This is a genomic window from Thiocapsa roseopersicina, from assembly GCF_900106925.1.
Classification (GTDB): domain Bacteria; phylum Pseudomonadota; class Gammaproteobacteria; order Chromatiales; family Chromatiaceae; genus Thiocapsa; species Thiocapsa roseopersicina.
The window spans coordinates 1-57,671 of the sequence record NZ_FNNZ01000002.1 but is presented as its reverse complement, the minus strand read 5'-3'; the positions used below and the strand labels follow the sequence as shown (position 1 = coordinate 57,671).

Below are 57,671 nucleotides of genomic sequence, written 5' to 3'. Positions count from 1 at the left end.
GCGAGGGTCGGCACGCCGAGACTGCGCGCGAGGCGATCGAGGCGGCTTATGCGGCCGGCGAGGACGACGAGTTCATCCGCCCGACGATCGTCGCCGGCGGCGATCCGATCCGCGACGGCGATCAGGTGATCCACATTAATTTCCGCAAGGACCGTCCGCGCCAACTGTTGTCGGCCTTGCACCAGAGCGATTTCGACAAGTTCGACCGGCGTGGCGTCACCCGGGTCCAGGTCACCGGCATGATGGAGTATGACCCCTGGTTCGGGTTGCCCTTCGCCTTCGATACGGACACGCCGAAAACGACACTCGGGCAGATCCTGAGCGACGACGGCATCGCCCAGTTTCATTGTGCCGAGACCGAGAAATACGCGCATGTGACCTTCTTCTTCAACGGAGGGCGGGGCGACCCCTTCCCCGGCGAAGAGCGCGCGCTGATCCCCTCGCCGAAGGTCGCCACCTATGATCTGAAACCCGAGATGAGCGCGCCGGGTGTTGCCGATGCCGTCATCGAAGCCCTGCGCGGCGGACAGTTTCCCTTCATCGTGGTGAATTTCGCCAACGGCGATATGGTGGGTCACACGGCCGTGCGCGAGGCGGTGATCGCCGCCGTGGAGACGCTGGATCGCGAGGTCGGCCGCGTACTGGACGCTGCCGTGGAGTGCGGCTACTCGGTCATCCTGAGCGCCGATCACGGCAACTGCGACGAGATGGTCGATCCGGTCACGGGTGATCCCCATACCCAGCACACCACCTATCCGGTGCCCTGTCTGGTGATCGACGAGGTGCCTTGGCGCCTGTCGGTCGGCGGCGGGATCAAGGACATTGCCCCCACGGTGCTGCATCTGATGGGCATCCCCATCCCGGAGCAGATGGACGGGCACTCCCTCCTGCTCGGGCCGGCGACGGTCTGACGGATGCGCGTCTATCTCGATCTGCTGCGCGATGTGATCGACAACGGCATCGACAAGGCCGACCGCACCGGCACGGGAACGCGCTCGGTGTTCGGTCGTCAGGTGCGCTTCGATCTGAGCCAGGGATTCCCGCTGCTGACCACCAAGCGGGTGCATACCAAAAGCCTCGTCTACGAGCTGCTTTGGTTCCTGACCGGCTCGACGGACAACCGCTGGCTGCGCGATCGCGGCGTGACCATCTGGGACGAGTGGGCGGCCGGGGACGGACGTCTCGGTCCCATTTACGGCGCTCAATGGCGCAGTTGGGCCTGTCCGGACGGCCGTGTCATCGACCAGCTCGCCGAGCTGGTCGAGACCATTAGGACCCGTCCCGATTCGCGTCGGCTGGTTGTCTCGGCCTGGAACCCGGCGGATCTGCCCGACGAGACCTCAAGTCCGCGCGACAACGTGCACGCCGGGCGCATGTCGCTCGCCCCCTGTCATTGTCTCTTTCAGTTCTATGTCGCCGAAGGGCGGCTCTCCTGCCAGCTCTATCAGCGCAGCGCCGACCTTTTTCTCGGCGTGCCTTTCAATATCGCCAGCTATGCCTTGCTGACCCATCTGATCGCACACCAGTGCGATCTGGAGGTCGGAGAATTCATCCACACCTTCGGCGACCTGCACCTCTACCGCAATCATCTGACCGACGAGATCGTCTTCGAGCAGCTCAAGCGCGAGCCTCGGGCGCTGCCGCAGTTGCGTCTGCTGCGCCGTCCGCCGAGCCTGTTCGACTACCGTTTCGAGGATATCGAGATCGTCGGGTATGAGCCGCAGGCGGCGATTCGCGCGCCAATAGCGGTTTGAGCCTGAATCGCGTTCGGAGTGGCTTGGTCGCCTTGAGTCGGGTGTGGTGTTGGTGCGGCACTAAAATGATGGAGTGACGCGATTCAGGATTTTTCGATCCGGATTCGGCGGTTTTAGCAGGGATTAGGAGTCGGAAATCGGGGTTTAAGTGTTTCGGTGTTTTTCTTCTTTTTGTGTTGCGCGGGCTTGCGCAACAGTCACGAAATTTCCGGGCGAGGAGTTGCCGCTGATGGAGTCACTCATTCAAGTCCTGCTCGCGTACGGACTGTTTCTGGCCAAAACGATCACGATCCTACTCGGAATCGGCGTGCTGCTGATTCTGGCATTGCGGCTGAGACAGGGTGGGCACGCCGATTCCGAGCAGTTGGAGATCACCGATCTCAACCAGCGCTACCGCGAGCTGAGCTCGGAGCTGAAGGCGTTCTCGATGTCGAAGAAGGCGTTCAAGGCGTATCGCAAGGCCGAGCACAAGGAGGAGAAGGCCCGCGAGAAGGCGGGACATGCCGATCGTAAGCGGCTCTTCGTGATCGAGTTCAACGGCGACATACGCGCCAGCGAGGTCGGCGCCTTGCGGGTTCTGGTCACGACGCTCCTGATGGAGGCCCGCGACGGCGATCAGGTCCTGGTGTGTCTGGACAACTCGGGCGGTCTGGTCAGCGATCACGGGTTGGCCGCGTCGCAATTGGCGCGTATCCGCGATAAAGGAATCCCGCTGACCGTTGCGGTCGACAAGGTCGCCGCCAGCGGCGGCTATCTCATGGCCTGTGTGGCCGAGCGCATCATCGCCGCGCCCTTTGCCGTGATCGGCTCGATCGGCGTGCTGGCCGAGCTGCCCAATTTTCATCGCCTGCTGGAACGCTACGGGGTCGATTTCGAGCTGCATACCGCCGGCGAATACAAGCGCACCCTGACCATCTTCGGCGAGAACACCGACGAGGGTCGCCAAAAGCTGCGCGAGCAGTTGGAAGAGACACACGCACTCTTCAAGTCGTTCGTCGCGGCCTATCGCCCCGCGCTCGATCTCGACCGTGTCGCCACCGGCGAGTATTGGCATGGCCAACGCGCCGTCGAGCTGGGTCTGGTGGATGCCATCCAGACCAGCGACGACTTTCTGCTGGCATCAACCGAGGACATGGACCTCCTCAAGCTCAAGTACAGCGTCCGCAAGAAACCGATCGAGCGGCTTCTGTCGAGCATCCGAGCGAGCTTGGACGGCGCCGTTGCCAACTGGCGCCGCGCGAGCTGAGCCTTCGTCTCGAGGCGCGCCATGGCACATCCTCGCCCAAGGTGCGAAAAGCAGGGGAAAATGGGTCACGTTCGCTTTCTGCTAAGCTTTCCCTATGCCCAGACGCCCCGAGTCCATCTTGATGGCGGGGGAAAAGCGGTCCGGTTCGTCGTCTGCGCCTACACGTCACGTTAGCTGCGTGCGCTAGCCCAACGGGAGTCATCGAAATTTGACCGCTACGGTCTATATCGAGTCATCGGTTATCAGCTACTTGGCGTCCAGGCCAAGTCGCGATCTGGTTGTCGCCGCGCGGCAAGCAATTACGGCCGAGTGGTGGGACGCACGTCGCCGTCAGTACGACGTGTTCATCTCAACGCTTGTCGAAGACGAGATTTCCAAGGGAGACCCGAAAGCAGCCCAGACGCGGCTAGCTCTTGTTGATGAAGTCCCCGCGTTGGATATCACAGATCAAGCGAACCTCTTGGCCAAGGACTTGATCGCGCTTGGCGCTGTGCCGAGGAACAGCGAGGAGGACGCCCTTCATATCGCCATCGCTGCGGCATCAGGCATGGACTACTTGCTTACCTGGAACTTCAAGCACATCAACAACGCCGAAACCAAACAAGCAATCGCCACGGTTATTGAGCGCCGAGGTTTCGTCTGTCCGGTTCTTTGTTCACCCGAAGAGTTAGGTGCATGAATCATGCGTGAAGATCCAATCGTCGCAGAAATTCGGAAATTCCGTGCCGAGCACGCTGAAAAGTACGGTCACGACCTTGACCGGATTTGCGAGGCGCTGAGGGATCGCCAAGCGAAGTCTCAGCGCAAAGTGGTCACCCGGAGCCCTCGTTTGCTGCTCAAGAAAACCGGCAGCTAAGCCGAGCCGCGGGTTGGGCGAATTGGTTGGTTTTTCCGCTCTTCATAATTGAGCCCCTTTTCTCTTTTCTTGCAGCTGCTTTTCGGCCTTGTTCATTATCCCGTCCACCGCCATCAGGCCGCGACCGGCATCAGATAGGGTCGTTTCGGCGGGCGTGGCCGTCGGCGTCGCGGTCGCGGCGGCAAGGGCACGCGCAGGAGGAGTTGCTCGAACAGCGCGGGATGTGTCCGCCCGAAGAAGCGCTCGGCGGCGGTCGTGTCGTCGGCGCGGCGGATGTGGAAATTGTGCACGGCCGTGAGCGCGGCGAGTTTGCGGTCGCTCAAACGATGACGGCCGTGGTGATGCAGCGACAATTGGCCATTGCGCCCTTCCACGCAGGAGCTGCTGCGTTGAAACAGATCGGCGCAGGCGCCGGCGACCTGTTCGACCCGAGCCCTGTCTTCGGGCGCGAGACGCTGCAGCGGATGATCGGCGCGCCGCAGCGCGTCGAACAACGCGCTACTCACCGCCTGTACGCGGTGTCGGGTCTCGGCCGAGGTGCTGCGGGCGACGACGCGCTCAAGATAGAGGGCGGGGATGAGCTGCTCGAGGACTGCCGCTTCCAGCTGCGGGGACAGTGCGAGGGCCTCGACCCTGGCGGTCACGGTGGCGAAGAAGAACGCGAGCGTGGCGAGCCATTGCACGGTCAGGCGCTCGGCCTTCATGATGCGTTCGCGAGCGCGCTCGGGCAGCTCGGCGGCCTCGGCCAATCCTTTCAGGCGCGTCCAGACGTCGGTGAAGCGCGCCGCCACGCGCTCCACCGGCCGGGTCTGTCCATCCACCGGATCATACGGGTGATACAGCACGCCGAGCTCGCGGATCAATGCGCGCGCCTCGCTCTGCCGCTCCCGTGCGCGGTCGCGTTCGGCTTCGACGGCGACCAGCGCGCTCAGGGCGGCCCCAATGCGGGTCTCGAAGGCGGGTGGACGCCCGCGCGGGCGCGGCATGCGCGCCTCGAACGCCTGCTGTGCCGCGCGCTCGGCCTCCCAGTGCGCCTGCGCGGCGGCGACGCCGGCTTCAGCGCGGCGCAGATCGCGCGCCAGCGCCAAGGACGTGGCTTTGGAGACCTCGTGTTGGCCGTGAAAGAGGTCCGGGGAATGATGCGCACGGAGGTCCGTCTCGGCATGCCGGCGCAACGCCTTGGCCTCGTCGGCGGTGCTCTGGATCACCTCCACGGCGAGCCCCGTGCAGGCGCCCTGAAGCGCCGCGGTCCAGGTCGCCGCAGTGCGATCCGCGGCGTCGTGCTCCAGCAGGATGAAGTTCGACACCGGCTCGATGGCCACCAAGCAGATCCCCGGATGAAAGGTTTCGTCCTCGCATACCGTCACCGCACGCGCCGGCATGCCCTCGGCGAGCGCCGTGCGCTGCTCCGCGGCCACCGCGACCACGGCCGTTTCCAGGGCGGCATTCAGCGCATGCTGCGCGCCGTCGCTGACCCCGACGAAGGCCGACAGTCCGCTCAGCTCCAGGAATTCACTCACCAACCGGGTGCCGCCCGCCGCCCGCAACGTGATGCTGAAATGCGCCGCCAACACCATCCGATGCAACCAAGCGACCCCCTCCGGAGTGCGTGCGAAAGCCGTCAAGCCCGCCGGGGAATCCCCGTGAGGGACGTCCCGGCACCATCCCCGCAGGGTGCTGCGCGCGACACCCATATCCGCGGCCACGCCGCGTTGCGTCTCCCCTGTCGCCAGCCGTGTCTCGGCCGCCGCGATGGACTCGGCTTGCTCCAAGCGTGTGCGTCGCGTCACGACCGATCCCACGGCCGAGTCTCGAATGGCCGGGTAGCGCAGCGCTCGCGCTTGGTCTAAAGTCAATCTCGGCAGGATCTTCGAACATCTTTCCGACCCCTCGGTTAGTTTGCACTTCCAAGGGTATGAAATTTCGAGGATCCTGCCAAATCCCTGCACGTCTATTACCAAGCTATGAACTCGGACTTGGCCGCGCTTATGAACAAAGCCTTGAAGGAGTTTCCAGCAAGCGCCTCGCGGAGCACACGGGCGAAGATGTGACCGGGTACCTGGAGTCGGGGCACCGGGGGCAAGTCTTGTAGGCACGCATTGCGTGATTAAACGCAGGATCGTCAGGGATTCGTATACGATCGGCGCAGCCTATCCTCCGAAAAAATAGAAAGAACGCATCCTGATCAAAATCCCGGCTCCCAGATGCGGACGAGCGGGAGCACCAGGCCGGGCAGCAGGGCGTCGTCGCCGATCTGTGCCGGGTTGTCGAGACAGACCGGCTCGCCGGTGCCGGCGTAGCGCCAGACTTGGCGCTGCTCGGGCAGGATCAGCCAGCCGAGGCGCACGCCATTGTCGCCATTAGTGCAACGTGGCGTGTAGGCCGTCGCTGTCGTCGGTCGGCGAGGCCAGCTCGATTACGACGTCCGGGACCAGCGGGAGAAATCGGCGCTTCTGCTTCGGGCGGATCGTGACCAGTCGCTCGCGCAGGACCCGGGCCAGATCGGGCGAGCGGATGGCACCGTTCGGCAGCAGGAAGCCGGCGGACAAGTCGAGGCGCAGGCATATCAAGGGTGCCGGCTCACACCGAAGGGATCATTAAGTAGGGCCCCCGGGCGCTGGTTCGCCAGCCAGTAGAAGTGGTAGGGCGGGACCACGACCCGATTGTTGAAGACGGCGGGTGTGTCGCCCGAGGCTAGATCGATGATCTGTCCATAACGAAAGAGTCCGCGTCGATTCAAGGTGTCGAGATCCAGATACTGAGGTTTGGCGTCGAAGTTGGCTGCGACCAGGACCGAGTTCACGGCCAGGCTCGGGTGGGTGCGCAGGAAGACGAAGAGGTGCGGGTTCTCCACGTCGATCAGCTCGCGGTTGTTGAAGTCGGCGAAGGCCGGCGTGTCTTTCCGAACGGCGATGAGCCGTTTCAGACCGTCGAAAAGACGGCGCTCGACGGTACCGCTGAGGTGACGTCGTTCGGCGCGCGCCCAGTCGATGCGCGGGCGATGCACCCAGCGTGCGTCGCTTGCCTTGTGGGTGTCGTTGAGGAAGGAGTTGTCGTTGAGCGTACCGATCTCGTCTCCGTACCAGAGCAGCGGGATGCCGCCGAAGGAGAGGATCATCGCGTGCAGCATCAGGATGAGATCCACGACCTGATCGATCGCATGTTGATCCTCGGCCTCGAGCGCCGACTCGAGACCCGCGAGCGAGGCGAGCGCGCCTGCAATGCGGGCATCGCCGGTCTTCAGATTGACGCCGAAGGGGCGTCCGCGCGCCGGCGAGCCCTCGAAGGCGCCGGTGTACCAGTCCACTAGAAAACGACGGTGCGAGTAGGGGTCGTATTCGCAGGCGCGGATGTCGGCGTCGTCGAAACCCAGGCCGATATCGTCGTGACACCGTAGATAGTTCAACCAGGTTGCACGGTCGAGCTTGTTCGGCAGGCTCTTGATGCCCTGGTTCAGCAGCTTGGCGTTCTTGGTCGCGACGGCGTCCCAAAGCAGGGCCATGAAGGTGGCGTTGTAGGCGATCTCGCACTCTTTGGCGATGACCGCATCCTCTCCGAAGTATTTGATGATCTCCGATGGGGCCACGATCGCCTCGGCGATGAAGAGCACGCCCGGCGCCGTCACCTGGCAGCAGTCCTTCATGAGCTGCAGGATCAGGTGTGCCTCGCGCTCGTTTTGCGAGGTCGTGCCGATCTTCTTCCAGAGGAAGGCGACGGCGTCCAACCGCACGATGTCCGCCCCCTGGTTGGCCCAGAAGAGGATGATGTCGAGCATCTCGATGAAGACGGTGGGGTTGGAATAGTTCAGGTCCCATTGATAGTTGTTGAAGACCGTCATCACCCACTTGCCCATCTCCTCGTCCCAGGTGAAGTTGCCGGGGGCGGTCTCCGGGAAGATCTCGGGCATGGTCGCCTCGAACATGTCCGGGACGTCGCGGTTGGAGAAGCAGTAGTAGAAGTTTTGGTACTCCGGATCGCCTTCGCGGGCGCGCTGTGCCCATTCGTGCTCGTTGGAGGTGTGGTTCACCACCACGTCGAGCGTGAGCAACATGCCGCGCCGACGCATGGAGTCCGCGAGCGTGCGCACATCTTCGACCGTTCCGGCACGCGGGTCGATGTCGCGGAAGTCGCTCACCGCGTAGCCGCCGTCGCTCGCGCCCTGCGGACATCGGAGGATCGGCATGATATGGACCATATTGATCCCCAGCTCCTGAAGGTAGGGCAGGCGGTCATTGAGTCCCTGCAGATTGCCGGCGAAACCGTCCGAATACAGCGCCATGCCCACCCATTCCTGGCTCAGGAACCAGTTGTGGTCTTCCTCGCGCGCCATGTCGAGCTGCTTGAGCGCCGCGGGGCGGCCGATGTAGGCACGGGCAAGGCGCTCGGTGAGGCTGACCATTTGGGTCTTGAAGTCCTCGCGATGCCCGTAGAGATGGAAAAAGAGCGAGTAGATGGCGTAAAAATTGGCGCCGAGGCGCGTGTAGAAATGCCGCAGATCCTCGCGACGGATCTCGCGATCGAGCTCGTCGAGGATGTCGTTGAGAAGGGCATGAGAAACCTGTTCGTACATTTGAACTGCGTCCGGAGTGTGTGAGTGCTGTCGATCGTGTTCTATGGGCCCGGAGGCGACCCGTCGTCTCGGCGGAGACGCAGTTCAAGATCATTTAAGTATTTGAATCTTTGAACCGCGCGTCGCCGATCCTCGCAAGGAAATGATCGGTGTCGGTGGGTGGCGACCCGCGTATGAACTGCCGAGCGCGGTTCAAATACCCCATTGATTAAGGTAAGGCCCATAGAGTGCAGGATCGGCAGCCGTGGCGCCGTGCTGCTCGACGATGCGCGAGGCGAAGGACTGGGCCCGCTCCAGGGTCGTCGCGAGCGGCCAGCCTCGAATGATTCCGAGGATGAGCACGGATGCGAAGGCGTCGCCTGCGCCGACCGTGTCCTTGACCGCGAGCGCGGGCGCCGGTGCGACGCGCACCGGGGCGGTCTCGCGGCCGAGTGCGAAGGCGCCGTCGCCGCCGAGCGTGACGACGAGCCCGGTGAGCCCGTGCTGCGCGAGGAAAGCCGACGCCAGCGCGGTGAGCTGCCCATCGTCGGCATCGGCGTCGGCGTCGTTTGAGCCCGAGCCGTCCGACAGAAGAACCAGCTCACTGCGGTTGAGCTTTACCCAGTCGGCATCCTGCAACAGGCCGCGCGTCACGTCCAGCGACCACCAGGGATCGCGAAGATTCACGTCGAGGAAGCGTATACCGTGTCCGCGGCCCTTGAGCGCGTTCAGCGTTGCTGCGGAGACGGGGCGGCGCAGGGCCAGGGTGCCGTGATAGAGCAGCTCCCCGGCAGGCGGCAGGTCGTCCGCGCGGATATGGTCGAAGGCGCGATCGGGGATGATCTCGTAGGTCGGCTCGCCGTCTTCGAGCATGACCCGGACCTCCCCCGTCGCATGATCCGGATCGGTTTGAAGACTGCTCGTGTCCATCCCCCAGTCCTGCATCGCGCGGCGCACCTGCTCGCCCTGCGGATCGTCCCCGACCGCGCTGATCAGTCGCGGCGCGGCCCCGAAGGCACGTAGATGCCAGGCGACGTTGAAAGGCGCTCCGCCGAGGACGCGTCGACCTCCGGGAAAGCAGTCGAAGAGGACCTCTCCGAAGATGTCGACGATCGGTTGCTCGTTTGAGGCATCGGACATGGGGTGGCTCCTGTCTCGTCGGTTCGTCTGTTATCCGGCGTCGATGCCCGGTGCGGTCGCGAGATCCGGCCGGAAATGGGCGATCCCTTCGAGGATACCCGCGCTGTAATTCCCGTTCATCCCCGACCAGCCGCCGTGTGCGCAGTAGAGTCGGTCGGCCTGCCCGCTGGCTGCGGCGAGACGCAGTGCTTGCTCGCGGACCTCGGGGTGACCGTTGGCGACCAGCACCGAAGGAATCGGACTGACCAAGACCTCGAGATCGTTGCCGCTGTCGCCGGCGAAGAGGGTCGTGGTCTCGTCGTGACCGAGTCGGCGCATGAGAAAATCCACGGCGTGATACTTGGTCGCCCCCGCGGGCAGCACGTCCAGCAACCCGATCTCCGCCGCCTCGTCGATGCTCCAGATCAGGCTGGCGTTCACCCCCGAGAGGGCCAGGCGAGCCTCGACCTCGGATTTAAGCGCGCCGCTGTCGACATCGACGGGGGCATAGTAGCTGAGCTTGAAAGGCGCCTGCTTCTCCGGCTCCTGAAGCCGCAGAAGATCGATATCGACCAAGCGCTCGGCGAGTCCGTCGCGACCGATGCCGGCCCAGTCGCGACCGATCTCCTCCTGCCAGTCCGCGAGCGGCTCCCAGTCGCTTGTCGTGACCCTGAAGATACTGGTCCCGACGTCGCCGATGACCACGTCGGGAACAGGCAGGTCGTATTCGGCGATCGCCTCGCGCACCAGTCCTTGATGGCGGCCCGACACGTAGGCGAGCGTGACCCCCGGCCGCGACACGAAGCGCCGAAAGCGCGGGCGTGCGTCGGGCGACTCGGGTTCAGCCCCGTTCGGGACGAGGGTGCGGTCGAGGTCCGTACAGAGCAACAGCGGCTTCATGATGCCGTACCGGGGACGTCCTGAACCGTGCCCTGGCCGGCGCCGGGATTGGCGCCGGGGACGCTGCAGGTCCCGAAGAAGTCGTAGTGCTCGATGGCCTCCAGGATGCCGAGTGCGTGGGCCTCTTGAGCGAAGTAGATGTTGTCCATCTCCACGAGCTGGGAGAGCTCCTCGTGGTGCCGGTTCGCGACCACGACCGCGAGCGTGTTGCCGCGCATCATGTCCTCGTCCGCGCCCGAGCCGCCGGCGACCAGGATGTGCTCGAGCGGGATCCCGAATCGATGGGCCACATAGCGCAGTGCTTGGCCCTTGCTCGCACGGATCGGCACAACGTCGAGGAACTGCCCGAAGGCGTGAATCACGTTCACCGTCAGCTCGCGAGTGCGCAGCAGGGTGGTGATCTCGTCGACCGGCGGGGCAACGGTGGGGTCGTAGTGGTAGGCGATCTTGAAGCGACTCTGCTCCGTTCGGCGTTGTGGCACGAGACCCGGCACATCCTCCAAGGCGCGGCGCACCGCCCGTGGATTCCAGAGATGATCCACATGCTCGCTCCAGAAGTCATCCACGACCAGGGCGGCGCTGTAATGGATCTCGGTCCCCAGACTGGTGATCATGACGTCGGGGACCGGGATGCCGTGCCGTTTCAGCTCGACGAGGAGTGTATCGAGTCGGCGGCCGGTCGCGATCCCGAAATTCGCGCAGCGCTTGTTGGTCCGCATCATCTCGATGAACCGCCTTACCCCCTCGCTGTTGCCGAGCAGGCTCTGATCCAGATCGGTGAAGAGCGCGCGGTCGCGGTAGATGAGCCTTCGGCGCAAGGGCGGCGTGCCCGGGATCGGCTCGGCCCGTTTGGTGAGCGGGGCGACGCGTTCGCGATAGGTCTCGGCGTGGGCCTGCCAGGAGTAGCGGTCGCGCACGGCGGTCAGACCGTTTCGGATGAGCTTGCGGCGGAAATTCTCGTCGCTCAGGACTCGGATCAGGGCGTCGGCCATGGCCCGGCGATCCAAGGGGTCGATCAAGAGACCGTTTTTGCAGTTGCCGATGATGTCGACCGGACCGCCGTTCTCGGTGGCGACCAGCGGCAGTCCGCTTGCCGCGGCTTCCAAGAGGGTCAGTCCGAAGGGCTCGGTCAGGGCAGGATTGATGAAGACACCGCCGGAACGGGCGACGAGCCGATAGATCTCGGGCACCTCCTCGGAGCGATGATGCTTGGGGGCCGCGATCTTGCCGTAGAGGTCGTAGGCGTCGATGGTCAGCAAGACGTCGGTGAGAACAGTCCGCGCGCCTTCGTCGAGGTCGCGGATATCGTCCCGGTTGCCGGCGATGATCAGCAGATTGGCGAGTGCCTGAAGCTCGGGGGATTCGCCGTAGGCTTCGAGCAGCGCGACGATGTTCTTGCGGTGATCGGCGCGCGAAAGCGCCAAGATCAAAGGCTTGTCCGGCTCGTCCAGGAAGCGGTGCACGTCCGCCGTCAAACCGATCGGCGGATCATTCTCGGTCGGCGGATGAAACTGAACCAGGTCGGTCCCCGGCGGGATGACGACCATGCGCTCGGGTTGGTAGTAATCGTAGAGCGCGTACTGCTCTTCGATCTCGTTGTGGGTACTGGTGATGACCAGATCCGCCGTGCCCAGAACGCTCTCCTCGGCATCGATGCGGCGGACCATATTGTAGCGTGCATCGATCTGCTCGCCGTCGAGTCCGGCGGCGAGCAAGCGCTGGCGTTTATCGCGCCCCAATGAATGACCCGTGTGGACCAAGGGGATGCCGGCCAGGTTGGAGAGCCGTACGCCGACGTAACCGGCGTCCGCGTAATGGCTATGGATGATCCCCGGCCAACGGCCTTCGTCGTGCAGGAAGGCGGTCAGATTGTCCACGAAGCCGTCGAGATGGTCCCAGAGTTGCTCTTTCGGGATGTAACCTTCGGGTCCGGCGTCGATCCTGACGATGCGCGCCTTCTCGCTCAGGGCCTCGATGGGCTCGGCATAATCCGGGCTGACGGCAGGATCGATGACTCGCCGGGTGACAAGATCGACACGTGAGATGTCCGGGCGCTCGGCGAGCGCACGGGCGAGATCGACCACGTATTTTGTTTGACCGCCGGTGTCCGCGTCGCGACCGAGCTCGAGGTCGTGTCCGCGAATCAAGCCATGAATACTGAGCAACAATACATACATGCGTACCATCCGTCGGGAGCGGTCGGGCCGAAAGCGGCTACCGCTCGATTTGGAGGATTCCGAGCCTGGTCTCGGGGGGAAAGCTTCGGATCCAGGTGTCGAGTATCGCCAGCTCCGTCGGCAGCCTGTCGATGGCGGCGGATGCGTCGGAGTAGCCCGAATAAAGACTGTGAATCAGGACGAACCAAGGCCGGCCCTGGTAGCTCTCTTCGCGGAAATAAACGCGGGCCGGCAGCTCTTCGCGGCGCGCGAAATCAAGCAGCTCGTCGAGTGAGTAAAAGCCGATCAGCTGCAGTGCGAACGGCGTAGTCCCGACACTCACGGACTCGTCGAGGACACGAGCCGAAACCGGCTGCGTCTGTTCGGTATTTGCTTCGAGGGTCCGCGCAACCGGCTCGATACTCTGTGGCCGGGCATCCTCGTTGCCCGGGGACGGGTCGCCGGTCGGTGACGCGCTCGGCGTGAGGTCGGACGCAGGGTCGGGTTCGGGGGCGGCCTCGGGGACTGTCTCAGATGAGGGCTCGGGCGAGGGCACGGCAGCTGGCTCGGCCTCCTGAGCGGCGACGTCCTCCGGTGTTTGGGTTGGCTCCGGGGCGGTCTCGTCCCGAGTCGCGGCCGCAGACGGCGATGCCTCGGCATCGGTTACCGCTTGCGCGATCGGCGCCGATTCGGCTTCGGCCGGCACGCTCGGGATCTCCTCGGCGGTGATCGCGATCGTGTCGTCGGTCGGTTCAGTGTCATCGGTTGGCTCGGGGGCGAGCCCTACCTGCATTTGATCGGTGGATGCCGACTCTTCGCTTGGCGCCTGCGGTTCCGTGGCCTCGCCGCGCGGGGGCAAGGACTCCGACATCGCCGCAACCGAGGCGCGCAGATCCGCCAATCCCTCCTGCAAGGCCGCATCTTGGGCCGCGACGGCAGCGAGCTGCTCGTAGTCGACACGCAGCCGGGCAACGTCTTGGATCAGCGTGCGTTGCGCGGCATCCAGCTGGCCGTAGACGAAGAACAAAGCGCCACCGAGCAAGGCGGCGACCAACAGGAGTGCTCCGATAAAGACCGATGCCTGATGCTTGAGTCTGGCGTTGGTCTCTTCGTGATGGGTCTGCCAGGCGCGCTGCAGACGATTGGTGGTCAGCCGTCGGTCGTCGTCGACATCCGCGATTCGCGTCACGAGCGCACTCTCGGCCGCTTGAAACTCAAGCCGATGGCGCGCCAACGCCTCCGACAACGAGACGATCTGATCGGCCAACGTGGCCGTGTCTGGCGTGTTCTCCATCGAAGCCGCGTCCTTCAGTTAATCCGGTGCTCGAGTCGACCTGCGGCCCCGCGGTCCCGTCGCCGGGACCCGGGCGCTGCTGCGCCTTGCGCAGGATCGGCACTGCACCGAAATATTCGTAAGAGGCCGGTATATCATACCAGCCATGATCGACTTCGTCGGGGCAAGACCATCATGAGTGAATCCAAACAGGCTGAATCGCAGAAGGTCAGGGTGCTTTTCGTGTGCATGGGCAATATCTGTCGCTCCCCCACGGCGCACGGTGTCTTTCGACAGCTGGTCGTCGCGCGGGGCTTGTCGCATCGCGTGGAGATTGATTCCGCCGGCACCCATGCCTATCACGTCGGTGAGCCGCCCGATCGGCGCGCGCGTGCGACCGCGCTCGAGCGCGGGATCGATATCGGCGATCTGCGTGCCCGTCTCGCCGAGCCCGCCGATTTCGAGTCCTTCGACTATGTGCTGGCGATGGATCGGGACAACTACCGCATCCTGGCGAGCCTTTGTCCCGCGGGGATGGAGTCCAAGCTGCGGCTCTTTATGGAGTTTGCACCCGATCTCGGGGTGCGGGACGTGCCCGATCCCTATTACGGAGGAGCGCGCGGTTTCGATCAGGTCTTCGATCTGGTCGAGGCGGCATCTCAAGGGCTGTTGGAGGATCTGCTGCAGCGGCATCTCGTTTAGACCGCGTCCTTGAGCCTGAATCCGGCGTTCGGAACCGCAAAGGCGCAAAGGACACGAAGGAAAACAAGAAATTGCAATACGAACGAGGCGCGGTCGACGCGGTTTAGCCCGCACCGACCTCGGAGTAACCGGCATGAGACCGAAAGTGGCGAAGGTCCCGACGCAGATCCTCGGCGAGGCGCAGGTCGAGGTCGTGGGGATGGATCCCGATGCGGATCCAGCCCCGCCGGGCGGCGCGCCGACGATTGAGCTGGTTCCAGTTCCGGATGGCCAGGGTGCGTAGGGCGGTATCCGCCTCGTAGCCGGTGAGCGGGACCGGATGCATCCGTCCGGTTTGGGCCGAGAGGACACCGCTGAATAATTCATAGCGTGTGAACGGCAGGCTTGCGAGCGTCGTGCGCGGAATGGGGCCCATCGCCCAGGCCGGCGGGCAATAGAGCGCCGGAGCACCGAGGCCCCGGTCGACGAACCAGGCGTGGCAGCGCGCGATCAGGTTTTGGATGCCGATCCGGTCGAGCGCGAGGTGCTCGGCGACATTGCGCGAGATGACATGCGAATGCACGCGATGCGCGAATCCGGTGACGCGCTCCACGCGGTGGACCCAGCCGTGGCCGGCAAGCTCGCAGCCCCTCGCCTGGTATCCGCGCAGCCGCTCGATCCCCTCGCTGCTCCAGCCGGCACCGGGAACCACCAGCAGAGTGACAGGCGCGATCCCTTCGGCGTCGAGCAGAGCCAGGATGCGCTCGACCTGCGGCAGGGTCTCGGGCATGACGTCGTGCACCGAGACCAGCGCGCGGATCTGTCCGGCGCTTGAGCCGGTTGTGGGCTCAGCGTTTGACATCGACTGTTTCGGCATAGTCGCCCGATAGGACGGCGAGCCAATGTTGCAGGTTGCGCTGGTTGATCTCCCGAGCGCCTTCGCGTCCCAGACGCGCCTTGCGCTCGCGGATGGCCGGGTCCAGGTCACGCAGCCGCGCCAAGGCATCGGCAAGGTGCTCGCCCTCTTGGATTCGGAAGATGCCTCGGCTCAGTAGATCCCAGCTCAGGATGCCGCAGGCCGAGGACACCAGCACCGGGCGTGCCCGCGCCATCGCCTCGAGCGCAATGGTGCCGAACGACTCGACCGTCGAGGGCAGGATCAAGGCGTCCATCTCGTCGATCAGGGCCATGACCCGACTGCGGCTGACCCAGCCGGAATGTCCGAGGTTGGGCAAGCCTCGGCACTGCTCCTCGACCCACGAGCGCAGGGGGCCGTCGCCGACGATCAGGAACTCGATGTCCGGGAGTCGACGCGCTGCCGCGACGATGGCGTCCAGATTCTTCTCCGGTGCCAGACGCCCGGCGAAAAGCACGCGAGCGACGTGCCTGCGCGCGGGGACAGGCGGCACGTCGAGAAACCGCCGCGGGATCGGGGTTGCCATGAGGCTGACGCGGCGCGCGCCGATCGATCGCGCCACCCCCATCATCTCTTCCGAGTTTGCCAAAACCAGATCGCTCTTGCCGAAGAGCAGCCGATGACAGGCAGCGAGGTATCCGTTGGCGATGCGTGCGCCGAAACCCCAGTCCTGGAACAGCGTCGTCAGCGCCTCGAAATGGGTATGGAATCCGACCACCAGCGACGCCCCGCAGCGCTCGGCCAAGTGCATTCCGAGCATGCCGAACGGGCCGGGAGTCGGGACGATGACGACGTTCGGGCGCAGGCGATCGAGGCGTCGGCTCACGAGCCAAGGGGCTGGCAAGACGATCTTCTGCGTCGGGTCGCCGGGCAGCGGGAGTGTCAGACCTCCGGACCAGGATCCCGCGCGACAGCGCGGGGCCACCAAATCGACGCGAACCCCGGCGCCTCTGAGATGGTCGGCGAGGTCGCGATAATAGGCACCCACACCGTTGCGCTCGGGTGCGGCGTCGGACACGATGGCAACGCGCAGCTCGGCGGTGCAGGGTTGCACGGGTGTCCTAACACTGGTCCCCGCAGTGGATAGGTTCAGCATGGCGCACGGGTGTCCTGGTTGAGGATAAGCCCATGGGATCGTCGCCGGGTCTCGCCCCCGGGTGCATCGACGATGCATCGGCCGCGGTCCATGCCGACCGAGCGGCAAGCCGCGCGAAGACGGGTCCCGGATCGCGATCGACGTCCCCTCGAGAGAGTCCGAACTGCTCCAGACTGTAGCCGTGAGCGCTTCGGTAGGTTCCGGCCTCGGCCGCGTGGCGAGCGATTGCTGCGCGGAATTCCGAGCTCGCCGGGAGCCCGAGCTGCGCATAGATGTCAGGCATCCGACACGCCGGGTCCGACTGCAACGCGCGCATCGTAACCCATACGCAACGCTCCTCGGGAAGTTCTCCCAAGGCCCTTTCCAGATTCTTGTAGTAGAAGCCCAGTTGCTCGGTCAAGCGCTCGCGAAAATCGGGGGTCGCTGACAGGACATCGAAGAAGTCGATTCCGGCCGCGAGCGAGCTCAGCTGAGACGGGAGCGTGGCGTGCGGTTCGCGCAGACAGACGATGAAGCGAGCGTCCGGGAAGCGCGCCGCGAGACTGCCGGCCAGCGGGGCGAAGGCGGCATTCTTCGACAAGAGCCGCTTCTCGGGACCCTGGACGTAAAGATGTCGCTGCAGGCACCGATGATAGAAGTCCATCAACCGTGCGCGCCGTGCTTCCGGCATGTCCCGGTCGAACAGGCCCATGCGCCACAACAGATCCGAGTGCGGGAAGGGCAGAACGAGGATGAAGCAGGCCAGCACGGGCATGAGCGCGAAGTAGTCCTCCTCCGGGTCGCTCAAGCGCATGGCGTGGACCGCATCGAGGCCCTTGAAGGCGTGTCGCTCGATCCAGTCGAGCATCCGCCCGAGGGGGCGACCGACGCGCGCATCGATCCGCCCGAGGCCGAGCCAGAAACGCCGTTGCGTCACCGAAGGTGCGAAGAGACATTCCCAGGTCGAGAAGGTCGTCAGCGCGGTGTCCTGCGCGATGACGCGATGAAGATAGGTGGTCCCGCTGCGGGGTACCCCGAGCACGAACAGCGGCTCGCGGACCGCGACACGGCGATAGCCGCGGTAGAAGATCTCGTCGAGCAGGAAGCCGATCCAGTGAATCCCTTGGACAAGTGCGAAGAGCGGAATGAATCCGCTCATCACCAGCATGCGTTTGGCGCTGGGCCGGGGACGGCCCGGAGCCGGTACGAATGTCCGATAGGTCAGACGGATTAAATCGGTCAGGCTCTCGAAAAACAGTCCGAGCATGATGACCCCGATGAGCCGGATCCTGCGTTGACGGTTTCAGGCGCTTTCGGTCGGTTGATCCGCGCCGCGCGAGGACGCGGATCCACGACTGCTGCGCGGTCAAACCGCGCCCGGCGCGGTATGCGATGTTTTCGGATGGGATCGGCCCCGGCAGATCTAACGACCGTTGGAGTCGGCGCAGTTTAAGCTATTAAAAAATATATCCTTTTAAACCGCGTCCCCGCTAAAGGTCGTGGATGCACCAAACGTCGATCTCACTCGCGAATAAGCATCTCGCTCCGGACGCGGTTTAGGTGCCGCTTTTCGGTTCGATCGGCTCGGACGTCGTGGCCGCTCCCCCGGCGGGTGTCGGCGCGACAGGCTCGGGCTGCGGCGGCGACCGATCGTCGGTGCCCGCCGATGCACTGCGTTCGCTCTGGACGCCTTCGGTCCCATCGCGATGCGCGCCGGCTCCGACCGGGGGATCGGCCGGCGTCCGAGGTTGGGCCGTCTCGGCGACAGGCGCCTCGCGAGGCGTCGTGGCCGTCGGCTCGCTCGCCGGGGCCTCGTGCTTGACCGGTGCGGTCGGCTCGCTTATCGGGGCCTCATGCTTGATCGGCGCGGTCGGCTCGCCGGCGGGAGCCTCATGCACGATCGGTGCGGTTCGCTCGCTCGGCATCGTTGCCTCGGCGCTCGATCCGTCCGGTCGAGGCTCCTTGCGCGTGCTTTCGCCCTGCGAGACGACCGCGCCTTCGCGGACATGTCGGTCAGGTCGATGCTCGCGCGGTGTCGAGGCCGCCTCGATCGATCCCGCGTGCGCCGCAGGCCGATCGTGCGGCTGCGGGGGCATTGGGTCCGCGGTCGGATCCGAAGCGCCTTCGGTGCTTCCGCCCTCGTCCGCTGCGCCCTCCTTTGCCTCTGAGCCGGCCGAAGAGCGTCGGCGATTGCGCCCGCCGCGACGACGACGCGAGGACCGCGGCCGTTCGCCGGCCGGTGCGGCATTGCCGTCTTGCCCCGGCTCGGTGCCGGTGTCGGAGGTGTCGTCCGAGGCGTTGTCCGTACCCTCGGGGTGTTCGCCGAGGTGCGCCTCCTCGGCACGTCCTGCCGGACGTCCGCGATCGATCGAATCCGTCGAGGCTGTGCCCGCTCCGCCGTTCTGCACGGCGGTCTCGCCGACGGGTGCGATCATCAGCGGATGATCTTCAGGCCGACTTCCGCGCGACGGCGCGGCTGATCGATCGCTGCCGGTCGTCGGCGTCTCTTCGCCTTGGCGTTCGGCCCGCTGCCGAGCCTCGCTGCGCTCGCCGGAGCCCTCGTCGCTGCGGGTTTCCTGATCGCGCGATGCCTCGCCCGTGGGACGGCCGCCCTCGCTCGATCCGGAGCTACGCCGTCCGCGTCCGCGCGAGCCTCCCCGGCGCGAGCGTGTCTCGCCGTCGCGGCGGGCCTGGGTCTGCTCCTCGGTCTCGGGTCGCGTCGGATCTGCTGCCGAGACGGCCTCACTGACCTGTCCGCCGTCGGTCCGGCTGCGGTTCGGCTCGGAACGCGTCTGTTGCTCGGGTGCCGCTCGGCTGTGCCGACCCTGTTCCTGCCGCCCGCGGTCCCTCGGCGATTCGTCGCGACGGGTCTGTGGTGGTCTGCTTTGGCTGCGGCGCTCGCCCGAATCGGCGGCGTGTCGAGGCTGCTGCGAACGCGGTGCGGTCTCGGGCGCAGAACGCTCCTCTGCGGTTGGCTTGCGGGTTGCGGGGGCCTCTGCCTCGGGCTGGCGCGGCGCGAAGAGTCCGGTCCAGATGCGTTTGAGCAGGCTCTCGGGCTCGCCGCGCTCCGCCTCGCGACGCACGGGTGTTTCGGGCTGGGGTGTCGGCGTCCAGCGTTGGGGAACCGGGGTCGCCGGCGAGACCTGCTTGACCGCCGGCTCCTCGGCCTGCACGGGTTGACCGAGCTTGGCGTAGAAGGGGGCGATCTTGGTCTCCGAGGCTGCGGTTAGCTCGTAGCTCGACTGATCCGGGACGAGCTTGCCTGCATCCTGGGTCCGGACGCGCTCGATCTGGTATTCCGGAGTTTCGAGCGCCTCGTTCGGAAGCAACAGGACCTCCACACCCTGGCGCTGCTCGATTTCCAGGATGCCGCGACGCTTCTCGTTGAGCAGAAAGGTCGCGACGCTCACCGGCAGCTGGGCGACGATACGGTGGGTGCTCTCCTTCATCGCCTCTTCTTCGACGATGCGCAGGATCGACAGCGCGAGCGACTCGACCCCGCGGATTGTCCCCTGACCCTTGCAGCGCGGGCAGACCTGCTGGCTGGATTCCCCGAGCGACGGGCGCAGGCGCTGGCGCGACATCTCCAGTAGACCGAAGCGCGAGATGCGTGCGACCTGCACCCGGGCACGGTCGTGCTTGAGCGCGTCGCGCAGCCGATTCTCGACCTCGCGCTGATTCTTCGGCGGCGTCATGTCGATGAAGTCGATGACGAAGAGTCCGCCGAGGTCACGCAGACGCAGTTGGCGTGCGATCTCGTCGGCCGCCTCGAGGTTGGTGTTGAGCGCGGTCTCCTCGATGTCCGCGCCCTTGGTGGCGCGCGCCGAGTTGATGTCCACGGAGGTGAGCGCCTCGGTGTGGTCGATCACGATGGAGCCACCCGAGGGCAGGCGCACCTCGCGCTGGAAGGCCGACTCGATCTGGCTCTCGATCTGATAGCGGGTGAAGAGCGGGACCTCGTCCTGGTAGAGTTTGAGCTTCTTCAGATTGCTCGGCATCACCTGGCGGATGAAGCTCTCGGCCCGCTCGAAGACCGCCTTGTTGTCGATCAGGATCTCGCCGATGTCCACGCGCAGATAGTCGCGGATCGAGCGGATGATGACGTCGCTCTCTTGATAGATGAGGAAGGGCGCCTTGCGGTCTTGCGCCGAGGTCTCGATCGCCTTCCAGAGCTGGAGCAGGTAGTCGAGATCCCACTGGAGCTCCTCGACGTTCTTGCCCACGCCCGCGGTGCGCACGATCAGGCCCATGTCTTCGGGGATCTCGAGCTGGCTCATGGCGTCGCGCAGCTCGCTGCGGTCCTGCCCCTCGATGCGCCGCGAGACCCCGCCGGCGCGCGGGTTGTTGGGCATCAGCACCAAATAACGCCCGGCCAGCGAGATGAAGGTCGTGAGTGCTGCGCCCTTGTTGCCGCGCTCCTCCTTGTCGATCTGGACGACGACCTCGCGGCCCTCGCGCACCGATTCCTTGATGCTGACGCGCGAGCCGGGTTTGACGCTGTCGGGCTCGAAGTAGGCCCGCGCGATCTCCTTGAGCGGGAGGAAACCGTGCCGATCGGCGCCGTAGTCGACGAAGGCAGCCTCGAGGCTGGGCTCGACGCGGGTGATGATGCCTTTGTAAATATTGGCCTTTTTCTGCTCTCGACCGGGTGACTCGATATCCAGATTGTAGAGCTGTTGACCGTCGACGGTCGCAACACGCAACTCTTCGGGCTGAGTTGCGTTGATCAGCATGCGTTTCATAGGGTTGTCTTCCGCACCACGACGCGTTTCCCGTCTCGGGGACTGCTCGCCGTGCGCCCCGGCAAAACCGCGGGCGGCTCGGCGTGACGCCCTCGGGCCGACGAATCGGCCCGAGGGCGTCGGCAGCGTCCGGTCGGGCGGGCTCTTGGGCCACCCTGACGGGCACGCGCGTGATCAGTAGTGATTGGTCGTCGACGAGCGCCCAATCGGGCACTCGCACCTGATCCGCCCGCCCGTGTGGAGGGGCCGATCCTGGGAGCGGCGAGGTCGGCGCCGGCTGCGCTGGTTCTGTCGTCGTGCGAGGCGCGCGGCGCTCACAGGGTGTAGAATGCGCGGTCACTCGACGTAACGAGTCCGCGACACCACTCGAGATCCCGCACATCGGCCTGCTTCGACATCGGATGCCGGCATGGGGGTCGGGGCCTTCCGAGGAGATGTTGCCTCGCTCGCTCCGGCATCGTGACCGACCCTTCGCTGCGCTCGCCGCTCCGGGAAAAATCGCGTTTCCGCGGGCCAGCGCAAGCATCCAAGTGTATCAGTAAACCTTATTTAGCATCAATTAAGCCACCCAGGCAGGCGCCATCATTCGTGAATCGATCCCATCCCCGTGCCGATCGCCGTCCGAGCAAGCATGCACCCGCCCGCGCGGCAGGAGGCCGTGATGTCTCCCGGGGTCGCCCGGCTTTCGAGCGCAGCGGCTCCAAGAGCGCTGCAGCCGGGAGCCCCGGGGCCAAGAGTCGTGCCTCCGCCGGTGCCGGCCCGAAAAGCCCTGTCTCCCGGAGGGCCGACCCCGGAACCACCGGTTCCAAGCCGGCTGGCTCCAAGCGTGCCGGACCCGGACGCACACAGCTCGAGCGCTCCGGCCCGAGGCCCGCGGTTGCCGAGCGTCCGCGTCCCGAGCCTGCGCTACCGCGGGATGATTCGGCCGTACGCGTGCTCTGCGTCGATGCCGAGTCCGATGGGCAACGCATCGACAACTTTCTCCTGCGCCACCTCAAGGGTGTACCGCGCAGCCATCTCTATCGGGTGATGCGACGCGGCGAGGTCCGCGTCAACAAGGGTCGGGTCAAGGCCAGTCATCGCCTGCGCACGGGTGATCTGGTGCGCATCCCGCCTGTGCGCACGGCCCTCCCGGGGACGCAGGCCCGGGTGCCGGCGTCGCGTCTCGCCCCGCTTGCGGAGGCCGTGCTCTACGAAGACGAGCGTCTGCTGGTGATCGACAAGCCCGCCGGGCTCGCCGTCCATGGCGGGAGCGGCCTCAGCTACGGTCTCATCGAATCCCTGCGCGAGCTGCGGCCCGGCCGCGAGCTGGAGCTGGTCCACCGCCTGGATCGCGAAACCTCCGGCTGCATCCTCATCAGCAAGCGACGCAGTGCGCTGCGCGAGCTCCATGAGCTGATCCGCGAAGGCGGGATGGACAAGCGCTATCTGGCACTGATCGTCGGGGAGCTGGAGCGCCCGACAGTGGGCGTGGACGCGCCGCTGAAGAAGAACGTGCTGCAGGGCGGCGAGCGGATGGTCCAGGTCGATCCGGACGACGGAAAGCCGGCGCGCACGGTGTTTCGACGTTTGGGGTGCTTCCGCTCGGACTCGGGCGTACTCACCCTGGTCGAGGCCGAGCTGATCACCGGACGTACGCATCAGATCCGCGTCCACGCTGCTCATATGGGAAGCCCGTTGGCGGGCGACCCTAAGTACGGCGACGAGACCGCGAATCGCACACTCAAGGCTCAGGGATTGGCCCGCTTGTTTTTGCACGCCTCTGCCTTGAGCTTTCAACTCGAAGGGGCCGAGCGAGCCCACCGTGTCGAGTCGCCCCTGCCCGATGACCTCGAACGCTTTCTGTCTGCATTGGAGCCCGCCGCGTGACCTTCGACCTGATCGTGTTCGACTGGGATGGAACCCTGATGGATTCCGAGGCACGGATCGTCAATTGTCTCCAGGCTGCCTTCGGCGATCTAGGCCTGCCGCCGCCGGCCCGCGAGGCTGCGCGCGACGTGATCGGACTGGGATTGGACGAGGCACTTCTGCGGCTGCATCCAGGGGCGGAACCGCAGACCCTCCGGGATCTGGTCACCGGCTACCGCCGCTATTTTCTCGAGATCGATCCGACGCCCTCCGTGCTCTTCGCCGGCGCTAGAGAGACCTTGAATCAGCTGGCGGACGCGGGCTACCGCTTGGCCGTCGCCACCGGCAAGGGTCGTGTCGGACTCGACAAGGCGCTCTCCGACACCGGTCTCGGTGCACTCTTTCACGCGACCCGTTGCGCCGACGAGACCTTTTCCAAGCCGAACCCGCAGATGCTGCTCGAGCTGATGGACGAGCTCGGTGCCGATGCCTCCGCCACGTTGATGATCGGCGACACCGAGTACGACATGCAGATGGCCGTGAATGCCCGCACCAAGGCACTCGCCGTCTCCTACGGTGTCCACCCGGTCGAGCGTCTTCTGCCGCACGCCCCGCTCGACTGCATCCACGACATCGCAGCGCTGCCCGCCTGGCTGACCGGTTACGGCATGCGCTGAGCCGAGACCGCGACGCCGCGTTGCCGCCCGCATGTCGTCGAGACCCAAGGCCTAAGCCGTGTCCAGAGCGAGATGCTCGTTTTCGAGTGAGCTCGAGGTGTGTCAGCATCCACGCCTCTTAGCGGGGAAGCGGTTTATAACAACTTATTTTTTAATCTCTTAAACCGCGCCGACTCCAACGCTCGTCAAGTCTGCCGGCGTCGATCTCATCCGAAACATCGCATACCGCGCCGGGCGCGGTTTAATCCCTGGAGTCACCCATGAATTGGAAGTTTTGGACCAAGCCGCGCGACGAGATGCCGTCGCCCGATGCTCCCGATTGGGAGCGCGCGCTCATCAATAAGCTTGCGCTCGAGCACCTGCGCGAGCAGCGTCGCGGTCGTCGCTGGGGCGTCTTTTTCAAGGCGCTGATCTTGGTCTATCTGATCGGACTGCTGATCGCGGCCTATTCCCAAGACCTGCTCGAGCGCATCTCGCCGAGCGAGGAGCACACGGCCGTGATCGACATTAAGGGCGTCATCGCGCCCGAGGCCGACGCGAGCGCCGATCGGGTGATCACGGCCCTGCGCGAAGCCTTCGAGGCCGACAAGGTCAAGGGCATCATCCTGCGCATCAACAGCCCCGGCGGCAGCCCGGTCCAGGCCGGCTATATCAACGACGAAATCAAGCGGCTGAAGGCCAAGTACCAGGAAGACAACGACAAGGAGATGCCCGTGTATGCCGTGGCGACCGACATCTGCGCCTCGGGCGGCTATTACATCGCCGTTGCCGCCGATTCGATCTACGCCGACAAGGCCAGCCTGGTCGGCTCCATCGGCGTGCGCATCGGCAGCTTCGGTCTGGACGAAGCGATCAAGGAGCTCGGGATCGAGCGGCGACTGCTCACCGCCGGGGAGAACAAGGGGATCCTCGACCCCTTCTCGCCGCTGCCGCCGGATCAGAAGGCATTTATCCAGACGGTTCTCGACAACCTGCACGACCAGTTCATCGCCGAGGTCCAAGCCGGCCGCGGTGATCGCCTGAAGGGCGGAGAGGAGGTCTTCAGCGGACTCTTCTGGAGCGGCGAGGAGGCGGTCGCGCTGGGCTTGGTCGATGATCTGGGCAGCTCCAGCTCGGTTGCACGCGACGTGATCGGCGCGGAAACCCTGGTCGATTACACCAAGAAACGCGATCTCTTCGAGAGCTTCTCGCGACGCATCGGCGCAAGCTTTGCGGCTGGGCTGGTCGAGGCGCTCGGCGTGGGAGCCCCGCGCATCGGCTATTGATGTCGGGCACCCAAGCTCGCGAGTACATTCGCGAGTTGTTCACGTAATGTGCTCGGTTTATCCTCGGCACCGATGACCTCGGGCCGAGCGCGCCGCGTCGGCGTGTGCGTTCGAGGTCTCGGCCCACCCTGGACGAGACCGACGACCATGAATCAGACGATCGCCGATGCCGGATCCGCGCCCGCCATTCAGCTCCTGACCCGCAACGCCGAGTTGACGACGCCGCTTCGGCCGCTCTTGCTCGCGCAGGGGTTCATGCTGGAAACCTTCGAAACGCCCGAGCGGCTGACCGGCGCACACCCGAGCTCGCCGGCGCTCTTGCTCGTCGATCTCGACGCACTCCCCGATGCAGACAGGCTCGGCGTCCTTATCGCGCATACACAGCAGCGCGACGGACAGCCGATCCCGCTGGTTTGCCTGGCGTCCGGGAGCGACATCCGCTTTCGACTTGCCGCGATGCGCGCAGGCGCCACGGCGTATCTGCAGATGCCGATGGAGATCGAAGAGCTGAGCGATCGGCTTCTGAATCTGGCCGGCAAGCAGGCGGCTTCTTCCGATCGTGTGCTCGTGGTCGACGACCAGCCGGTGGCCGCGCTTTTCGCCGCACGTGTGCTCGAATCCGCCGGCATGCTGACCGAGCGCGTGGGCGATGCGCTCGCGGTACTGGACGCACTCGACGCCTTTGTTCCGGATCTCGTGCTCATGGATCTGCACATGCCCGGAGCAAGCGGCATCGAGCTGACCCGCATCATCCGCGAGCAGGACCGCTTCGCCGATCTGCCGATCATCTTTCTCTCCGCCGAATTGGATGCCGAGCAACAGATGGCGGCCCTGCGTGTCGGGGGCGATGACTTCCTCGCCAAGCCCGTCGCACCGGATCATCTCGTCGCCTGCGTGAGACAACGACTGGTGCGCGCACGCGAGCGCGCACGGCGCCAGGCTGGTCCGGATGCCATCGATGCACTCACGGGGCTCGCGAGTCTCGGACGCCTCCTGGGGCGCCTCGGGCAGCTCATCGGTCGAGGCGGGGCGGACGCGGATCGCCGTGCGCTGGTCGTGCTGGATCTTGCCGGCGAGGAGGCCGCGCTGATGCGTCTCGCCGTCGCGGTTGCCGAGTCGTGCGGCGCCTCCGATCTGGCCGCGCGCGTCGGCGAGCGCAGTTTGGCCGTCCTGATAAGACGCGACGACGCGGCAAGCCTTGCACGCGCCGGCGTGCAGCTCGCGGAGGCGCTGTCTCGGGCCGGCTTCGCATCCGATCCCGGTCGCGCCGTCGGAATCGGGTGGTGTACCTTGGCGAACAGCGGCGGGGACGCCGTCACCTTGATGTCGCGGGCGGCCAAGGCGGCGCGTTCGGCCCGAAAAACCGGTGATGGTCTGCCACTGGGCTACGGTTGCGATCCCGTGCCTGCCCGTACCTCGGACCAGGACGCCGTGTCGACGGCCATCCTGACCGAACGGCTGCAACTGCTCTTCGAACCCATGGTGTCCCTGATCCCGGCACCGAGTGCGCGCTACGAGGTCTCGCCGCGCCTGCAGACCTCGGACGGCGAGCTTCTCTTGCCGGCCGCGTTCATGCCGATCGCACGGCGCTGCGGACTGGCCGAGCGACTCGACGCTTGGCTCTTGGCCAATGCTCTGGACGCTCTCGCAGCCTGCCGAGACGCCGGCCGGCCGGCACAGCTTTTCCTGTACCAATCGCTCGTCGGCGCGGGACGCGATGATTGGGTCGACCGGGTTCGCGACGAGATCAACCGGCGCGACCTTTTTTGCTTGCGACCCGTCATCCAGTTTCAGGTGGATGAAGCGGCCGCCGACACGGCTCTCGCAGCCGACCGCGTCGCTCGATTGGCTCGGCTCGGTATCCCGGTTTGTCTGAACGGCGTCGATGCCGACGATGCTTCTGAGAGGGTGCTCGCGAGTGTCCCGGGTGCCTTCGCGCGCCTTTCGCGCACCCTGGTCCAGTCGCTCGACGTCGAGCTGCTCGCCGAGCTGGTTCAGCGTCTGCGTGAACGGCGTCTTGCCGTGATCGCCGGTGGAGTCGATAGCCCGGAGACCATCGCGCGTCTGTGCCGCGCCGGTGTCGATCTACTCCAAGGCCCCTTCGTCCAGCCCCCGAGCGCTGTCATGGACTACGATTTCAGCGGGGTGGATGAGAGTTGAACGAGTCGCCCGTGGAATCGGCCATTCGAGATCGCTTATCGCGACCTCCCGTGCTAACGTTTAGAGAAACTGGCTAGACTGGCTAGAGGTGAGCGCCACTCCTATGCACGGTGAATGGCAACTGCAGCAGGCCAAGAACGGCTTGAGTCAGCTCATCAAGTTGGCCCGAAGCGATGGACCTCAGTTTGTAACCTTGCATGGCAAACCGACAGCTGTCGTCATCTCCGTCGAGGACTACGCGCGCCTCACCAAGAGACAGGAGGGAGCGTTGTCGGCTGCATTACTGGATCCCGAGATCGCCGGCGAGGACATCGACTTCGGCCGCGATCGCGATACGGGGCGAGATCTCTCGTTGTGAGTTGGCTTCTCGATACCTGCGTGCTCGCCGAGTACGTCAAGAAGGTACCCGTCTCCCGCGTGATCCAATGGCTCGACGAGCAGGACGAGGACAGCCTCTTCATCAGTGTCGTCAGCATCGGCGAGATCGAGAAAGGCATCCTCAAGCTCGCTGTTGCAGACATCGCCCGTAGTCGAAGGCTTGCGGCCTGGCTGGGTAAGCTGGAGCAGCGGTTTACCGGTCGCATCTTGACCCTCGATGCAGGCGCGCTGCATGTATGGGCTCAGTTGGCGTCGGGTGCAGAGTTGGCCGGACAGACACTGCCTGTGATGGACGGTCTCATCATGGCGACGGCTCAGTGCCGGGGCTTGACCATCGTGACGCGCAACACCGGTGATTTCCGGCTTTATCCGCAGATCTTCGATCCCTGGACCTCTTGATTCAAGCATCCTTGACCGACCCCCAGTTTCCCACCGACGCGGACCTTGGTACCTGTCTGATTCAGGACCGCCACCGGCTGCGCCAACGTCTGCGCGGCCTGCGTCGGCGCGCGCGTGCGGGCGAGCCGGTCGAGCGTGGTCTGCTCGCCGTTTGGCAGACGCTGGGCGAATCCCGAGCCCTCTTCGAACGCCGCCGCGCAGGCGTGCCGGCGGTCATCGCTTATCCGCCCGAGCTTCCGGTCAGCGATCGCCGCGAGGAGATCGCGAAGGCGATCGCGGCCCATCAGGTGATCGTCCTCTGCGGCGAGACCGGCTCGGGCAAATCGACCCAATTGCCCAAGCTCTGTCTGGAACTCGGACGCGGGCTCGCTGGGCGGATCGGTCACACCCAGCCGCGGCGCATCGCGGCGCGCACCCTGGCGAATCGCATCGCGCAGGAGATCGGCGGGACCGCCGGCGGGCTGGTCGGCGACAAGGTGCGCTTCCACGACCGGGTACGTCCGGAGACCGCGATCAAGCTGATGACCGACGGCATCCTGCTCGCCGAGATTCAGCAGGATCGGCTGCTCAACGAGTACGACACCCTGATCATCGACGAGGCCCACGAGCGCAGCCTCAATATCGATGTTTTGCTCGGCTATCTGAAGGGTCTGCTGCCGCGCCGATCGGATCTGAAGCTCATCGTCACCTCCGCGACCATCGATCCGCAGCGCTTCGCCGCCCATTTTGCCGATGCGCAGGGCCGCCCCGCGCCCATCCTCGAGATCTCGGGACGGACCTATCCGGTTGAGGTCCGCTATCGCCCGCCCGAGGACGAGTCGGTCGGCGAGCGCGACGAGACCATGCAGCAGGCGATCTCGGACGCGGTCGGGGAGCTGGCGCGCGTCGGACGCGGCGACGTGCTGGTCTTCCTCTCCGGCGAGCGCGAGATCCGCGAGACCGCCGAGACCCTGCGCAAGCATCATCCGCCCGCAACCGAGATCCTGCCGCTCTACGCCCGGCAAGGGCCGCAGGAGCAGGCGCGGATCTTCCAGTCGCACGGCACTCGGCGCGTGGTGCTGGCGACCAATGTCGCCGAGACCTCGCTGACCGTCCCCGGTATCCATTACGTCATCGACCCCGGTTTTGCGCGGATCAGCCGCTACAGCCACCGTCGCCAGCTCCAACGTCTGCCGGTGGAGCGCATCTCGCGCGCCTCGGCCGATCAGCGCAAGGGACGCTGCGGGCGGGTCGCCTCCGGCATCTGCATCCGGCTCTACAGCGAGCACAGCCTCGCCGCACGCGCGCCCTTCACCGAGCCCGAGATCCAGCGCACCAATCTGGCTGCCGTGATCCTGCGCATGAAGCTGCTCGGCTTCGGCGACGTGGCCGACTTCCCCTTCCTGGATCCGCCCGACCCGCGTCTGGTCGCCGACGGCGAGCGCACCCTCGAGGAGCTGGCCGCGCTCGATGCCCGCGGCGAGCTGACCGAGCTGGGGCGTCGGCTCGCCCGCCTGCCGGTCGACCCGCGGATCGGGCGCATCCTGCTCGCCGCCGCCGAGCAGCAGTGTCTGGCCGAGGTGCTGGTGATCGCCGCCGCGCTGAGCGTTCAGGATCCGCGCGAGCGTCCGCACGAGCAGCGCGCCGCCGCCGATCAGATCCATGCCACCTTCGCCCATCCTGACTCGGATTTCCTGAGCTTCCTCAACCTCTGGCGCTTCCTGGAGAAGGAGCGCAGGGCGCATTCGCGCAACCAATTCCGTCAGCTCTGCCAGCGTCACTTCCTCTCCTACAACCGGGTTCAGGAATGGCGCGACATCGAGACACAATTGCGCGAGCAGATCCTGGAGATGGGCTTCAAGGAGAACCAGACCGCCGGCACCGAGGAGCAGATCCACCGCGCGCTCTTGGCCGGACTGCTGAACCACATCGGCGCGCTCGATACGAATCACGAGTACATGGGCGCGCGCAACAGCCGCTACCGCATCCATCCGAGCTCGGCACTCTTCAAGGCGTCGCCCAAATGGATCCTGGCGGGCGAGCGGGTCGAGACCACGCGCGCCTACGGGCGCATTGTCGCGCGCGTACAGCCGGCCTGGATCGAAGCCGCGGGGCAGCATCTGCTGCAACGCAGCTATTTCGAGCCGCACTGGCAGGCCAAGTCCGGACAGGTCGCGGCCTACGAGAAGGTGACCCTGTTCGGCGTCACCCTGGTGCCCAAGCGGCGCGTCAACTACGGACCCATCAATCCGGCCGAGTCGCGCGAGATCTTTATCCGCTTCGCCTTGGTCGAAGGCGACTTCAGCACCCGCACGCCATTCTGGCGTCACAACCAGGAGCTGATTGCGTCGATCCATCATCTCGAAGCCAAGTCTCGCCGCCGCGATATCCTGGTCGACGAGGAGGCGCTCTACGCCTTCTATGACCAGCGCATCCCCGCCGGGATCTATTCCACGCCTCAGTTCGAGCAGTGGCTGCGCAAGGCGACCGGGACGGATCCCAAGCTCCTGCATCTACGCCCGACCGATCTGATGCAGCACGAGGCCGAGGGGATCACGCCCGAGCATTTCCCCGACCGGCTCCAGGTCGGCGCAACCGCCTTGCCGCTCGAATACCGCTTCGAGCCCGGCGAGTCGGCCGACGGTCTGACCCTGATCGTGCCCTTGCCGCTTATCAATCAGGTGACCGCCGAGCGGCTGGATTGGCTGGTGCCCGGTCTCTTGGAAGCGCGCATCACGGCCCTGTTGCGCGGTTTGCCGAAAGGGCTGCGCACGGCGCTGGTCCCGGTGCCGGACACCGCCGCACGCCTGGCCGGGGGGCTGAAGGCCGCGCTCGCCGAGGGCCGAGCGCCGGTCGATCGGCCGCTCACACAGGTCCTCGCCGAGCGGATCGCGGCCGAGCTTGGCCTGCGCATCCCCGAGGACGCCTGGGACCGCGAGGCCATCCCGCCGCATCTGCGGATGAAGGTCCGACTCGTCGACGAGGCGGGCAGGGCGCTTGCGCTCGACGAGGATCCGCAACGGCTCAAACAGCGTTTCGGCCAAGCGGGTCAGGCGCGGTTTGCCCGCATCCCGGATGCCGAGCTGGAACGCGAGGGCATCACGCGCTGGGACTTCGGCGACCTGCCCGAGCAGGTCGAGATCACCCGCGGCGGGATCCGGATGCGCGGCTTCCCGGCCCTGGTCGACGAAGGCCAGAACGTGGCGGTGCGGGTGCTGGATTCGCCCGAGGCCGCCGCGCGTGCACACCGTGCGGGTCTGCGCCGGCTTCTGACCCTGACGCTCGGCGCGACCCTGCGCCCGATCCGCCAATCGCTCAAGGACCTGGACCGACTGCGCCTTCTTTACGCCAAGGCACCCGCAACGGAGCCGGGGCGTCCCGCCCCGGAATCCCCCGAGACCAAGCGCCCGGGCGCACCGACATCCGGCGGACAGGTGTCGCGCTCGCCGAGTGGAGCCGATCCCCGCCCACCGGACCTCTCCGACGAGCTGCTGGCCCTGATCCTCGATCGGACCTTCCTCGACGACCGCCCGCCGATCCGACAACAGGCCGATTTCGATGCCCGTCTCGCCGAATCCCGCAGCCGTCTCCAGCCGACGGCCAACGAGGTCACCCGGCTCGCCGCCGAGATCCTCGCCGCCTACCAATCCCTGCGCCAACGTCTCGCCGCCATCACCCAGGCCAACTGGCAGCCGACGGCGCAGGACCTGCGTGACCAGCTCGATGCACTGATCTTCCGAGGCTTCTTCCAACAGATCCCCTTCGCCCGGCTCAAGCAGTATCCGCGCTACCTCAAGGCCGCCGAGCAGCGTCTCGACAAGCTCGCCCACGCCCCCGGACGCGATCGCGAGCAGATGGCCGTCATGGCCGAGCTGCTGACCCGCTGGCGCGAACGCACCGCCGCCGCCCGCAAGGCCGGCCGCGAGGACGCGCGTCTGGACGAGATCCGCTGGCTGCTCGAAGAGCTGCGTGTCTCGCTCTTTGCCCAGACCCTGGGCACCGCCGGCCCGGTGTCGGTCAAGCGCATCGAGGCGCGTTGGCGGGAGCTGGGGTTGTAGGGTAAGCAGGCGCGCGCAGGCGCCGAAGCGCGTTCGATCGAGCTCGGCGCGATGAAGGGTCACTGCCCCGTCGGCGCATCGGCATCGAGCAGCTCTCCGATCTGCAGGGGCGATGCGGTCGGCCTAGCCGGGGCGTAGCCGGGCGGATCGTCGGCGTCGAGCGCAGGGCCGATGTCGACGGGATCGATGTCGCTCCAGAGCCACCCCCATGCCTTGTCCGGATCGGCTTCCAACGGCTCGCCGAGAACCGTCGGCGGGAGGCTGGGCGGGGCTTCAGGCATGAAGGGCCATTCCGGGCTCGGGGTTGTCATCGTCCTCGGCCTCGTCCCCGCCCCGTCCGATTCCGGCGTTTCATGCACAGGCGGGTGGGCGCCGACGGCTGTCGTCATGCGTGCCTCGGTGTGCGCTTGCGAGGACTCGCCGACGCTCGGTACGCTGGCTGTCCCATCTCCGGTCTGAGGCGCACGCAAGGGCCGCGATGCACCGTACGCCAAGGCCAGTGCAGAAAGAGCGGCTAAAGCGAGCCGCCCGCGTCTTATCCGCACGGGCTTAGCGAATGATGTCGAGACGATCGGCGAGACAATAGCCGTTGTGCATCTTGTCGTCCCGGAACCAGACCTGCACCCGTTTGCCGGTCGCGAGTGCAAGCTCGGATGCGTCCAGCATGCGATAGGCGCGGACGCGGTCGGTAAAGTCGCCGGTGCAGCTGAAGGTCACCCACCAGGATCCGCAGCTCGGCAGGACGCTCTGCGGGTTGGCCGACAACATCGCCATACAGCCCCCCCAGCGGGCGTCGACGGCGATGAGCACACGGTTGACGTTGGCGACGACGTTGCCGGACCCAGCCGGCACCGGTCCGGCTGTGGTGATGAGGGCGACTGCCGCTGCCGTGAGGCCAAGGAAACCAGGACGCGTCTGCATTGGATTTACCCCTCCTAATGATTCGACGAGAGACCCCTAGCCTTCACCTCAGGAGGGAGCGCCAACCGCTCCAGCTCGGCAGGCAGTCCCAGCAGAAGCAGTGGGTCTCCTCGAAGGGCAACGAGGCCGGGGTGACACGGACATCGGTGGTGAAGACTTGGTCGCTTTCCAGCGGGGTAGGGATGGCGGTGGAGCCGGGAAACGTCAGCTCGACGGTGAAGGCCGTCCACCCCTGGACCGGCGGTGCGACGCGACCGACATACACGCCGACGTCGGTCTCTTGAAGGTCGGTACTGGTCCAGGCCTGGCCGATCGACTCCAGCCGGAAATCCCTTGCGTTCGGATTGGTCGCTTGGTGGAGGCGCACCCGCTTCGGTCGCGTCTCCGTATGCACGAGAATCGCGCCGTCCGGCTCGAGCGACCAGGAAAACCGAGGGCTTTGCTCGTCGTCGAGGACATCGCTCAGCCAGGACAGGGTGGGCAAAATGATGCTCGGTAGATCCTGACCTTGGGAGTGATCGGTGTTGAGCGTATACCGCAAAAGCTTGGGCCCCGGCAGATCGGCGAAATAAAACCGGGACGAATCCGGGAGGAAGAACTGATCGCCTGCCGAGTTGAGCAGTAGCTTGGGCATGGTCAGACGGTCGCGATACGCGTAGGGATCGATCAACGCCAGCATCGCCCGGCCCTCCGGCGATTCAGACCGGCAGGGCAGATCGAAATCCGCATAGTCTTGAATGGCGGGTGCGTAGAATCCGTAGGCTTCCCAATGATGAGTGAATTGTTCGCCCGCGTTCAGGATATCGATCGAGGCCGGGAGGATCGCCTTCACCCGCGACGCGCTGCCCTTGCCGGCTTCGACTGCCGCCGTCAGCCAGGTTGCCCAGCCACGTTTCGAGCCGCCGACCACAATGAAGTCGTCGATTCGGGGGATCCGCGGAAAGCGCGAGCCGGAATCCGCTGCGAATGCCTGCACCGTATCCATGGCGCGCACGACGGCCTTCGTCATGGGGAAATGGACGAGCCATTCCGGATCCTCGGTCAGGAGGTACTTGTCCATTCCATAGGCCAGCAGTGCATCCTCGGATCGGGAATTGTCTTCATCGACGAACCGCAACGGTTGATTCGGGATCTGACCGACCATCGCAACGACCGAGCCCGTCGTGAGGGAAAGCAAGCCGAGCAGGTCGTCATTCGAGGTGCCCGGTGCTCTGTTATTGCTTCCGCCGTTCACGATCATGAATGCGGTATTTTGATTGCCCGAGTGCGTAATCCATGGCACGGCAATCAGCAGCTCATGCGCCCACAAGGTGCGGTCGACCTCCTCGGCGCCGCGCCATGTCTGGGATGTCATGGCGAGGACAAATATCGTGTAGCCGTTGCCGAGCCGCGTGGCGTCTTGGATATAGCGGTAACCGAGGTCCGGGGCGGCCACATAATCGTCCAGCGCAGTGGTTGCCGCGGCGGCTGCGGGCAGGAATCCCGCCGTCGACAACAAAGCCGACACCAAAGCCGACACCAAAGCGAGTGCACGGAAAGCTGTTTGATTTTGCATCGGTGCAGTGAAACTCATGAGCTGACCTGCTGCATGCCGTTGTTCGTCGCGAGTCGGGATCGCTGCTCCGCGCATGCGCCGACCATCCGCCCGCCTCTGCGCAGAATGCTGAACCGACGCTGTTATTTTAGACAAGGTCTTGCGATTTAGTGCTTGCCAGAGCCGGATCCGGCGCGAATCGCGCTTGGGGCTACCGTGCTGCCGGCCCGCTTTCGCCAACGCCGCGTCGGCATGTCGATCGCGAGTCAGGGCGGCATTGCGTGCGGTTGCCGCCGCCTTCTATCGGAGGTCTCGACCGGGCGATGCCTCGGGTGCGTAGGCCCGCAACAGCACATCCACCCCGCATTCGACCCGACGGCGAAGCTCCGAGGCGTCGGGTCGCGGACAGCCGCCGCTCAAGAGCCCCGTGGTTTGGATGCCCTGCCAGATGCCGAGCAGCTGCTCGGCGGCCAGGCGGCTGTCGTGCGCTCGAAGGTCGCCGCGAGCCGACGCCTCGGCCAGGCGGGTGGCGAGCCGATCGCGCGTCGCCTCCGCGCCGTCGCGATAGACGAGTGTGCCGAGCCAGGTCTCCTGTCCGGCCAGGGTCGCCAGCATGCGTTGCAGGGCGACATAGTCGTCGCTCGTCAGGAAGCCCATCAGCGCGTATCCCAGATCGATCAGCGCCTGTCTCAGCCCGAGCTGTCCGGAAGGCAGGTCGTCGAGCGCAGCCGTCATCTCGCTGCGCTGCAGCAGCACAACCGCGCGGATCAGACCCTGTAAGTCACCGAAATGGCTGTAGACCGTGACCTTTGAAACACCGGCGGCGCGGGCAACGGCCTCGATATTGAGCGCCTGAATCGAGCCCGAGAAGAAGAGCCTGCGCGCGGCGTCGAGGATGGCCGCGTGCTTGGCGGGGTCCGGCGGTCGACCGCGTCCGGCGGCTCGGGGCACCGACGGTGCCCCGGATGCGTCGGCGTCGGATGTCGGCATCGCTGTGTGCTCCGTCATGTATTCGGTCATTTACTAAACGCTATCGTACAGTAATAATGGTGCACTCAACCACCAACCAACGCCGGTGCTCGCGGTGCAGGAGTGACCCTTGTCGACCAGGATAAACAGGATCGGAGCGGTGTTCGTCGCCACGCTCCTCGGCTCGGGATGCAGACCGAGTACCGACGAGCCGGCCGCGCCCGATGCAGTGTTCGATCGCGAATCGGTGCCTTGGGTGTTGTCCGCCCGGGTGGAGTCTGCGCCGAACAGCGTCTGGACGCTCACGGGCACGGTGCGCGCCCGCCATGAGATCCCGCTGTCCTTCCGCATCGGCGGGGAGATTCAGGCGCGTCTGGTCGACGCGGGGGCGCGAGTCGAGGAAGGCGACGTCCTGTTCCGGCTCGATCCGCGCGACGTGACGCAGCAGCGTCTCGCAGCCGAGGCGACGGTGGCGAGCGCGCAGGCGGAGCACGAGAACGCGAATCGCGAGCGCGATCGTCTCGGCGATCTTCTCGTCAAGCGGCTAGCCAGCGAGCAGGACCACGACCGGGCCGTGACCGCAGCCCGCGCCGCCGAGCAACGGCTGGTCGCGGCCGAGGCGACCCTGGAGCAAGCACGCAACGCCATCCTCTATGCCGACCTGGTCGCACCCGCGGCGGGCGTGATCCTGGACGTGGATGGGCAGGTCGGGCAGGTGGTGTCGCCCAGTCAGGTTGTCGCACGCTTGGCCGAGGACGGGCCGCGCGAGATCGAGGTCCAGGTGCCCGAGGCGCGGCGTATCGATCTGCCGACCGAGGCGACGGCACGGCTCGCGAACGGGGCGGGGCCGGTGAACGGCCCGACGAACGGATCGGCGTCTGCGCCTACGTCCGCTCAGGTCACCCTGCGCGAGATCGCCGGCAGCGCCGATCCGCTCAGCCGGACCTGGCGTGCGCGCTATCGTTTACCGGAGCTGCCGAGCGATCCCGGCCTCGGCACGACCGTGACCCTGACCTTCGAGACCGCACGCGGGGCGTCCGGACCGACTGCTCGGGTGCCGCTCGGTGCCGTCCTGGAGCGCGGCGAAGGGCCGCTGATCTGGCGCATCGAGGATGGCCGGGTCGAGCCCGAGCCGGTCGAGCTGATCGGAGTCGTCGGCGAGCAGGCCGAGATCCGCACCGATCTGGCGCCGGGCACGCCGGTCGTCGCACTCGGGGCGCATCTTCTGCTGCCCGGCCAGGCCGTGCGGGTGCTCGAGCGATGAGCACCGCCGACGAAAGGTCAGCGGGGACGCGGTTGAATCTCTCCGCGCTCGCGGTGCGCGAGCGCTCGGTCACGCTCTTTCTCATCCTGGTGACCGCGCTCGCCGGTCTGACGGCATTCCTGCAGCTGGGCCGCGCGGAAGACCCGGCCTTCACCGTGCGGGTGATGGTGGTCTCGGCGCTCTGGCCGGGGGCGAGCGCGCAACAGATGCAGGATCTGGTCGCCGATCCGCTGGAGAAGCGCATCGGCGAGGTCGAGCTCTTCTACCGGCTCGAGACCACGGCGCGTCCCGGACGGGTCGACATGCTGGTCGAGTTTCAGGACTACGCGCCTTCCGAGCAGATCCCGGATCTCTTCTATCAGGTGCGCAAACGCATGTCGGATGCGGCCGGGAGTCTGCCGGCCGGGGTGCTCGGGCCCTTCGTCAACGACGACTTCTCGGATGTCTATTTCGCGCTCTATGCGCTCTCGGCGCCGGATCTGCCGAACCGTCTGCTGGTGCGCGAGGCCGAGCGGATCCGCGACCGGCTCGCCCGGGTCGAGGGCGTGCAGAAGGCGCGCATCCTGGGCGAGCGTCCGCAGCGTTTCTTTGTGGAGCTGGACCAGGCGCGCCTGGCCAATCTCGGGGTGTCGCCCGCTGCGGTGCGCGAGGCCCTGGATGCGCAGAATCGGCTTGCCCCGGCGGGTCTCGTCGAGACCGACGGGCCACGCCTCTATCTGCGTCCGGACGCCGAGCTGCGTGAGCTCGAGGACATCCGCCAGGTGCCGCTGCGTGTCGGCGAGCATCTTCTGACGCTCGGCGAGATCGCCGAGGTCAGCCGCGGTTACGAGGATCCACCCGAGTTTCTGATCCGCGCCGGCGGGGAGGATGCGGTCCTGCTCGGCGTGGTGATGCAGCGCGGCGAGAACGGGCTGGCGCTCGGCGAGCGCCTGGTCGAGGTCCAGAAAGGGCTTGAGGCCAGTCTGCCGCTGGGCGTCGGCTTCACGCAGCTTACCAATCAGGCCGACGCCATCACGCATGCCGTCGACCTCTTTCAGATCAAGTTCCTGGTCGCGGTCGCGGTGGTGATGCTGGTCAGCTTCGTCGCCATCGGCTGGCGCGCCGGGCTGGTCGTCGGCATCGCCATCCCCTTGACCCTCGCGATCACCTTCCTGCTGATGTTGATCAAGGGCATCAACCTGGATCGGGTCAGCCTGGGTGCGCTCATCATCGCCCTGGGGCTCTTGGTCGACGACGCCATCATCGCCATCGAGATGATGCTGGTGAAGATGGAGGCGGGATGGGATCGGCTGCGGGCCGCGGCCCATGCCTGGACGGTGACCGCCGCTCCCATGCTGAGCGGTACCTTGGTGACCGTAATCGGTTTCGTGCCCATCGGATTCGCGCGCTCGGGTGTGGGCGAGTATGCGGGCAACATCTTCTGGGTGCTGGCGTTCGCGCTGCTTGCCTCCTGGGTGGTGGCGGTGACCTTTACGCCCTATCTGGGCACCCTGCTCCTGAAGGCGCCGCCGCCCGGGGGCGCGCACGGCTCGGAGAGCGCCTACGCGACGCCGCTCTACCGCACGCTGCGCGGGCTGATCCGCGGTTGTGTCCGCTACAAGATCTGGGTCGTAGCCGCGACCTTCGGGCTGCTGGTCCTGTCGATCGTCGGGTTGGCCGGCAGCGTGCAGAAACAGTTCTTTCCGTCCTCGGATCGCCCGGAGGTCCTGATCGACATCCGGCTCCCCGAGGGCAGTGCGATCCGCGCGACGGCGGCCGTGGTCGAGCGGGTCGAGGCGATCCTGGCGGATGCGCCAGGCGTGCGCTCGAGCGCGGCCTATCTCGGTGCCGGGGCACCGCGATTCTTCCTCGCGCTGAACCCCGAGTTTCCGAATCCGGCCTTTGCCAAGCTGATCGTGGTGGCGGAAGGCGCGGCCGAGCGCGATGCGCTGATCGCGCAGCTTCAAGCGCATGTGGAGGCCGGCGAGTTCCCCGAGGCGCGGGTGCGCGTGCACACGCTGCTCTACGGGCCGCCGGTCATTTGGCCCGTGACCTTTCGTGTGGTGGGGCCTGATCCGCTGGTGCTGCGACGCATCGCAGAGCAGGTGCGCGAGGTGGTCGCGGCCAATCCGAATACGCAGGATCCGCATCTTGACTGGGGCGAGCGCGTCCCCGTGGTGCGGCTTGCGCTCGACCCGGAGCGTCTGCGTCTGATCGGGCTTACCCCGCGCGAGCTCGCCGGTCAACTGGAGTACCAGCTCTCCGGGCTGCCGGCGACCGAGATCCGCGAGGACATCCGCAATGTGCAGCTGATCCTGCGTGGGCTTGGCGATGAGGGCCAGGCGAGCCTAGATGGCGCCGGGGCAGGGTCCGGAGCAGACGACAGCGCCGCCGTGATCACGCCGACCAGCCTCGCCGGCATCAATCTCAAGACGCTCGACGGCCGGACCATCCCGCTCGAACAGGCAGGCGAGCTGATGATCGCCTTCGAGGATCCGGTGCTCAAGCGCTACAACCGCGAGCCCTTCATCGCCGTGCAATCCGAGGTCCGGGGCGCCCAGCCACCGAACGTGACACAAGCGATCTGGGCCGAGCTGCAGGGGCTGGTCGCCGAGCTGCCGCCCGAGTATCGGATCGACATCGGCGGCGCGGTGGAGCAATCGGGCAAGGCCGACGCCTCGATCCAACGCGTCCAGCCGATCATGCTGGCCCTGATGCTGATCGTCATCATGTTCCAGATGCGCAGCTTCTCGGGCACGCTCATGGTCGTGGCCACGGCGCCGCTCGGCGTGATCGGGGCCACGCTGGCCTTGTTGATCGCCGATCGTCCGTTCGGCTTCGTCGCGCTGCTCGGCCTGATCGGCCTGGCCGGCATCCTGATGCGCAACACCCTGATCCTGGCCAAGCAGATCGAGGACAACCTGCACCAGGGCTTGGAGCGTTCCGCCGCGGTCGTGGAGGCCACGGTGCAGCGCGCCCGCCCGGTGGTGTTGACCGCTGCGGCTGCCGTCTTCGCCTTCATCCCGCTCACCACCGACACCTTCTGGGGGCCGCTCGCCTTCGTGCTGATCGGCGGGGTGTTGGTCGGCACCCTGATTACGCTGCTGTTTCTGCCGGCGCTCTATGCGCTGTGGTTTCGGGTGCGGGTGAGCTAAACCGCGCCCGGCGCGGTCTGTGATGTTTTTGGATGGGATCGGCCCCGGGAGACTCGACGGCGGTTGGAGCTGGCGCGGTTCAACTGCTCTTTCTCGATTCCTCGGTCCAGTGCGCCGTCCAGAATTCTGCAGGCTCGGGTTTGCCGTAGAAATAGCCTTGCAGGAGGTCGCAGCCGTGTGCTCGCAGGAAACGGCTCTGACCCTCCGTCTCGATCCCCTCGGCCACCACCCGCAGGCCGAGCTCATGGGCGAGTGCGAGGGTCGCGGCACTGATCGCGGCGTCGTTCTCGTCGGTCTCGATATCACGCACGAACTCGCGATCGAGCTTCAGCGTCTGGATCGGCAGACGCTTCAGATAAGCCAGCGAGGAATGGCCGGTGCCGAAATCGTCGATCGCCAGCCTAACCCCGAGGTTGCGCAGGGCCTGCAGGGTCTCGACCGCGCGTGCCGGATCGCGCATCGCGACCGACTCGGTGACCTCGAGCTCGAGCTCGTCCTCGTGCAGCTCGTAGCGTTGCAGCACTGCGGCGACGGTATCGAGGAGGGCAGGGTTGCGTAGTTGATGGGCGGAGAGGTTCACCGCGATGCGCCTCGGCCCGATCCCTGCGTGCGTCCATTCGCGGAAACGGCGACAGGCCTCGTTCAAGACCCAGTCGCCGATCGTGTGGATGAGTCCGGATTCCTCCGCAATCGGGATGAAATGACCGGCCGTGATCAAACCGCGATGCGGATGTCGCCAGCGCACGAGGGCTTCCATGGCAAAGGGGTAACCCAGAGGGTCCGCCGCGGCCTCTAACTGGGGCTGATAGTACACTGCGAGCTGACCCTCCTCGATGGCGACCCGCAGCTCGCGCTCGACCGTCAGGCGCTCGCCGGCCGCCAGGTTGAGTGCCTCGGTGAAGAACTGGATGTTGTTTCGGCCCTGCTCCTTGGCGTGATACATCGCCGTGTCGGCATTCTTCGTCAGGGTGTCGGCGTCCAGGCCGTCATCGGGATAGATGCTGATGCCGATGCTTGGGCTGGTGTGCAGCCGGTCGCCCTCGATGTCGTAAGGCTCGCCGAGGGCCAGCAGGATCTTGGCAGCCACCACGGCCGCGTCCTGCGCACACTCGAGCGCGGTGAGCACGACGACGAACTCGTCCCCGCCTTGGCGGGCGACGATGTCGCTCTCGCGCATGTCGCGGCAAAGGCGGTGTGCCACCTCGACCAGCAGCAGATCGCCGATGTGATGGCCGAGCGTGTCGTTGATGACCTTGAAGCGGTCCAGATCGATGAAGAGCACCGCGAGCAGTCGACCCTCGCGGTGAGCGGCATGCAGGGCCTGCGACAGCAGGATCTCGAGATTGCGGCGATTGACGAGGCCGGTCAGGCTGTCGTGGTGGGCGAGGTGCTCGATGCGCTCGTCCGCGGTCTTGCGGGCTGTGATGTCCTTGAAGACCGCCAGGATCTCGCCCCCCTGCAAGCGGATCACGTCGGTCTGCAACCAGAGGCTGTGCCGATCCTTGACGTAGGCGGTCAGGCCGATCGTTTCACTCCCGCCGCGGCGAAGAACACGGCCGAACGCGGCGTAGATGCCAGCGGCATCCAAGCCCGGAAAGGCGATCCGAGAGGGCCGCCCGAGCACCTCCCGGCGTTTCACGCCGGTGATCCGCTCGCCGGCGGCATTGATGTCGAGCAGGGTAAATTCGCTGCCGTCGGCAAGCGGGCGAAACAGCGCGACACCGTCGTTCATGCTGCCCAGCATGGCCCGGTAGCGGGTTTGCTGCGCGGCGATGATCCGCTCGTCTCTGACCAGCCGACGACCGAGCACCAGTGCCGCGCTGGCCGAGGCAAGGAGGAAGACCGCGAACGCCAATACCGTCGCCTTTTGCATCGCGTGCAAGGGTGCGAGGACTTCGGCGGTATCGATTTTGACCACCATGCCCCAACCCAAGGCCGGCAGGTAACGCCAGCCGGCCGCGACATCGATATCGCCGTAGTCGCTCACGATGCCATGGCCCTGGTTGCCGGTCAGGGCCAGCTGCATCGGCTCGGCGATTTGGGTGAGGGGAACCGGGTTGGTGAAGGGCGTTCCCGGCATGCGCTCCAAAGAGACGGTGTAGAGCGCGGCCTGACCGTCCTGAACAGCCAGGACGGTTTCACCGCTGGTCCCGAGCCCGGTGCGGTCGCTGACCACCGGCATCAGGGTGGTGAGGTTGACCTGCAGCGCCAGTGCGCCGATCGGACGTTGGGCGTCGAGGATCGGTGCGACGACGAAGGCCGCTACCTCGCCCCCGGACGGCGCGTAGGGCGCGAAACGGGTCATGTCGATGTGCATGAACGTCATCGCCTGGCGAAATCCCGCCGCCAATTCGGAATCGCGAAAGGGGCCATGCAGGAGGTTGGTGCCCAGATCGGGCTCGCCGCGCAGCGAAAAGACGACATCGCCGTTCGCATCGATCAGAAGCAGGTCGTGGTAATCGGCGCGCTCGCCGAGGGTCGCCAGCTCCGTGCGTGCCCCCGTGCTCAGGGTCCGAGTCGCGACGAGTGCCGACAAGGCTTCGCGAACCATGGTCTGGCTCGCGAAGGAGCGGGCATCGACCAATCGCTCGTTGATATAGCTGTCGATTTGATCGGCCTTCTTGTCGGCGATCGATGTGATGTTCTGCAGAACGGTGGCGGTGAGTGCGCGCTCGAAGGTGTGCAGATAAAACCAGGCCAGACCCGCCAACGGCAGCAGTGCGACGATCAGGAATCCGAGTGTCAAGCGCAGGCCGAGCCGGTGCGAGCTCAGGGTGCCCATCGTGAATCCCTCGGCAGGCTCCGATTCGCTTCGCCTGACAGCAGATCGACCAGCCCACGCCACTCCGCCCGGCTGCGCGAGGCGGGAAAGGGCACCGGGCGGATCGGCGACTCGGAGATCTCGACCGCATCGAACTGCCCATCCGCTCGGGCGTGTCCCACGTAGACTCGCCGCCATAGGTGTCGGGTGGCTGCGTCCAGGGCGACGATTCCGGACGGGCCGTGCAGGCTCGTGCGTCCGACGGAGCGATTGATCTGTGCCGGATCGTCCGTGCCGGCCGCGCGGACCGCCTCGGCCCACAGCCTAACCCCGTTGTAGCTGGACACGATCGGATCGCTGACCACACGCTCGGCGCCGAAGCGCTGCCGAAAGGTGTCGACAAAGCGACGGTTGACGGGATCGGGTAGGCTCTGGAAATAACCCCAAACCGCGTAATGGGCGGTATGGGACTGCCCGGAGGGCATGGACCGAAGCTCCGGCTCTGCCACGCTGAACGAGATCACCGGCATCTCGGTTAGATTCTCGGCCCGGAGGGACGCGAAAAAGTGACGGTTGGCGTTGCCGTTGAGTGTGTTGAGCACCGCGTCCGGGGCCAGTCGTCGAATCTCGGCGGCGATCGCGTCGAGGTCGACGGCATCCATGGGCACGTAGCGCTCGGCGAGGATCTCACCTTCTGCCGCGGTGACCAGATCGCGGATCAGCCGGTTGGCGGTGCGCGGGAAGATATAGTCCGATCCGACGAGATAGATCCGAGTCCCGAATCGGTCCATCGTCCAGCGCGTCCCAGGGATGATCTGCTGGTTGGGCGTGGACCCCATGTAGACGAGATGAGGCGACTCCTCCAGGCCCTCGTACTGCAGGGGATAAAACATCAGGTGACGGTGCTCCTCCACAACCGGTCTGACGGCCTTTCGACACGCCGATGTCCAGCAGGCGAACAAGACGCTGACGCGCTCTTGGAGAATCAGGCGCTCGACCTCGGTGGCTGCAGTGGTCCAATTCGAACGGCTGTCGGCGAGGATGAGATCCAATCGCCGTCCGAAGAGTCCGCCCGCGGCGTTGATCTCCTCCACGGCGAGCCGCACGGCATCCACGAGTCCTCTCTCGCTCTCGGCCATAGGGCCGGACAAGGCATGTACGACCCCGACGCGGATCGGTTCTGCCCCCGCCGGCCGTTGACCGACCAGGATCAACGCCAGGGCGGCAGAGACCGCCAGGATCAGCACAAGGAAAGGCGGAGCACGCATTCCGGAGACGGCGCTCAGAGGTCCGAAAACGGCAATCGGCCGTTGCGTGACCGGTCAAGGCGCAGATTGGAATCGATCATGCTGGCCCCTTGCCACTGTCGGCTAGGTGAATTGCGAAGGATTCGATAAGCGTATGCGATGTTTTTGGATGGGATCGGTCTCGGCAGACTCGACAACCGTTGGAGGTGGCGCGGTTTAATCCCAGTTGAACCGACCGTCGTCCGACTCGGAATCGCCTTCGAGGATCTTACGCTTACCGTCGAGCAGAAAGACGATGGCGCGTTTCAGGTCGGAGAGGGTGACGACCTGCTCTGCACCCTGTCGCATGGAGGCGTAGGAGGCGGCGAGCAGCACGGCGTTTTGGATGTCGCCACCCGCGGCACCCTCCGAATAGAGCGCCAGGGTCTCGAAGTCGACATCCTCGGCCAGCGGCAATTGGCGGGGGATGTGGCAGCGCCAGATCTGCTCGCGCTGCTCGGTGGCGGGGAGTCGAAACTCGACGTGGGCGAGCATGCGTCGCAGGAAGGCGGTGTCGTAATTTCCGACCAGATTCGAGGCGAAGATCACCGCGCCGTTGAAGTTGTCGAGCTCGATCAGGGTCGTGCTGCGCGCGACATTGATGCTGTTGTCGGCCGATTGGGAGACGTTGACGAGACGCTTGCCGAGGATCGAGTCCGCCTCGTCGAAAAAGAGCAGGGCGCCGGTCTCGGACGCCTTGGCGAACGCAGCCTTGATGTTCTTGGGGGTCTCGCCGACATACTTGGATTCCAGCTCCGCATAGCTGATTCGCAGGATCTTCTTGGCGAGCAGGTCGGCGATGGCGTCGGCGGCGAGGGTCTTGCCGGTCCCCGGAGGACCGTAGAAGTTGAGCGCGACCCTGCGCCCGGTGCGCGCGACCGAGCACAGCCCCCAGGTCACGTAGATCAAATCCTGAGAGACCAGGACGTTGGTCGCCTCGCGGATGCGCTCCAAGGTGTCCCGATCGAGGATGAGCTGATCGAGTGTGTGGCGTGGCTCGACCGGCTCGATGCCATCCAGGCGCGTCTCTTCCGGCTCGTCGGGCGGCGCTGCTGCGGCGCCGGGCTGCGCCATCGCAACGGCGTTGGTCGTGACGGCTTGGGTGTAGGGGTGTTCCAAGGTCGTCTTCGTCGGATTGAAATCGACCCGGATCTTCGGCTTGTTCAGGAGGCCCGGAAACTCGGAGGTTTCGAGCACCTGGACCAGCCGCTTCAGAAAGGCGTTGGACGCCGCCGGCTCGACTTCTACCGAGGTGTCCTGCCCCTTTTCCAAGCACTGCGGGCAGTAGAGGAGAGGTGCGCCGACCACCTCGACGAAGTAATGCCCGAGATTGCTCTTCTTGCCGTGGTGCGAGAGCACCAGCTCGCAGCCGTGAACAGGACAGGTCGGCGTCTTGCGCAGCAGCGACATCACCCGCGTCCCTATAAAACCGCGTCGCGCATGACATGCACTGTCGTCATTCGGGTCTTGCCCTCGCATGATTCCAAGCCCGTCGCAGCGGACGCGGTTTTAGAAAGAAACGAATAAAAAATCCTGAACCGCGTCTTACCGGCCTCATTGATCGGACCGAGGCCGGGTTTGACATCGACAATCCATATCGCAGCAGACGCGGTTCAGCCAAAGACCACATTGAGCATGGTCAGCGCCACGACCAGGAAGATGATCGTCATGATGCCGCCGGCGCGCATGAAGTCGACGACGCGATAGTTGCCGGGTCCCATGAGGAGCGCGTTGACCTGATGGGTCGGAATCAAGAAGGAGTTCGACGTTGCGATGGCCACGGTCAAGGCGAACACGGCCGGGTCGGCGCCGATCCCCAGAGCCATGTTGACCGCCAACGGGACGAGCAGGACGGTCGCGCCGACGTTCGACATCACCAAGGTGAAGAAGGTCGCGAGCACCGCGAGCGCGGCCTGGACGACCCAGATCGGCACGTCGCCGAGCGCCGTCAACGTCTGCTGGGCGATCCAGGCGGCGGTGCCGCTGGCCTCGACGGCGAGCCCGAGCGGGATGAGCGAGGCCAACAGGAAGACCGTCTTCCAACTCACGGCCTCGTAGGCCTCGTCGATCGAGAGCACGCCGGCGAGGATCATACCCATGGCACCCGTCAGCAGGGCGATCGAAAGCCGCAGATCGGTGAAGAGGACCAAGGTCAGCGTAATCGCGAAGAACACGAGAGCGGCGCGGACCTTGTGCGGACGCAGCTCTTCGTGCGGATACTCGGTCGTCACGACGACGAAGTTGCGGTCCTTGGTCAGGCGCGTCAGATCTGCCCAGGTCGTGTGGACCACCAAGGCATCGCCGGCGAGGAGCGGCGTATTGCGCACGCCGCCGGTGTTGAAGGTGATCTGGGTGCCGCCACGATTGATGGCGAGCAGCGAGAGCCCGTAGGTCTTGCGCATCCAGACATCGCGGGCGGTCTTGCCGATCAAGCTGGAGCCGGGCGGGATGACGATCTCGGCGACGCCTGCCTTGGTGTTCGACATTGCCTCGGAGAAGAGCTCGAGGTCGGGTTTGACATCGACCGCGTTGTCCTCGGCAAAGCGCTTGAGCTTCTCCTCGGTCCCGAGCAGGCCGAGCGTCGTGCCCGGATCGATGCCGAGGGAGCGATCCACGCCGTCGGCGCCCAGGCGCAGCCCGTCGCCCTTCTCGACCGCGATGACTCGCACGCGCCAGGTCTGCTCCAAGTCGTCGACGCTCATGCCGACCAGCGTGCTCTCGGGGCGAAGTTTCACCTCTCGGATCTCGAAGGAGGACAGCCCGTAGGTTTCGGCGAAATAGGTGCTGGTGTCGCTGCCGGTCAGCATCTCGTTCCCGCGCGAGGGCAGAACGAAGCGTCCGGCAAGCACGAAATAGAGGATGCCGGCGGTTAGCAGGGCGATTCCGATCGGGGTGACATCGAAGAGCTGAAAGGTCTCCATCGGCGTCGTACCGGCGGGGAGTGCCTTGTTCGAGGTCAGGATGAGGTCGTTCAACAGGATCAACGGGCTGGAGCCGACCATGGTGATGGTGCCGCCGAGGATGGCGCAGAAGCCCATCGGCATGAGCAGGCGCGACATCGGCAAGCCGGTGCGCGCGGAGATGCGGCTGACCACGGGCAGGAAAAGTGCGGCGGCCCCGACGTTCTGCATGAAGCTCGAGATGCCGCCGACGGTCCCGGAGATCAGCGGGATGATACGCGACTCGGTTTTGCCGCCGATGCGCATGATGAAGCCCGCGACCTTGGACATGATCCCGGTCTTGTCGAGCCCGGCCCCGATGATCATGACCGCGATGATGGAGATGACCGCGTTGCTCGCGAAGCCGTCGAACAGATGCTCGACCGGCACCAAGCCCTGCTCGAGCCCCATCAAGGGCGCAAAGAGCCCGGACAGCCCGAGCAGGACCATGATGCTGATCGCGGCGACATCGACGGTGACGACCTCGAAGGCGAACAGGAAGATGGTCAGAAGAAGGAAGCCGACGACCCAGGCGATCTCCACGGACGGGACGATGCCGGCGACATAGAACCCGACGACTGCGAAGACGACCGCGGCGAGATCGGTCTTGGTCAGGGCGCGAAAAGCGGCGAGCATGCTGAAATGTCCTCTCTGTGTTCGGGTCCGCTTAACGGCTTCGGCGCCGAGTCGTCGACAGGGTGCCGATCGGACCTGCTGTTTTGGTGCGCGATGTCGCGGGGCGACGGCTCCTTCGATGAATGCGGCAAATGTTCCGGCAGATGGTGCGGCTCGGGCTCGGAGCGTGAACGACTCCTGTCTCTACGCCCTGAAGGGACCACCGAAAGATCGGTAATCATAATGAAACGGATCCGGTCTTTCCCGGTTTTCTTCGAGGCCTTGCGCGTTCGCCCGACTTGGAGGGGACGTTTCGGCGTCTCCGACCTCGGTGTCGGAAGGATCCGGTCTGTAGCTCTGGAACCGGCGCACTGCTAGTCTTGATCTCATCTTTCGCACCGATCGCGTCCGGAGTCCGGAGCCATGAAGCAGCTTGTTCGTCGGGTCCTGGTCAACCTCTGTTGGATCTCCGGCGTTCTGGTCGGAACCCCGGACGCGGCGCCGCTGGTGAACGTCGAGGAGGAGCTGCAACGGCTGATGGCCCAGCACGGGTTCGAGGTGCGCGGCATCGAGCAAACGGTCGACATGGAGGGGCGCGCCGAGGGTGCCGAGCTGGTGCCGCGCCTTCGGCTGTTGCTGGATAGTTTCGACCATGTGATCGTTCAGACCGACAACGGCGGGGTCGATCAGATCATCATCCTCGGCGAGAAGGTTGCCGTGGTCGCGCCGCCGCTGATCATCGAAAGCGAGGGATCGGGTTTTCCGTCGGACGTCTCGCCGGACGACGAGGAGGGTCAACCGGGTGATTCGATCGTCTTGCCGACGCAGCGTCAGGGAACTTCGCATGCCGTGAACCTGACCCTCGAGGGGCCGAACGGACAGCGCGTCCAGCGGGTGTTGCTGATCGACACGGGTTCGGATCATGTGGTCCTGCCCGCCTCCTTGATCGGCCCGCTCGGGATCTCGCCAAACGATCTGCGGATGCAATCGGTTCAGACCGCAAACGGGACCGTAGACGCGCGGCTCGGCATTTTGAGCGGCGTGTGGCTCGGGGAGACGCGGGTCGAAGGGGTCTCCGCGGCCTTTATCGACGACACCCGGCTCGGCGGGAATGCCCTCTTGGGGATGAGTCTGCTCGGGCGCTTCCGCGTCACCATCGACGACGAGCAGAATCAACTGACGTTGGCGGCGAGGTAGGCGGGAGAGAGCTGTCAGCTATCTGCCGTCAGTGCCGAGGTTGTGCCGAGCCGGGCGAGGCACAACCAATCGTCGGCGGATGTTGTGCTTCCTCTCGTCGGCACAACCGAGGCGAGAGCGTTCCGGACATCGCCTAAAGTCCGGCCGACGCACATCGAGCGCCCTTTCGGCGGCTCCGGCAGGAACGTCGGCATTGCTTGGTTTTCCCCGATGACTGACCAGACCATCTGGATGGCAGCGCTTCTGGCGGTGGAGCTCGCCGCTCAAGCCGCCACCGTGGCTCACCTCCTGCTCAGCCGTCGCGATGTGCCTTCCACCGTCGGTTGGGCGGGGCTGGTCATTCTGGCGCCGATGGCCGGGCTAGTGCTGTACTGGCTGTTCGGGATCAACCGCATCACCCGAAAGGCCCATCGGCTGCGTCCGCAGACCTCCGAGGCCAGCGATCGCGTGGAGCTCGCCGGGGAGCGTCGCGCCCACCGCTTGCTTCAGTCCGAGTATCCGGACCTGTTGCGGCTCGGACATCTCGGCGACGCACTGACCGGCCTGCCGCTGGAAGCATGCAATCGGGTCGAGCCCCTGATCGACGGCGATCAGGCCTACCCGCGAATGCTTGAGGCGATCGATCGGGCCAAAGAGACGATCGGACTCTCCACCTACATCTTCGACACGGATGCGGCCGGCGTCCTCTTTGCCGATTCCTTGGAACGGGCGCATCGCCGGGGCGTCTCCGTGCGTATCCTCGTCGACGGGGTCGGTCAGCGTTACAGCCGTCCCCCGATGCCGACCCTGCTGCGTCGTCGCGAAATACCGACCGCGGTCTTTCTCGCCTCCGTACTGCCGGTCAGAAGCCAGTACCTGAATCTGCGAAATCACCGCAAGATCCTGGTGGTCGACGGGCGAATCGGCTTCACGGGCGGGCTGAACATCCGTGCCGGATGCCTGATGGCGTCCTGTCCGCGCCATCCGATCCAAGACTTGCATCTGCGCGTCGAAGGCCCGGTCGTGCGTTTCCTGGTCGAGGCATTCGCCCTGGACTGGACTTTCACGACCGGCGAGCGTCTCGGCGGGGATGCCTGGTATCCGGTCCTGTCCCCAGTCGGCCAGACCCTCGCGCGCGGCGTACCGGACGGTCCGGACGAGGACTTCGACATCATCCGGCGCATGATCCTGGGTGCGCTGACTGCCGCGCGCGAGCGGGTTCGGATCGTCTCGCCCTATTTCCTTCCCGACCAGACCCTGGTGACCGCACTCAACGTGACGGCCTTGCGCGGTGTCGAGGTCGAGATCCTGATGCCCGAGCGGAACAATCTGAAGCTCGTGCAGTGGGCCGCGCAAGCCCAGGTCGACCAGCTTCTGGAGGGACACTGCCGCATCCGGCTCTCCCCGCCACCCTTCGATCACACGAAGCTGATGCTGATCGACGATGCCTGGTCGTTTCTCGGCTCGGCGAACTGGGATGCCCGTAGTCTGCGCCTGAATTTCGAGTACAACCTCGAATGCTACGATCGCGACCTGTCCCGCCGGCTTCACGGTTTGGTGGACGCCAAGACTGCTGCGAGCCGGGAGCTGTCGCTCGATGAGCTTGCAGACCGCTCGATGCCGGTGAAGCTGCGCGACGGGTTCGCGCGGTTGTTTTCGCCGTACCTTTGAGCGGGGGAGCCCTGTAGGTCGGGTCGGAGAAGGTTCCGGCCGCCAGCCGTCAGCATCCAGCCGCCAGCCTTCGGCCTCTAGGTGATTTTCGGGAATAAGCATCCCGGCTGCGCGTGTCCGGAAGACCTCGAAGGGCTGTAGGTGCGAATAAATTCGCACCTACAGCCGGAAGCTCCTTTCCAGGAATTTGCCTAAGCCTTTAGCCTTGATCCTAAAGCCGTGCCAGCAGCTCGGCCTTCTTGGCGTTGAACTCGTCGTCCGTGAGGATGCCCTTTGCCCTGAGATCGCCGAGACGTTCGATGGCGGCGAAGATATCGCCCTCGTTCGCGTGTGGGTTCGGCGCGGGCTGATTCAGCATGGAGCGATCCGGCGCATAGGCCGGCGGAGGCGGCGCTTCCACGGATTGACCGTTGCGCGAGACGACCGGGAGGCGTCCGAGATCGATGGTGCCGTATTGGCTGCCGAAGCTGATCGAGCCGCCCATGCCTTGCTGCTGGGAGAAGCCGCCGATTTGGTGATCCAGCGTGTCGTAGACCCAGACATCGCCGCCGGTGTTCACGGCCAGGCGCCGTGCCTCGGCGAAATAGGCGTACTTGACGTTGTTCTGAGTCCCGGTCGCGTTCGGTACGCCGAGCTCTTGCGGCCACCAGTGATCGGCCGGATCCGGCACGAAGAGATCGGACTCGCCGCGGAACCCCCCGCTGGTTTGGTTCTGAAAGGATCCGCCGCCTTGGCTCTGTGACTGGAAGCTCCCGCTTTGAAGCAGGCCGGGCTGGTTGGCTAGCAGGTTGGAGAGCTCGTAGCAGAGTGCGTCGACCCGCCCTTTGAGGGAGGAGTTGAACATGTCGCCGAGCATCAGCATGCCGCCCTGCATCCACTGGCCCGAGCCGCCGAATTCCGGATGGCTGAATTGGGCCATGCCGCCGTTGCCGTTGAGCACGGCGACCAGCATATGAGTGACTGCATCCTGGCTGAAGCCGTGACGCCGGGCGATATCGTCAACGATCTGTTGGCCCTGCGGTGTAAGGTGTTGCATCTTTGAGGTTCCGATATGGTTCTTCGATTTCCGGCACGCTAACACAAGGCGCTGCCGGGTGTCGGGTTGGCCGCTCATTGGTCGGATGGTCGTCGCGGCATCGAGCGGTGCGTCGGAGCTGGTGTGAATCTGTCACAGATTCCTTAGTCATGATGACCTGTTTCGGTCATCGAAGGGCTGTAGACTTTTACCCTGTTTCGACGCCTGTGCCCGTGTTGTCGGTTGCGAATCAGCTGGGGTCCAGACCTCCGATGCGGCCGGTATCGAGTTCGGAGCCGACAAACCATGCTTCGGTAAACGATTCCGAAAGGGACCCATCAACGATGATACCCGTGGTGATGCCCGAAGACCGCAGTCATGCTCCGAAAACGGATCCGTTGCGATCCGAGATCCGCGCGCCGGAGACGGACTGTCCGGCGGCACCCGCGACGGCTTACGTGTTCGATTTCGAAGGGGTTGTCAGACGTTCGTTGGAGACCTCGACATCGATCTATGCGCCGCGCCCGAGTGCTGCGGTGCCCACGGCGGAGTCGACCTCCGTCAGCGCGCTGCGCTCGCCGAGGCGCTCGATCCGCTTGCGATGGTGGACGCGTTTCCTGCCGTTTCGGCGCACCGGATAACACCTTACGCGCGAACCCGGTATTCGTGCCCCCTTAACGCCATCCAGGTCCGGGCGACCGAAAGCAGCCCCGCCCTAGGCGGCCTGTCGCTCGGCCTCGACCATGATCTCCCGAGCCGGTCCAAGCGGATCCGCACCGATGGTGCCGACCAAGGCATCCAGGTAGGCAGGCTGTTGCATCCTTGCTAGATCGGCCTTGGCGCGCTCCAGGCGTGCGGCGGCATCCAGACGGTCGGCCTCGTCTGCGTAGTGGCGCAGATCCATGAACTGCTGCAGATTCAGCACCATCTTCCGAGCGAGCTGGATGTCGCGCTGCTGCTTGATCTGCAGCCGTTCGCGATACCAATCGGAGCCCAACAGAGACTCGCGGGTAAAGAGGTTGCGGATCACGGGGTCGTGGACCTTCCGCCCCTGATAGTGGCCCTCCGCCATGATGTGGAGCAGGGCCGCGAGCGGCGGACAGGCGTCCTCGATGCTGCCGTCCTCGAAATAGCGTCGGGCGACGCGCTCTTGTGCCTCGCAGATGTTTTCGATGCCGTCGACGAAGACCTCCAGGCTTTGCGACTCCGGGCGCAGGATGGCCGAGGTGAAGACCGCGCGCGGATTGTCGAAGATCTTTCCCATGAAGTGGGCGACGAAGCGCTCTGTGATGCGGTAACCGAGCCGGCTCGCCAGCACGGTCCGGCCCTGGTACTCGAAGTCTGCGAGTGGCTCCAGATAGTCGTTTGCGATCAGGTATTGTGGATCGCGCTCCTGCTCGGTCAGACGCGCCCAGATCTCCGGAATCAAGAGGGACACGTCGTGCGAGACCTTCACGTCCGGGCCGATGTGTCCGGCTGAGCTGGAGAACCCGGCATAGCCGGTAAGGATGTATGAGACCAGTGCGTTGTTGAGGTCCACGGTCTGGCGCACGGCATTGAACGGCGCCTTGGTCAGCGCCCCTTCGCTGCCGGCGCCGGTCGTGGAGGGGGACTTGCCGGTGAGCGAGCAGATGAAGTCCATGAAGAGCTCGGGCAGCTCTTGGTAGTGGATCGGGTTGTAGACCGCGAGCGCACGGATGCCGGGCTCGGGCGGGTTGTTGCGCCGTCCGGTCAGGACCGCATCGACCGGATGGCAGACCGGGATGTCCAACGGCAGCTTGCGATGGAGGCGCGCGCCCATCTCGGCGACATAGCTGCGCATCGGGTTGACCAGGTCGGGGCGAACCTGCAGGTAACGCGGGTTCTTCGACGGCTTGCCGTCGACCAGCCGCGGGTGTGCCGAGGAGACCACGGCGAGGCCGTCGCGCGCCGCTTGCTCGAGACGCTCGCGCATGGGTGCGGTGAAGGTCGAGAGGGTCAGAACATCGCCGATGACCGCGTCCAGCGTCGGTCCCTCCAGCGGCTCGTAGTTGGCCATGAAGTTGCCGTCTTGGGCCATCTCGAGCTCGGTCTGTTTGTCGAAGCCCGGGATGATGGCATCGTCCGGGCGTTGGAACAGACGGTACTCGCAGTTGCGAGCCAGCTTGAGGCTGTGTCCGTCCTCGCGCGCCGCGGCTCTGCAACCGCTGACCGCACTCGCCGGGACCACGACCGAGGCGGTAATGTCGTCCTCCATCTGGATCTTCTCGGCCGCAATGAAGTCTTGGCGCAGCTTGAAGGTCCGCCACTTGCCGTCGAGATCGAAGCCGACGCGCAGATAGGTCGCCACGATGCGCCGCCCGAAGGCCTTGAGCTCGTGCCCGGGCGCCCCGTCGACCTCGTCGACCGAGAAGCGGTCGCGCCAAGCCTCGCCCCAGCTCGGACGGTAGAGACGCTTGATCATGAAGGTCAGGGCCAGCAACCGCGGCGGGATCATCGTGAGCCAGGTGTTGTACTCGCGCGTGTGGCTGGGCGAGGGGGTCAGCAGCTTGATGAGCGAGCCCAGACTGCGCTCCGGAGACAAGGGTTTGCGCCCGGCGTCGTGGTCCTCGTGCTCGAAACCGGGGCGGAAGCGATCTCGGTAATCACGGTCGAAGATCTCCTGCACACGGTCGAGATCCTGATTCAGATCGTCGACGAAGATGGGGCCGTAGAGCACGGCGTCCTCCAACGACTTGGAGATCTCGGACTTGCCGCCTCCCGAGACGGTGCAGGGCTTGTGACAGAAGGTGCCTTCTGCCTTGGTGCCGATGAGACGCCAGGAGGGTGCGCCCGGGTGCTTGTGCATCTCGATCTTGTAGCCGTTGGGCTGGATGTAGATCTTGCCCGGCTGCAGCCGGATGGAACGGGTCGTACCCTCGTGATCCCAGGCGATCTGCTGGGCGAGAAGGTCCATGCGCAGGTTCTGCGGGACATAGACGACCTGCGGGAAGCGTTTGTCGATCCCGTAGCCCTCCGGCTGCAGGTCCATGATCGCGCCGTAACGTGCAGCGACATCGGCGAAGGCATAACCGGGCTCGCGGGTGGCTTGATCCACGCCGAACTCCTCGCCGTGGTTGAAGCGCGGGAACGCGAGCGCGCCGCCCGAGTGCTCCTCCTCGGCCAGGCCGAAGAGGTTGGCGGCGAAGCTGATCTGGGTCTTGACCTCTTTCTTGCAGTAGCCGAAATAGTTGTCCGCCAGGATGGTGACGATGACCCCGGAGGTGTCCCGCGCGGTGATCTTGAAGGCGTTGCCATCGTTGTAGCGTTCCTCCGGATCGCTCCAACACATGCCGTCCGCACGCTGGCGGTCGGTCGCGTGAACACGGTGCGGCAGACCCAGCGCCTGCTTGGTGAGCTGTGTCAGGTGCGGCGCGAGCAGCACGCAGCCGGTATGGCCGGTCCAGTGATCGACATCCAAGGCGGCATCGAAGTCGGCAAGATAGGGGTTGCCGCCGTTGCCGAAGATACTCTCGACGAAATCCAGGTTGGAGACCAGATTACCCGGCGCGAAGAAGCGGATCTCCATGTTCTTCTCGGGTTGAAACCCGGGCACCTCCGGGCAGACCAAGGGGCGCAGCAGGAGCGAGACGAACATCCGTGCCGGCTCGCTGTGGTTGGCCGTGAAGGGGATGGTCAACAGGTCGTCGGGCGGATCGAGCGCGGCCTCGAGCATCTTTGCGAAGACCGCCTTGGGCACCGCCTTCTTGTCGCCCGGGATGGGCAGCCCGCCCTCGGCGACGTGGAAAGACCCCTCGGTGGTGCGCCGATCGCTCGCCGGGTTGTGCAGGACGCCTTGCGCGACGCGATAGCTTGAGATGATGTCCGAGGTGAAGACATTGCTGTCGACGGGGACGGAGAGTTCGCGGGCCAGTCCGTGACGGTCCAGGATGAAGGATTGGAAGGGCAGGGTCGGGATTCGATCCAGCTCCAGATCCTCGAAATAGCGCCCCAGGAAATCCTGGATCCGTCGATCCACCGGGCAGTGGTAAGACGACAGGAGCCGGTTCTTTTCGCGATAGCTCAGCAGCAGGTCATGGGCGATCTCGATGAAGCCCTCCGTCGCCGCTGTGCCGCAGGAGGGTTGGCCCGAGGAGATCAGCTTGAAGTTGATGTAGAGATGCAGCTTCTGCCGGTCGTCGGCCGACAGCGGTGCGCAGGGCCCGTCGGGCAGATCGGCGGACGTGCCGGTGTGGAGACCAAGCTCGCGAATGGGATCGATCATGTCGGTGACCTGCAGTGTTGGGCGGGGCGGCCGCGGGGCACGGCGCTCGTTGTCTGAAAATGCGTACGAGGTGGAGCTCTGCAGAAGAGTTAAGCACAAACGGCGCCACGTGGGGCGCTCCTCGTCCGATGGCATTTCCATGCTTGAGGTATCAGATTTCGAAACCGTCCCCGTTGATGCCGCGGTGTTGGAGTCTGGCCTCGGGCTATAGGCACCGCACGCGAGCCGGGGGCGTCGAGCTGGATTCGATCCGGCGGCTGTCAGGGCGGGGGAAGAGGTCGACTGCAAGTCGACGATCCCGGGCTCACGGCAGACCGGAACGGCCGCCGCATTGATCCGGGACAATCATCGATCACCCGCGCACCTTCGTGGTGCGGCGCAGCCGGAGGCGGCCGAGATCTGCGATGCGGATCGGGCGCCCGAGTCGGTTCGGTCCGCCGCCGGCACGACGCCCGCGAGATCACTCCGAAATCAACCGGGGCCGTTCTCGGTATAACGATAGCCGGCGCCGCGCACGGTCTCGATCGACTCGCCGCAGGGGCCGAGCTTTTTTCGGAGTCGACCGATGTAGACATCGACGACATTGGTTTGGGGATCTTGACTGATGCCCCACAAGGTGCTGAGGATGCGCTCGCGCGAGAGGATCTTGCGCGGGCTGGAGAGAAAGAGCTTCACCAGATCCCGTTCTTTGGGTGTCAGATTGATCGGCGTGTCGCCGCAACGGACCTCCAACGAGCCGGTGTCGAAGCTGAGCGCACCCGAAGTCAGCACCTCCGGCGAGGCGGCGGTCTCCGCGAACCCGCCGGAGCGACGCGCGAGGGCCTCGATGCGGGCCATCAACTCGTCGAAGTCGAAGGGTTTGGGCAGATAATCGTCCGCCCCCATGCGCAATCCCGCGACGCGATCCTCCACATCGGCCAATGCGCTCAACATCAGGATCGGGGTCCGGTTCTTCTTCGCACGCAGTCGTCGGCAGACATCCTGGCCGCTGATCCCGGGCAACATCAGATCCAGCACGATCACGTCGAAACCGGCATCGGCGATCATGACCAAGGCCGACTCGCCCGTGGATGCGACGCTGACCGACCAACCCTCGGCCTTGAGGCCGCGCTGGACGAAATCGGCGACCCGGGCCTCGTCCTCGACCAGCAAGATATTCATGGCGCCACTCCCAACGGCATCTCGGCGGGCAGATCCACCCGCACCGTCATCCCCTCTCCGGGTCGGCTCTCGACGCCGATTCTACCCCCGTGCGCCTCGACAATTGCCTTCGCCACCGGCAGGCCCAGTCCGACCCCGGATTCGTACCCTCGAGCGGCATTGCTGCCCCTGAAGAAGCGCTGGAACACCTGTGCAAGATCCTCCGGGCCGAGTCCCGGCCCGGCGTCGGTGAAGGAGATCCGATACCCGTCCGGGATCCGGTCCAAGCCGATTGTGACCTGCCCGCCGCCATGTCGCACCGCGTTGTCCAGAAGGATGAGGAAAACCTGACGGAGCCGATCCGGATCTGCGCGGAGCATGGCTTGGTCCACCGCGCTCAGCAGCGTGGCCGACCCGCCATTGCTCTCCAGCAGACTGCGACAGTCGGCGAGCACGGCAGGCAGGAAGATCGCCACGTCGAGCACCCGTGCGACGAGACGGGTCTCGTGGGATTCGCGTCGTGCGATGAACAGAAGGTCATCGACCAAGCGTGCCGTATGGGTGGCGGCGTCGCGGCAGCGCGTCAATGCCTCGCGGTATTCGGCGGAGGGTCGATCGACCCCGCGGAGGGCGATGTCGGCCTCGCCGCGAATGATGGTCAGCGGGGTGCGCAGCTCGTGACTGACATCGGCCAGAAGGCGCCGACGACTCGCCTCGGCATCCTTCAAGGTCGCCAAGAGGCGCTCCAGATCCGCGGTGCGCTCGGCGACGGCCGTTTCGAGCCGCCGGTTCGATGTCTCCAAACCCTGCTCGCGGACCGCGATCTCGTCGGCCAGTCGGTTCAGCGCACGGGCGACGCCGTCAAGCTCGCTGCCGCTGAGTGCGGTCAGCGATTTTGATGGTTTCGCGATCAAGTTGCGTGATAGGGGTCGGCGAAGCGCTCCCCCGGTCTCGCGCGGCCGGGGTGTGGGC

42 protein-coding genes (1 of these 42 running past the window's edge) are annotated in these 57,671 nt (G+C 65.4%); 17 read left to right on the top strand and 25 right to left on the bottom strand.

What is annotated here, in order from left to right:
- The 5 genes from gpmI to BLV04_RS24770 form a co-directional block, all read left to right on the top strand.
- Positions 1-911 carry the 3' portion of a 2,3-bisphosphoglycerate-independent phosphoglycerate mutase gene (gpmI, locus tag BLV04_RS02830; RefSeq protein ID WP_093027966.1) on the top strand. The gene continues 637 nt to the left of window position 1, outside the view, so only the last 911 of its 1,548 coding nucleotides appear in the window; its start codon lies beyond the left edge, outside the window; the stop codon is at positions 909-911.
- A gap of 3 nt (positions 912-914) precedes the next feature.
- Positions 915-1,754, top strand: a complete 840-nt coding sequence (locus tag BLV04_RS02825) for a thymidylate synthase (protein ID WP_093027964.1) — start codon at positions 915-917, stop codon at positions 1,752-1,754.
- A gap of 229 nt (positions 1,755-1,983) precedes the next feature.
- Entirely contained in the window at positions 1,984-3,000 is a 1,017-nt protein-coding gene (gene sohB / locus BLV04_RS02820) for a protease SohB (RefSeq protein ID WP_093027962.1), read from the top strand.
- A 208-nt stretch (positions 3,001-3,208) separates the two neighbouring features.
- Positions 3,209-3,679, top strand: coding sequence for a type II toxin-antitoxin system VapC family toxin (locus tag BLV04_RS02815; protein ID WP_093027959.1), 471 nt, complete (start codon positions 3,209-3,211; stop codon positions 3,677-3,679).
- Positions 3,680-3,682: 3 nt separating this feature from the next.
- The gene (locus tag BLV04_RS24770) at positions 3,683-3,856 is read left to right on the top strand and encodes a hypothetical protein (RefSeq protein ID WP_175534467.1); all 174 of its coding nucleotides are present in this window, start codon (positions 3,683-3,685) and stop codon (positions 3,854-3,856) included.
- A 113-nt stretch (positions 3,857-3,969) separates the two neighbouring features.
- On the opposite strand, the gene BLV04_RS02810 is transcribed toward BLV04_RS24770, so the two are convergent.
- The 8 genes from BLV04_RS02810 to BLV04_RS02780 all read right to left on the bottom strand — a co-directional run bounded on the left by BLV04_RS02810 (position 3,970) and on the right by BLV04_RS02780 (position 13,874).
- Positions 3,970-5,646, bottom strand: a complete 1,677-nt coding sequence (locus BLV04_RS02810; RefSeq protein WP_093028410.1) for a DUF6399 domain-containing protein — start codon at positions 5,644-5,646, stop codon at positions 3,970-3,972.
- Positions 5,647-6,041: 395 nt separating this feature from the next.
- Positions 6,042-6,203, bottom strand: a complete 162-nt coding sequence (locus tag BLV04_RS24765) for a hypothetical protein (protein WP_175534466.1) — start codon at positions 6,201-6,203, stop codon at positions 6,042-6,044.
- A 13-nt stretch (positions 6,204-6,216) separates the two neighbouring features.
- Positions 6,217-6,426, bottom strand: a complete 210-nt coding sequence (locus tag BLV04_RS02805; protein ID WP_093027957.1) for a Uma2 family endonuclease — start codon at positions 6,424-6,426, stop codon at positions 6,217-6,219.
- Entirely contained in the window at positions 6,423-8,426 is a 2,004-nt protein-coding gene (locus BLV04_RS02800; protein ID WP_093027955.1) for an alpha-amylase family glycosyl hydrolase, read from the bottom strand. Before BLV04_RS02800 ends, BLV04_RS02805 begins: the two co-directional genes overlap by 4 nt.
- A 192-nt stretch (positions 8,427-8,618) precedes the next feature.
- Complete coding sequence (locus BLV04_RS02795) at positions 8,619-9,545, bottom strand: PfkB family carbohydrate kinase (protein WP_093027953.1); 927 nt, start codon at positions 9,543-9,545, stop codon at positions 8,619-8,621.
- A 30-nt stretch (positions 9,546-9,575) separates the two neighbouring features.
- On the bottom strand, positions 9,576-10,424 hold the full coding sequence (locus BLV04_RS02790) for an HAD-IIB family hydrolase (protein ID WP_093027951.1): 849 nt from the start codon (positions 10,422-10,424) through the stop codon (positions 9,576-9,578).
- Positions 10,421-12,601, bottom strand: coding sequence for an HAD-IIB family hydrolase (locus BLV04_RS02785; protein WP_093027949.1), 2,181 nt, complete (start codon positions 12,599-12,601; stop codon positions 10,421-10,423). Before BLV04_RS02785 ends, BLV04_RS02790 begins: the two co-directional genes overlap by 4 nt.
- A gap of 37 nt (positions 12,602-12,638) precedes the next feature.
- On the bottom strand, positions 12,639-13,874 hold the full coding sequence (locus BLV04_RS02780; RefSeq protein WP_093027947.1) for an SPOR domain-containing protein: 1,236 nt from the start codon (positions 13,872-13,874) through the stop codon (positions 12,639-12,641).
- A gap of 174 nt (positions 13,875-14,048) precedes the next feature.
- On the opposite strand from BLV04_RS02780, the gene BLV04_RS02775 reads away from it, so the two are divergent.
- Entirely contained in the window at positions 14,049-14,555 is a 507-nt protein-coding gene (locus BLV04_RS02775; protein ID WP_093027945.1) for a low molecular weight protein-tyrosine-phosphatase, read from the top strand.
- A 103-nt stretch (positions 14,556-14,658) separates the two neighbouring features.
- Here BLV04_RS02775 and BLV04_RS02770 read toward each other — a convergent pair whose 3' ends face one another.
- The 4 genes from BLV04_RS02770 to rne form a co-directional block, all read right to left on the bottom strand.
- The gene (locus BLV04_RS02770) at positions 14,659-15,396 is read right to left on the bottom strand and encodes a DUF2334 domain-containing protein (RefSeq protein ID WP_093027943.1); all 738 of its coding nucleotides are present in this window, start codon (positions 15,394-15,396) and stop codon (positions 14,659-14,661) included.
- Positions 15,383-16,546, bottom strand: coding sequence for a glycosyltransferase (locus BLV04_RS02765; protein ID WP_245731687.1), 1,164 nt, complete (start codon positions 16,544-16,546; stop codon positions 15,383-15,385). The genes BLV04_RS02770 and BLV04_RS02765 overlap by 14 nt, the downstream gene beginning before the upstream one ends.
- On the bottom strand, positions 16,512-17,792 hold the full coding sequence (locus BLV04_RS02760; protein WP_093027939.1) for a sulfotransferase family protein: 1,281 nt from the start codon (positions 17,790-17,792) through the stop codon (positions 16,512-16,514). Before BLV04_RS02760 ends, BLV04_RS02765 begins: the two co-directional genes overlap by 35 nt.
- A 289-nt stretch (positions 17,793-18,081) precedes the next feature.
- Positions 18,082-21,267: a ribonuclease E gene (rne, locus tag BLV04_RS02755; RefSeq protein ID WP_093027937.1), complete on the bottom strand. Its 3,186-nt coding sequence runs from the start codon at positions 21,265-21,267 to the stop codon at positions 18,082-18,084.
- A 588-nt stretch (positions 21,268-21,855) separates the two neighbouring features.
- On the opposite strand from rne, the gene BLV04_RS02750 reads away from it, so the two are divergent.
- From BLV04_RS02750 to hrpA, 7 genes are all read left to right on the top strand, one after another.
- Complete coding sequence (locus tag BLV04_RS02750) at positions 21,856-23,136, top strand: RluA family pseudouridine synthase (RefSeq protein ID WP_342721886.1); 1,281 nt, start codon at positions 21,856-21,858, stop codon at positions 23,134-23,136.
- Positions 23,133-23,792, top strand: coding sequence for an HAD-IA family hydrolase (locus BLV04_RS02745; RefSeq protein ID WP_093027934.1), 660 nt, complete (start codon positions 23,133-23,135; stop codon positions 23,790-23,792). Before BLV04_RS02750 ends, BLV04_RS02745 begins: the two co-directional genes overlap by 4 nt.
- Before the next feature lie 260 nt (positions 23,793-24,052).
- Entirely contained in the window at positions 24,053-25,057 is a 1,005-nt protein-coding gene (locus BLV04_RS02740) for a S49 family peptidase (protein ID WP_093027932.1), read from the top strand.
- A gap of 147 nt (positions 25,058-25,204) precedes the next feature.
- A complete protein-coding gene (locus tag BLV04_RS02735; RefSeq protein ID WP_175534465.1) occupies positions 25,205-27,217 on the top strand; it encodes an EAL domain-containing protein in 2,013 nt (670 codons plus the stop codon).
- Positions 27,218-27,320: 103 nt separating this feature from the next.
- Positions 27,321-27,575 carry a type II toxin-antitoxin system Phd/YefM family antitoxin gene (locus BLV04_RS02730; RefSeq protein WP_093027928.1) on the top strand — a complete coding sequence of 85 codons (255 nt, stop codon included), beginning with the start codon at positions 27,321-27,323 and terminating at the stop codon, positions 27,573-27,575.
- Positions 27,572-27,994, top strand: a complete 423-nt coding sequence (locus tag BLV04_RS02725) for a type II toxin-antitoxin system VapC family toxin (RefSeq protein WP_093027926.1) — start codon at positions 27,572-27,574, stop codon at positions 27,992-27,994. Before BLV04_RS02730 ends, BLV04_RS02725 begins: the two co-directional genes overlap by 4 nt.
- Complete coding sequence (gene hrpA / locus BLV04_RS02720) at positions 27,994-32,031, top strand: ATP-dependent RNA helicase HrpA (RefSeq protein ID WP_371828627.1); 4,038 nt, start codon at positions 27,994-27,996, stop codon at positions 32,029-32,031. Before BLV04_RS02725 ends, hrpA begins: the two co-directional genes overlap by 1 nt.
- Positions 32,032-32,090: 59 nt before the next feature.
- On the opposite strand, the gene BLV04_RS02715 is transcribed toward hrpA, so the two are convergent.
- The 4 genes from BLV04_RS02715 to BLV04_RS02700 form a co-directional block, all read right to left on the bottom strand.
- Positions 32,091-32,342, bottom strand: a complete 252-nt coding sequence (locus tag BLV04_RS02715; RefSeq protein WP_093027924.1) for a hypothetical protein — start codon at positions 32,340-32,342, stop codon at positions 32,091-32,093.
- Between the two features lie 238 nt (positions 32,343-32,580).
- Positions 32,581-32,952 carry a hypothetical protein gene (locus BLV04_RS02710; protein ID WP_093027922.1) on the bottom strand — a complete coding sequence of 124 codons (372 nt, stop codon included), beginning with the start codon at positions 32,950-32,952 and terminating at the stop codon, positions 32,581-32,583.
- Between the two features lie 43 nt (positions 32,953-32,995).
- Positions 32,996-34,507 carry a PhoPQ-activated protein PqaA family protein gene (locus BLV04_RS02705; RefSeq protein WP_175534464.1) on the bottom strand — a complete coding sequence of 504 codons (1,512 nt, stop codon included), beginning with the start codon at positions 34,505-34,507 and terminating at the stop codon, positions 32,996-32,998.
- A 279-nt stretch (positions 34,508-34,786) separates the two neighbouring features.
- Positions 34,787-35,476 (bottom strand): TetR/AcrR family transcriptional regulator, encoded by a 690-nt coding sequence (locus BLV04_RS02700; protein WP_093028406.1) that lies wholly within the window; start codon positions 35,474-35,476, stop codon positions 34,787-34,789.
- A gap of 109 nt (positions 35,477-35,585) precedes the next feature.
- Between BLV04_RS02700 and BLV04_RS02695 the strand changes: the two genes are divergently transcribed.
- The gene (locus tag BLV04_RS02695) at positions 35,586-36,719 is read left to right on the top strand and encodes an efflux RND transporter periplasmic adaptor subunit (RefSeq protein WP_093027918.1); all 1,134 of its coding nucleotides are present in this window, start codon (positions 35,586-35,588) and stop codon (positions 36,717-36,719) included.
- Positions 36,716-39,853, top strand: coding sequence for an efflux RND transporter permease subunit (locus BLV04_RS02690; RefSeq protein WP_093027916.1), 3,138 nt, complete (start codon positions 36,716-36,718; stop codon positions 39,851-39,853). Before BLV04_RS02695 ends, BLV04_RS02690 begins: the two co-directional genes overlap by 4 nt.
- A gap of 79 nt (positions 39,854-39,932) precedes the next feature.
- Here the strand turns inward: BLV04_RS02690 and BLV04_RS02685 are convergent, their stop codons facing one another.
- The 4 genes from BLV04_RS02685 to BLV04_RS02670 all read right to left on the bottom strand — a co-directional run bounded on the left by BLV04_RS02685 (position 39,933) and on the right by BLV04_RS02670 (position 47,475).
- A complete protein-coding gene (locus BLV04_RS02685) occupies positions 39,933-42,635 on the bottom strand; it encodes a bifunctional diguanylate cyclase/phosphodiesterase (protein ID WP_093027914.1) in 2,703 nt (900 codons plus the stop codon).
- Positions 42,623-43,882 (bottom strand): urea ABC transporter substrate-binding protein, encoded by a 1,260-nt coding sequence (locus BLV04_RS02680; protein ID WP_093027912.1) that lies wholly within the window; start codon positions 43,880-43,882, stop codon positions 42,623-42,625. Before BLV04_RS02680 ends, BLV04_RS02685 begins: the two co-directional genes overlap by 13 nt.
- Before the next feature lie 195 nt (positions 43,883-44,077).
- Positions 44,078-45,310: an ATP-binding protein gene (locus tag BLV04_RS02675; protein WP_093027910.1), complete on the bottom strand. Its 1,233-nt coding sequence runs from the start codon at positions 45,308-45,310 to the stop codon at positions 44,078-44,080.
- Positions 45,311-45,513: 203 nt separating this feature from the next.
- Positions 45,514-47,475 carry an SLC13 family permease gene (locus BLV04_RS02670; RefSeq protein ID WP_093027908.1) on the bottom strand — a complete coding sequence of 654 codons (1,962 nt, stop codon included), beginning with the start codon at positions 47,473-47,475 and terminating at the stop codon, positions 45,514-45,516.
- Positions 47,476-47,877: 402 nt separating this feature from the next.
- On the opposite strand from BLV04_RS02670, the gene BLV04_RS02665 reads away from it, so the two are divergent.
- Both BLV04_RS02665 and BLV04_RS02660 read left to right on the top strand, forming a co-directional pair.
- Positions 47,878-48,651: a retropepsin-like aspartic protease family protein gene (locus tag BLV04_RS02665; RefSeq protein ID WP_093027906.1), complete on the top strand. Its 774-nt coding sequence runs from the start codon at positions 47,878-47,880 to the stop codon at positions 48,649-48,651.
- A 210-nt stretch (positions 48,652-48,861) separates the two neighbouring features.
- The gene (locus BLV04_RS02660; RefSeq protein ID WP_093027904.1) at positions 48,862-50,301 is read left to right on the top strand and encodes a phospholipase D-like domain-containing protein; all 1,440 of its coding nucleotides are present in this window, start codon (positions 48,862-48,864) and stop codon (positions 50,299-50,301) included.
- Between the two features lie 211 nt (positions 50,302-50,512).
- On the opposite strand, the gene BLV04_RS02655 is transcribed toward BLV04_RS02660, so the two are convergent.
- The 5 genes from BLV04_RS02655 to BLV04_RS02635 form a co-directional block, all read right to left on the bottom strand.
- Positions 50,513-51,337 (bottom strand): SHOCT domain-containing protein, encoded by an 825-nt coding sequence (locus BLV04_RS02655; protein ID WP_093027902.1) that lies wholly within the window; start codon positions 51,335-51,337, stop codon positions 50,513-50,515.
- Positions 51,338-51,827: 490 nt separating this feature from the next.
- Positions 51,828-51,950 carry a hypothetical protein gene (locus tag BLV04_RS25850; protein WP_281241797.1) on the bottom strand — a complete coding sequence of 41 codons (123 nt, stop codon included), beginning with the start codon at positions 51,948-51,950 and terminating at the stop codon, positions 51,828-51,830.
- Positions 51,951-52,031: 81 nt separating this feature from the next.
- Positions 52,032-55,559: a PPi-type phosphoenolpyruvate carboxykinase family protein gene (locus BLV04_RS02645; protein WP_245731686.1), complete on the bottom strand. Its 3,528-nt coding sequence runs from the start codon at positions 55,557-55,559 to the stop codon at positions 52,032-52,034.
- Positions 55,560-56,030: 471 nt separating this feature from the next.
- On the bottom strand, positions 56,031-56,720 hold the full coding sequence (locus tag BLV04_RS02640; RefSeq protein WP_093027898.1) for a response regulator transcription factor: 690 nt from the start codon (positions 56,718-56,720) through the stop codon (positions 56,031-56,033).
- Positions 56,717-57,671: sensor histidine kinase (locus BLV04_RS02635; protein WP_217633647.1), on the bottom strand; the 955-nt coding region annotated here is incomplete at its 5' end. The genes BLV04_RS02640 and BLV04_RS02635, both read right to left, overlap by 4 nt.

What these genes read in the sequence shown, in the direction of transcription:
- BLV04_RS02760 (WP_093027939.1), bottom strand. Translation starts at nt 17,792, where the DNA reads ATGCTCGGACTGTTTTTCGAGAGCCTGACCGATTTAATCCGTCTGACC.
- BLV04_RS02705 (WP_175534464.1), bottom strand. Translation starts at nt 34,507, where the DNA reads ATGCAAAATCAAACAGCTTTCCGTGCACTCGCTTTGGTGTCGGCTTTG.
- BLV04_RS02710 (WP_093027922.1), bottom strand. Translation starts at nt 32,952, where the DNA reads ATGCAGACGCGTCCTGGTTTCCTTGGCCTCACGGCAGCGGCAGTCGCC.
- BLV04_RS02780 (WP_093027947.1), bottom strand. Translation starts at nt 13,874, where the DNA reads ATGGAGAACACGCCAGACACGGCCACGTTGGCCGATCAGATCGTCTCG.
- BLV04_RS02660 (WP_093027904.1), top strand. Translation starts at nt 48,862, where the DNA reads ATGACTGACCAGACCATCTGGATGGCAGCGCTTCTGGCGGTGGAGCTC.
- BLV04_RS02790 (WP_093027951.1), bottom strand. Translation starts at nt 10,424, where the DNA reads ATGAAGCCGCTGTTGCTCTGTACGGACCTCGACCGCACCCTCGTCCCG.
- BLV04_RS02770 (WP_093027943.1), bottom strand. Translation starts at nt 15,396, where the DNA reads ATGTCAAACGCTGAGCCCACAACCGGCTCAAGCGCCGGACAGATCCGC.
- rne (WP_093027937.1), bottom strand. Translation starts at nt 21,267, where the DNA reads ATGAAACGCATGCTGATCAACGCAACTCAGCCCGAAGAGTTGCGTGTT.
- BLV04_RS02775 (WP_093027945.1), top strand. Translation starts at nt 14,049, where the DNA reads ATGAGTGAATCCAAACAGGCTGAATCGCAGAAGGTCAGGGTGCTTTTC.
- BLV04_RS02735 (WP_175534465.1), top strand. Translation starts at nt 25,205, where the DNA reads ATGAATCAGACGATCGCCGATGCCGGATCCGCGCCCGCCATTCAGCTC.
- BLV04_RS02800 (WP_093027955.1), bottom strand. Translation starts at nt 8,426, where the DNA reads ATGTACGAACAGGTTTCTCATGCCCTTCTCAACGACATCCTCGACGAG.
- BLV04_RS02690 (WP_093027916.1), top strand. Translation starts at nt 36,716, where the DNA reads ATGAGCACCGCCGACGAAAGGTCAGCGGGGACGCGGTTGAATCTCTCC.
- BLV04_RS02730 (WP_093027928.1), top strand. Translation starts at nt 27,321, where the DNA reads ATGCACGGTGAATGGCAACTGCAGCAGGCCAAGAACGGCTTGAGTCAG.
- BLV04_RS02685 (WP_093027914.1), bottom strand. Translation starts at nt 42,635, where the DNA reads ATGGGCACCCTGAGCTCGCACCGGCTCGGCCTGCGCTTGACACTCGGA.
- BLV04_RS02665 (WP_093027906.1), top strand. Translation starts at nt 47,878, where the DNA reads ATGAAGCAGCTTGTTCGTCGGGTCCTGGTCAACCTCTGTTGGATCTCC.
- sohB (WP_093027962.1), top strand. Translation starts at nt 1,984, where the DNA reads ATGGAGTCACTCATTCAAGTCCTGCTCGCGTACGGACTGTTTCTGGCC.
- BLV04_RS02645 (WP_245731686.1), bottom strand. Translation starts at nt 55,559, where the DNA reads ATGATCGATCCCATTCGCGAGCTTGGTCTCCACACCGGCACGTCCGCC.
- BLV04_RS02795 (WP_093027953.1), bottom strand. Translation starts at nt 9,545, where the DNA reads ATGTCCGATGCCTCAAACGAGCAACCGATCGTCGACATCTTCGGAGAG.
- BLV04_RS02670 (WP_093027908.1), bottom strand. Translation starts at nt 47,475, where the DNA reads ATGCTCGCCGCTTTTCGCGCCCTGACCAAGACCGATCTCGCCGCGGTC.
- BLV04_RS02655 (WP_093027902.1), bottom strand. Translation starts at nt 51,337, where the DNA reads ATGCAACACCTTACACCGCAGGGCCAACAGATCGTTGACGATATCGCC.
- BLV04_RS02785 (WP_093027949.1), bottom strand. Translation starts at nt 12,601, where the DNA reads ATGTATGTATTGTTGCTCAGTATTCATGGCTTGATTCGCGGACACGAC.
- BLV04_RS02700 (WP_093028406.1), bottom strand. Translation starts at nt 35,476, where the DNA reads ATGCCGACATCCGACGCCGACGCATCCGGGGCACCGTCGGTGCCCCGA.
- BLV04_RS02640 (WP_093027898.1), bottom strand. Translation starts at nt 56,720, where the DNA reads ATGAATATCTTGCTGGTCGAGGACGAGGCCCGGGTCGCCGATTTCGTC.
- BLV04_RS02740 (WP_093027932.1), top strand. Translation starts at nt 24,053, where the DNA reads ATGAATTGGAAGTTTTGGACCAAGCCGCGCGACGAGATGCCGTCGCCC.
- BLV04_RS02675 (WP_093027910.1), bottom strand. Translation starts at nt 45,310, where the DNA reads ATGTCGCTGCTGCGCAAGACGCCGACCTGTCCTGTTCACGGCTGCGAG.
- BLV04_RS02825 (WP_093027964.1), top strand. Translation starts at nt 915, where the DNA reads ATGCGCGTCTATCTCGATCTGCTGCGCGATGTGATCGACAACGGCATC.
- BLV04_RS24770 (WP_175534467.1), top strand. Translation starts at nt 3,683, where the DNA reads ATGCGTGAAGATCCAATCGTCGCAGAAATTCGGAAATTCCGTGCCGAG.
- BLV04_RS02715 (WP_093027924.1), bottom strand. Translation starts at nt 32,342, where the DNA reads ATGACAACCCCGAGCCCGGAATGGCCCTTCATGCCTGAAGCCCCGCCC.
- BLV04_RS02680 (WP_093027912.1), bottom strand. Translation starts at nt 43,882, where the DNA reads ATGCGTGCTCCGCCTTTCCTTGTGCTGATCCTGGCGGTCTCTGCCGCC.
- BLV04_RS02765 (WP_245731687.1), bottom strand. Translation starts at nt 16,546, where the DNA reads ATGCTGAACCTATCCACTGCGGGGACCAGTGTTAGGACACCCGTGCAA.